The sequence below is a fragment of the Corynebacterium sp. ACRQK genome, from assembly GCF_022345965.1.
In the GTDB taxonomy this organism is placed as follows: domain Bacteria; phylum Actinomycetota; class Actinomycetes; order Mycobacteriales; family Mycobacteriaceae; genus Corynebacterium.
On record NZ_JAKRMU010000002.1, the window covers coordinates 57,334 to 115,004 of the forward strand.

Annotated in this window: 42 protein-coding genes and 1 tRNA gene (2 of these 43 only partly in view); 29 read left to right on the forward strand and 14 right to left on the reverse strand. The window is 61.7% G+C overall.

What is annotated here, in order from left to right:
- Nucleotides 1–87, reverse strand: the 5' portion of a protein-coding gene (locus MHX63_RS03055) for an HAD family phosphatase (RefSeq protein ID WP_239387361.1). Its footprint begins 759 nt before the window's first position; only the first 87 of its 846 coding nucleotides appear in the window; its start codon is at nt 85–87; its stop codon lies beyond the left edge, outside the window.
- A gap of 157 nt (nt 88–244) precedes the next feature.
- On the opposite strand from MHX63_RS03055, the gene MHX63_RS03060 reads away from it, so the two are divergent.
- The 6 genes from MHX63_RS03060 (at nt 245) to MHX63_RS03085 (ending at nt 5,060) form a co-directional block, all read left to right on the forward strand.
- Entirely contained in the window at nt 245–1,450 is a 1,206-nt protein-coding gene (locus MHX63_RS03060) for a hypothetical protein (RefSeq protein WP_239387198.1), read from the forward strand.
- 27 nt (nt 1,451–1,477) lie between these two features.
- Nucleotides 1,478–2,671 carry a TadA family conjugal transfer-associated ATPase gene (locus MHX63_RS03065; RefSeq protein WP_239387199.1) on the forward strand — a complete coding sequence of 398 codons (1,194 nt, stop codon included), beginning with the start codon at nt 1,478–1,480 and terminating at the stop codon, nt 2,669–2,671.
- Nucleotides 2,668–3,792 (forward strand): type II secretion system F family protein, encoded by a 1,125-nt coding sequence (locus MHX63_RS03070; protein ID WP_239387200.1) that lies wholly within the window; start codon nt 2,668–2,670, stop codon nt 3,790–3,792. The genes MHX63_RS03065 and MHX63_RS03070 overlap by 4 nt, the downstream gene beginning before the upstream one ends.
- A 132-nt stretch (nt 3,793–3,924) precedes the next feature.
- Nucleotides 3,925–4,284, forward strand: a complete 360-nt coding sequence (locus MHX63_RS10400; protein WP_255710250.1) for a DUF4244 domain-containing protein — start codon at nt 3,925–3,927, stop codon at nt 4,282–4,284.
- A gap of 124 nt (nt 4,285–4,408) precedes the next feature.
- The gene (locus MHX63_RS03080) at nt 4,409–4,717 is read left to right on the forward strand and encodes a hypothetical protein (RefSeq protein ID WP_239387201.1); all 309 of its coding nucleotides are present in this window, start codon (nt 4,409–4,411) and stop codon (nt 4,715–4,717) included.
- A gap of 19 nt (nt 4,718–4,736) precedes the next feature.
- Entirely contained in the window at nt 4,737–5,060 is a 324-nt protein-coding gene (locus MHX63_RS03085; RefSeq protein WP_239387202.1) for an Rv3654c family TadE-like protein, read from the forward strand.
- A gap of 68 nt (nt 5,061–5,128) precedes the next feature.
- Here MHX63_RS03085 and MHX63_RS03090 read toward each other — a convergent pair whose 3' ends face one another.
- Together MHX63_RS03090 and MHX63_RS03095 are read right to left on the reverse strand one after the other, a co-directional pair.
- Nucleotides 5,129–6,469: a lipase family protein gene (locus MHX63_RS03090; protein WP_239387203.1), complete on the reverse strand. Its 1,341-nt coding sequence runs from the start codon at nt 6,467–6,469 to the stop codon at nt 5,129–5,131.
- A 59-nt stretch (nt 6,470–6,528) separates the two neighbouring features.
- Complete coding sequence (locus tag MHX63_RS03095) at nt 6,529–8,907, reverse strand: DEAD/DEAH box helicase (RefSeq protein WP_239387204.1); 2,379 nt, start codon at nt 8,905–8,907, stop codon at nt 6,529–6,531.
- Between the two features lie 264 nt (nt 8,908–9,171).
- Here MHX63_RS03095 and MHX63_RS03100 point away from each other — a divergent pair, with 264 nt between their 5' ends.
- The 3 genes from MHX63_RS03100 to MHX63_RS03110 all read left to right on the forward strand — a co-directional run bounded on the left by MHX63_RS03100 (nt 9,172) and on the right by MHX63_RS03110 (nt 13,550).
- Complete coding sequence (locus tag MHX63_RS03100; RefSeq protein ID WP_239387205.1) at nt 9,172–9,375, forward strand: cold-shock protein; 204 nt, start codon at nt 9,172–9,174, stop codon at nt 9,373–9,375.
- A gap of 225 nt (nt 9,376–9,600) precedes the next feature.
- Nucleotides 9,601–12,606: a type I DNA topoisomerase gene (gene topA / locus MHX63_RS03105; protein ID WP_239387206.1), complete on the forward strand. Its 3,006-nt coding sequence runs from the start codon at nt 9,601–9,603 to the stop codon at nt 12,604–12,606.
- 41 nt (nt 12,607–12,647) lie between these two features.
- Nucleotides 12,648–13,550 (forward strand): CoA transferase, encoded by a 903-nt coding sequence (locus MHX63_RS03110; RefSeq protein WP_239387207.1) that lies wholly within the window; start codon nt 12,648–12,650, stop codon nt 13,548–13,550.
- On the opposite strand, the gene MHX63_RS03115 is transcribed toward MHX63_RS03110, so the two are convergent.
- Nucleotides 13,547–15,079, reverse strand: a complete 1,533-nt coding sequence (locus MHX63_RS03115) for an adenylate/guanylate cyclase domain-containing protein (RefSeq protein WP_239387208.1) — start codon at nt 15,077–15,079, stop codon at nt 13,547–13,549. The two genes, MHX63_RS03110 and MHX63_RS03115, sit on opposite strands and share 4 nt — an antisense overlap.
- A gap of 76 nt (nt 15,080–15,155) precedes the next feature.
- Between MHX63_RS03115 and MHX63_RS03120 the strand changes: the two genes are divergently transcribed.
- The 3 genes from MHX63_RS03120 (at nt 15,156) to MHX63_RS03130 (ending at nt 17,055) form a co-directional block, all read left to right on the forward strand.
- On the forward strand, nt 15,156–16,406 hold the full coding sequence (locus MHX63_RS03120; RefSeq protein WP_239387209.1) for a DNA polymerase III subunit delta': 1,251 nt from the start codon (nt 15,156–15,158) through the stop codon (nt 16,404–16,406).
- Between the two features lie 83 nt (nt 16,407–16,489).
- A tRNA-Thr gene (locus MHX63_RS03125) sits at nt 16,490–16,565 on the forward strand.
- 208 nt (nt 16,566–16,773) lie between these two features.
- Nucleotides 16,774–17,055 (forward strand): hypothetical protein, encoded by a 282-nt coding sequence (locus MHX63_RS03130; RefSeq protein ID WP_239387210.1) that lies wholly within the window; start codon nt 16,774–16,776, stop codon nt 17,053–17,055.
- Between the two features lie 97 nt (nt 17,056–17,152).
- Here MHX63_RS03130 and MHX63_RS03135 read toward each other — a convergent pair whose 3' ends face one another.
- The 4 genes from MHX63_RS03135 to MHX63_RS10475 form a co-directional block, all read right to left on the reverse strand.
- On the reverse strand, nt 17,153–18,133 hold the full coding sequence (locus tag MHX63_RS03135; RefSeq protein ID WP_239387211.1) for a diaminopimelate dehydrogenase: 981 nt from the start codon (nt 18,131–18,133) through the stop codon (nt 17,153–17,155).
- A 151-nt stretch (nt 18,134–18,284) separates the two neighbouring features.
- Complete coding sequence (locus MHX63_RS03140) at nt 18,285–19,634, reverse strand: amino acid permease (RefSeq protein ID WP_239387362.1); 1,350 nt, start codon at nt 19,632–19,634, stop codon at nt 18,285–18,287.
- 249 nt (nt 19,635–19,883) lie between these two features.
- Entirely contained in the window at nt 19,884–20,594 is a 711-nt protein-coding gene (locus tag MHX63_RS03145) for a response regulator transcription factor (protein ID WP_239387212.1), read from the reverse strand.
- A gap of 347 nt (nt 20,595–20,941) precedes the next feature.
- On the reverse strand, nt 20,942–22,306 hold the full coding sequence (locus tag MHX63_RS10475; RefSeq protein WP_239387213.1) for a histidine kinase: 1,365 nt from the start codon (nt 22,304–22,306) through the stop codon (nt 20,942–20,944).
- A gap of 300 nt (nt 22,307–22,606) precedes the next feature.
- Here MHX63_RS10475 and MHX63_RS03155 point away from each other — a divergent pair, with 300 nt between their 5' ends.
- From MHX63_RS03155 to MHX63_RS03190, 8 genes are all read left to right on the forward strand, one after another.
- Nucleotides 22,607–22,792 carry a lichenicidin alpha family lanthipeptide gene (locus tag MHX63_RS03155; RefSeq protein ID WP_239387214.1) on the forward strand — a complete coding sequence of 62 codons (186 nt, stop codon included), beginning with the start codon at nt 22,607–22,609 and terminating at the stop codon, nt 22,790–22,792.
- Nucleotides 22,793–22,907: 115 nt separating this feature from the next.
- Nucleotides 22,908–23,066 carry a class II lanthipeptide, LchA2/BrtA2 family gene (locus MHX63_RS03160; protein ID WP_192816624.1) on the forward strand — a complete coding sequence of 53 codons (159 nt, stop codon included), beginning with the start codon at nt 22,908–22,910 and terminating at the stop codon, nt 23,064–23,066.
- An 84-nt stretch (nt 23,067–23,150) separates the two neighbouring features.
- Nucleotides 23,151–23,312, forward strand: a complete 162-nt coding sequence (locus tag MHX63_RS03165; protein ID WP_153245959.1) for a hypothetical protein — start codon at nt 23,151–23,153, stop codon at nt 23,310–23,312.
- Between the two features lie 169 nt (nt 23,313–23,481).
- Nucleotides 23,482–26,403 (forward strand): DUF4135 domain-containing protein, encoded by a 2,922-nt coding sequence (locus MHX63_RS03170; RefSeq protein WP_239387215.1) that lies wholly within the window; start codon nt 23,482–23,484, stop codon nt 26,401–26,403.
- On the forward strand, nt 26,400–28,538 hold the full coding sequence (locus tag MHX63_RS03175) for a peptidase domain-containing ABC transporter (RefSeq protein WP_255710262.1): 2,139 nt from the start codon (nt 26,400–26,402) through the stop codon (nt 28,536–28,538). The genes MHX63_RS03170 and MHX63_RS03175 overlap by 4 nt, the downstream gene beginning before the upstream one ends.
- Nucleotides 28,535–29,530, forward strand: a complete 996-nt coding sequence (locus tag MHX63_RS03180; RefSeq protein ID WP_239387216.1) for an ATP-binding cassette domain-containing protein — start codon at nt 28,535–28,537, stop codon at nt 29,528–29,530. The genes MHX63_RS03175 and MHX63_RS03180 overlap by 4 nt, the downstream gene beginning before the upstream one ends.
- Nucleotides 29,527–30,417, forward strand: a complete 891-nt coding sequence (locus MHX63_RS03185) for a hypothetical protein (protein WP_239387217.1) — start codon at nt 29,527–29,529, stop codon at nt 30,415–30,417. The genes MHX63_RS03180 and MHX63_RS03185 overlap by 4 nt, the downstream gene beginning before the upstream one ends.
- Entirely contained in the window at nt 30,414–33,509 is a 3,096-nt protein-coding gene (locus MHX63_RS03190) for a DUF4135 domain-containing protein (protein ID WP_239387218.1), read from the forward strand. The genes MHX63_RS03185 and MHX63_RS03190 overlap by 4 nt, the downstream gene beginning before the upstream one ends.
- A 10-nt stretch (nt 33,510–33,519) precedes the next feature.
- Here the strand turns inward: MHX63_RS03190 and MHX63_RS03195 are convergent, their stop codons facing one another.
- Nucleotides 33,520–35,736: an acyl-CoA dehydrogenase gene (locus MHX63_RS03195; protein WP_239387219.1), complete on the reverse strand. Its 2,217-nt coding sequence runs from the start codon at nt 35,734–35,736 to the stop codon at nt 33,520–33,522.
- Between the two features lie 135 nt (nt 35,737–35,871).
- Between MHX63_RS03195 and MHX63_RS03200 the strand changes: the two genes are divergently transcribed.
- Nucleotides 35,872–37,212: an MFS transporter gene (locus MHX63_RS03200; RefSeq protein ID WP_239387220.1), complete on the forward strand. Its 1,341-nt coding sequence runs from the start codon at nt 35,872–35,874 to the stop codon at nt 37,210–37,212.
- On the opposite strand, the gene MHX63_RS03205 is transcribed toward MHX63_RS03200, so the two are convergent.
- From MHX63_RS03205 to MHX63_RS03215, 3 genes are all read right to left on the reverse strand, one after another.
- Nucleotides 37,209–38,516, reverse strand: a complete 1,308-nt coding sequence (locus tag MHX63_RS03205) for a hypothetical protein (protein ID WP_239387221.1) — start codon at nt 38,514–38,516, stop codon at nt 37,209–37,211. The genes MHX63_RS03200 and MHX63_RS03205 overlap by 4 nt on opposite strands.
- Nucleotides 38,517–38,547: 31 nt before the next feature.
- A complete protein-coding gene (locus MHX63_RS03210) occupies nt 38,548–40,128 on the reverse strand; it encodes a M1 family metallopeptidase (protein ID WP_239387222.1) in 1,581 nt (526 codons plus the stop codon).
- 136 nt (nt 40,129–40,264) lie between these two features.
- The gene (locus tag MHX63_RS03215) at nt 40,265–41,497 is read right to left on the reverse strand and encodes an alpha/beta hydrolase family protein (protein ID WP_239387223.1); all 1,233 of its coding nucleotides are present in this window, start codon (nt 41,495–41,497) and stop codon (nt 40,265–40,267) included.
- A 399-nt stretch (nt 41,498–41,896) separates the two neighbouring features.
- Between MHX63_RS03215 and lpdA the strand changes: the two genes are divergently transcribed.
- Complete coding sequence (lpdA, locus tag MHX63_RS03220) at nt 41,897–43,327, forward strand: dihydrolipoyl dehydrogenase (protein ID WP_239387224.1); 1,431 nt, start codon at nt 41,897–41,899, stop codon at nt 43,325–43,327.
- Between the two features lie 91 nt (nt 43,328–43,418).
- Nucleotides 43,419–44,522 carry a hypothetical protein gene (locus MHX63_RS03225; protein ID WP_239387225.1) on the forward strand — a complete coding sequence of 368 codons (1,104 nt, stop codon included), beginning with the start codon at nt 43,419–43,421 and terminating at the stop codon, nt 44,520–44,522.
- Between the two features lie 17 nt (nt 44,523–44,539).
- On the opposite strand, the gene ramB is transcribed toward MHX63_RS03225, so the two are convergent.
- Nucleotides 44,540–46,057 (reverse strand): acetate metabolism transcriptional regulator RamB, encoded by a 1,518-nt coding sequence (gene ramB, locus MHX63_RS03230; RefSeq protein WP_239387226.1) that lies wholly within the window; start codon nt 46,055–46,057, stop codon nt 44,540–44,542.
- 183 nt (nt 46,058–46,240) lie between these two features.
- Complete coding sequence (gene aceA, locus MHX63_RS03235; protein WP_239199092.1) at nt 46,241–47,536, reverse strand: isocitrate lyase; 1,296 nt, start codon at nt 47,534–47,536, stop codon at nt 46,241–46,243.
- A 513-nt stretch (nt 47,537–48,049) separates the two neighbouring features.
- Here aceA and MHX63_RS03240 point away from each other — a divergent pair.
- The 6 genes from MHX63_RS03240 to MHX63_RS03265 form a co-directional block, all read left to right on the forward strand.
- Entirely contained in the window at nt 48,050–50,245 is a 2,196-nt protein-coding gene (locus MHX63_RS03240; protein ID WP_239387227.1) for a malate synthase G, read from the forward strand.
- A gap of 226 nt (nt 50,246–50,471) precedes the next feature.
- Entirely contained in the window at nt 50,472–51,230 is a 759-nt protein-coding gene (locus tag MHX63_RS03245) for an HAD family phosphatase (protein ID WP_239387228.1), read from the forward strand.
- 164 nt (nt 51,231–51,394) lie between these two features.
- Nucleotides 51,395–54,073, forward strand: a complete 2,679-nt coding sequence (locus MHX63_RS03250; RefSeq protein ID WP_239387229.1) for a glycoside hydrolase family 65 protein — start codon at nt 51,395–51,397, stop codon at nt 54,071–54,073.
- A gap of 334 nt (nt 54,074–54,407) precedes the next feature.
- The gene (locus tag MHX63_RS03255) at nt 54,408–55,193 is read left to right on the forward strand and encodes a succinate dehydrogenase cytochrome b subunit (RefSeq protein WP_239387230.1); all 786 of its coding nucleotides are present in this window, start codon (nt 54,408–54,410) and stop codon (nt 55,191–55,193) included.
- Nucleotides 55,194–55,226: 33 nt separating this feature from the next.
- The gene (locus MHX63_RS03260; RefSeq protein WP_239387231.1) at nt 55,227–57,260 is read left to right on the forward strand and encodes a fumarate reductase/succinate dehydrogenase flavoprotein subunit; all 2,034 of its coding nucleotides are present in this window, start codon (nt 55,227–55,229) and stop codon (nt 57,258–57,260) included.
- Nucleotides 57,260–57,671, forward strand: partial view of a succinate dehydrogenase/fumarate reductase iron-sulfur subunit gene (locus MHX63_RS03265; RefSeq protein ID WP_239387232.1) — the 5' portion only. The gene runs 338 nt beyond the window's last position; the window shows 412 of its 750 coding nt (coding positions 1–412); its start codon is at nt 57,260–57,262; its stop codon lies beyond the right edge, outside the window. Before MHX63_RS03260 ends, MHX63_RS03265 begins: the two co-directional genes overlap by 1 nt.

A 57,671-nucleotide genomic window follows, 5' to 3' on the forward strand; every position in this document is an offset into this window, starting at 1 on the left:
GATGATGGTCTTATCGAGGTCGAAAATGGCCAAAACTCGCTTTGCGACCTTTGCGCGCGGTGGGTCTTGGTGCTGGTTCACATGCATCATTCTAGTGAAATCGCACCACTTATGTCACTCTCACCTTTTTGCGTTTCGGGTTATTCACAGGGTCTAGGCCCTTTTTTATGACGCCAACCCGACTTTTCCACAGCTAAAAAACCAGGGGTACTTTTGCAAGCGCGCAGCTGGGAGCCTGTGGTTCATGGGAGCAGGGAAGTCAGTAAAGCAGAGCAAGGCAGCAGCCAAGAAGGCAAAAACAGCAGCCAAGAACAAGGGGTGGGAGCGGCCGGTAGAGCTCCGGCCGGTGATCGTGGACATCGCGGATCCGCTGTGGAATAACGAGGCACGCATGGTCGTGGCGGTGACCCGCCGGCCGATGATTATCCACGATGGTACGGAGGAATTCGAGACAAACCTGCTCAGCGAGCTAGATCGGAAAGACGGGTTTACCTGCCAAAACTCGGCAATTGTGCTGAGCGATAGGGAAAGCGAGTTGACCCACCACCGACTGGTGCGAGCGATCCGGGTGGATCAGCTGGAGCCCTCCCTGGATGCCGGTGGGGCGATGATCTTGGCGGAGATGATCGGATCCAATGACGCAGTGCGGATCGCAGTGAGCTCCGCCGTCGGTGGGGCCGGGTCCAGTCTGTTCGCGGCGCAGCTGGCTTATTACATGTCCTGCGAAGGAAGGCCCGCGGTATTGCTGGACGCCGACCCGCACTCCTGTGGCTTGGATCTGGTGCTGGGTAAGGAGCGGCGACCGGGGCTGACCCGCAATCAGATTCCCGCCGACTGCGACTTCGACCAACTGCGCAGCCATCTACTGATGCTCGGATTCGACAGCGCGGGCGGAAAGAAGATCAGCGCGGACAGCGGGGCCGTTCCCGTAATCTACGCCGACCGCTACCCGGCTTTCGACGCGCACAGCGGTGGCAGGGGACTGGACGTGGGCCAGCTGGCCGGATTGATGCATGCGGATGACCTGGTGGTGGACTGTGGGCGCAGCCTGCCAGTGGCCGATAGCGCGAGCGCCGGATGGCAGGAGCAATGGGGTGAAGGGGAACCTGACGTGCACATCCTAGTGGCACCTTTAACCATCCAGGGAGTGACCGCCGTAAGCGCGCTGCGGAACCGGATGCTGGAAAACGACCGAACCAAGCCGCTGATTGTGTTGCGGGAAGTCCCCGGTGCTTCCACCTCCGTAGCCGTCGCCGCGATGATGATGGACGAAGTTCCCGTAGCGGTGATTCGCCACGACGACCAGTGCACTCCCGCCCTTGACCGAGGCGAGGCCGAGTACTGGATTGAAAGCTCGCTGAAGCACGACCGCGCCCGCGGGCCGGTGCGCGAGGTGTGGGAGAAGATCCAGCACATTGTCGGCAACTGCGCGTTACCAATCGCGAGCTAGGGGATAACAGGGACGGGGGAGACGCAGGTGGCGTCACTAAGAAGGAAGAACAAGAACAGCCAGCCGGAACCAGAGCGCGGGCTGCTGGCGGTCGTGCGCGACGACCTGGCCGAACAGGGGATTAGCAGGCCGGACGAGCGCGACCTTTCGCGCAGCCTGCACCTGATCGGAAAGGCGAGTGTAGAGAACGTGCGGACTCTGCAGCGAGAGTTCAGTGGGCTGGGGCCGCTGGCGGGGCCGCTGCAGGATACGCAGGTGACGGACGTGGTGCTCAACGGGGATGGCAGTGTGTGGGCGGATCGGGGCGAGGGCATGCAGCCCATAGACGGGATGCAGATCGGCGCGGAGGCGGCGCGCGACCTGGCGGTGCGGATGGCGACGCTGTGCGGGGAGCGGCTGGACGAGGCCCGGCCCTTTGCCGACGGGGTGCTGCGCCAGCTGCCGCCGGACGTACCGGCGCAGGCAATTCGAGTACATACGTTGCTGGCTCCGCCGGCGGCGGGTGGCAGTTGTATTAGCTTGCGCGCGATTAAAGGACAGCAGAACTCTCTGGATGCGCTGGTGCAAGGTGGCCTGGCCAGTCAGGAGATGGCGGGCGTGCTGCGGTGGATCGTTCGCGCGCGACGGAACATCCTCATTAGCGGCGGAACGGGCGCGGGGAAGACCACCCTGCTGGCCGCATTGTTGGCGGAGGTGGCCTACGACCAGCGGCTGCTTGTAGTGGAGGACACCCCGGAGCTGCTGATCGACCATCCTCACGTGGTGGCGCTGGCGACCCGCGAGGGCAATGCGGAAGGGGCAGGCGCGATCTCCATGACTGCACTGGTGAAGCAGAGTCTGCGCATGCGCCCCGACCGCATCGTGGTGGGAGAAATCCGCGGCCCCGAAGTGGCGGACCTGCTGGTCGCCCTGAACACTGGGCATGCGGGCAGTGCGGGCACCATCCACGCGAACGACCCGGCAAGTGTGCCAGGGCGGCTGGAGGCGCTGGGTGCGATGGCCGGGCTGGATCGGATTGCACTGACCCGCCAGGTAATCGACGGAATAGACGTTGTATTGCATGTTTCCCGCACGGAGCAGGGAAGACGGTTGACGCACATCGGGCGGCTAGTCGGCGACGAGCGGGCGCGCATCGAGGTGCTGTGGCACTGGCGCGACGGCGTCCGTGAGGGGTTTGAGGAGTTCAGAGATGAGCTGGGTTGTGGAAGGGGAGCGCTATGATTCCAGCACTTGCGGTGGTGGCGGCCGCATTGATGGTGGCCTTCACCCTCAAGATCGTGGTGGGGCGGATGATGAAGACCCGTCGGCAGATGAAAAACCTAGCCGAGGTGCGGGATGCGGTGGATTCCATCGCCCGCGAAGTAGCTGCAGGCGCCCGCCCCCTGGAAGCCGTCGAGCACGCGGCTGAGGGGTTGAAGTCCGAGGCGCTGCGTCACGAGCTGGACGTCGCCTGCGTGAAGGTGCGTCTGGGCGCAGCGCCGGGCGCAGAGTCTGCTAGTTCCGCGCCGGGCAGCGACACCCCTCGATTCCTGGCCCATCTATTTCACATTTGGGGCATTTCCCACCGCCACGGCGTGGGGTTGTCAGCGCTGGCACGGGCACACGTGACCGACATTGATGCGCAGCTGGCGCACATCTCCAAGTCGACCGCCGCGACGGCGGGCGCGCGGCTAACGGTCACGGTGCTGCTGGCACTTCCGGTTGGCGCGGTGGCGTTGGGACAGAGCAGCGGGCTGGGCACGCTGACTTTCCTGCTGACGAATGTGCTGGGAGTACTGCTTTTCTTGGCCGGGGTGGGGTTGGTGTGCGCCGGCATCCTGTGGACGGAGCATCTGAGCGAATCGCTGACCACATCACCGCTGGGCGGAGTGGGTGTGCGGGCCGGACCTGCCGGCTCCACACCCTTGGGTCCGCTGGACGCGGCCCGCGCCCTCGACGTTTCCGCGGCTGCGCTGCGTGCTGGAAAGGCATTGTTGCCAGCCTGGGACGTGGGGGTGGGGCAGCTAATCCAGGACGGTGAACACGATGGGGAAGGGGAGCTCGGCCGCGCCATGGCGCTGCTGAACCTCGGTGGAGGAAAAGACGCCTGGCTTACGCTGGCCGAGCATTCCCTCTTTGGCCCCATCGCCCGCCAAGCGGCGCAGCAAACCCGCGCCGGAACATCGCTTGCCGATGGGATGCATCAACAGGCCGAACACCTCCGCCGTGTTGCCGCCGACAAGGCAACCGCCGGAGCCGAGAAGGTCTTGATCGCCTTGGCGGCACCACTGACCCTCTGCTTCCTCCCAGCCTTCGTCTTCGTCGGCTTGATACCGCTGGCCATCGGAATGGCCTCGCTCTAGGAGCTATGGGCACCGACGCGAGGTGAGGGCCACTCCCGGAGAAGCAACGCACACCGACATCCGACATCTACCGATCACAACTCACTCAACACGGCGGCGCGCCTTTCGTGCCGCCGGGGAAGGACACTGACCATGACTACTCCAACCATCACCGTGCCAACCACCCTCACTCCAACTACACCCACGTCAACCGCTTTCACGCCGGATGTGGCGCCGGAGCAATTCCAACCTGCGCCGGTCAAGACGGATCCGAGCATTGGAATCTCGGAAGAAACGTATTCAGACCTGCACCCAGTTACCCGTTGGTGGAACCAGATTATTGGTGCTATCTATAGTCGATACGCCGATGAGAGGGGCATGTCCACGGTGGAATACGCATTGGGCTGCGTGGCGGCAGCCGCCCTCGGAGCGCTGCTATACACCGTCGTGACCTCGGACACCGTCGAGCAGGCACTCAGTGGAATCTTCGATAGGGCACTGAACACGAAGTAGCCCGGAAGGCTCCTCGCTAGCCTCCGGGGTTACACAGCGCCCCCGCGTTCCTGAGCTCTTCAAGGCTCGGGCGCGTGGGGGCGTCACTAAAAATATGCACAACAATCTTTAACTAGGAACGAACATGAACACAGTCGAAGGCGCCATCGTCCTGTCCGCCATAACGCTCGTCGCGGGTGGATCCGCCGCGGGATTGGTCACCATGTCGCAGGCCGCCACGGCGCAATCGCTGGCGCGGACCGTAGCCCGAGCCGAAGCGCGCGGCGGCGATGGGGTTGCGCTCGCCAGACAGATTGACGCCACCGCTGACGTCTCCACATCCCGCGAAGGTAGTGCGGAATCGCCGCTTGTGCGGGTGAAAGTCATCAAGGACGGGGCACTGTTCGACGTTCACGGCGAGGCCGTCACGCTGGTGGAGCCCGACGGAGAATAGGGAAGGTGGAGACGAGCTCATGAGCACCGTCTATGGGGCGATGATCACGCTCGGCATCCTGTCGGTGGTTTCTCTGTTGGCGTTCGGCAGCGCCATGCTGGGGCACAAGGAGCAGGCAAGCACGGCCGCGGACCTGGCCGCGCTATCGGCGGCGATGGTGGTGCAGACGGGCGAGGACGAGCCGTGCGAAACGGCGCGAAGCATCGCCGACGCCAACGGAGCCGACGTGGAAAGCTGCGAGGTCAAAGGCGAGTTCGTGACGGTGAACGTCACCACCCGCATGGGCTCGAACTCGCGCATCCTTCCGCAGAAGGCGCAGGCCACTGCCGGGCCGGCGGAGTAGTCAGGCAGCGTACTGCGGGCGTACCGCGATGTGGCGCGGGGCGTGGCACAAAGCCGCGCTTACGCAGGCTAAGCGTTGCGGAACAAGTTCGCCAGGAACGGGGTGGAGTGCACCTGCGAGGCGGGGACGGTCCCGCCGTGGTCGGTGGGATACCAGTGCACCTCCACCCGCTGGTTACGGCTGCGCATATCCCCGACGAACTGGTTGATCCACATGTCCGTATTCAAGATGATGCCGATAGGGGTGGGTACGTCCATATCCTTCAGACCGTGGCCCAGGAAAACCGGCTTATCGTAGCCAGTCGCAGGAGTTTGCATGAATTCACGCAACGCGGGCTCCAGGCCCGGCACCTCGCGAAGCGGCTTCGAAAACGCCCGCGCGACATTGGTGCCTTTCAGCGCCTCAGAAAGCTCTGGATAACAAGAATCCTCAGCGGCCTTTACCATGCGTTTGCCCTCGTCGGTCAGGGCGGAATCGACGTCCACGTTCGGGTTGGCCTCCCGGAACGCCGCGACAATATACATCGCGTAAGTGTTCAACCCTGCCGGCAAGGGAACGGGCGGGAAGGTCGGGCTGCCCGCCAATACGATCTCCTCTACATAAGCCGGAGCGCCCGTGGCTACCGTGCCCAGGAAGTTCAGGTTCGCCTGTTGGCTCCGTTTCGTGGCGCGCAAAGCGACGTGCAGGGCCGCGCCGCCGCCCTGGGACTGGCCAATGACCGCCCAGTTGCGGGAAAGTTTCTGGCCACCCTGCTTCGCCGCAGGCAGATCCTGCGCGGCGATTACGGAATCCACCACGTTAGCGGCAGTGGACTTGCCGTTGAGGTAACTCATCAGTCCCTCAGTTCCCATACCCGCATAGTCACTAGCGACGATCGCATAACCCTGGTTGAGCCAATGATTCAGATAGTCCTGATCCCGCTGGGAACGCGGATTCATCGACGGAGTGCACTGATCCGCCAAGCCCACCGTTCCATGCGCCCAGGCCAACACCGGCCAGCCGCCAGCCGGAGCCTTGCCCTTCGGAAAGAACACCGCGCCGGTGGAAGGCGCCACCGCCCCGTGCTGGTTGGTCGTCGAGTAGCTAAAACGGAACTGCTGACTAGCAGCGGTCAAGCCGACAGCCGGGTCGAGCGGAACCGTGTTCATCAGCGCTCCTGCCTTAGCTGGAACCGCGCCGATCTTCAGCCCACTATCCACCGGATTGCCCGCGAAGGGAGCCGGGGTGCGCATCGGCTCGCCCTTGTTGACCAGCGCGGAAGCGCTCGACTGGAGCCCAGACGGCGCCGCGGACTGCGCGGTGGCCACCCCGCCCATCCCGGACAACGCAAACAACGACATTGTGGCGGCGATGCTCGCCTTGACACCCCGCCGGAACCCATTGTGATTTTTCCCAGGAAAAGACTTCATGCGGAAAAGTATATTCTTAGGCAAGCCGGGATGTGCGCGTCCCAAAGAAAAACAGTGAACTAACCCGCCGCCTCGGCCAGCGTCCGCAACAACAACACCGCGCCCGCCTTGAACAGCGGATCATTGCCGTTGCCGCACTTCGGCGACTGCACACAAGACGGGCAACCGGACTCGCACTCGCAGTTCTCCACGGTCTCGGCGGTGGCGGCCATCCACTCGGCAAAACGTGCAAAGCCCTGTTCGGCGAAGCCCGCGCCACCCGCATAACCGTCGTACACGAACACCGTCGGCAGGCCCGTATCTGAATGCAAAGCGGTAGAAACGCCACCAATATCCCAGCGGTCGCACGTCGCAATCAGCGGCAACAGGCCGATCGCTGCATGCTCCGCAGCATGCAACGTCCCCGGCCACGTCGGCTCCGGCAACCCCAGATCCAGCAGCACGTCCGGGTCCACGGTATAAGCCACCGCGCGGGTGCGCAGCGACTCCGGCGGCACGTCCAGCGGTACGGTCTCCAAAATCTCGCCACCCGGCAGGCGCTTCCGATAACCGCTGACGGTATGCGAAACCTCCACGTCCACATCCGCCAGCCAAACCCCTTCGCAGACCTTGCGCGTCCCCCGGGTGCGCCGTACCGCAATGTCGGTATCACGGATCACCTGGGTGGTGTACTCCGGGAACTCCGGCCGCACCCACGCCACGGATTCCTCCAGATCCAGCAGCTGCACCACGAACGTATCGCCCTGGTGTATGTACACCGCCCCGGTGTGCACGTCCGACGTCGCGCGCGACTGATCCACCGTGCCTAGCAGTCGGCCGGAATCAGCCTCCACGATCGCCACCTGGGCCGCCGCCCCGCCGCGAATCGATACCTGCGAATGCACCTGTTCCGCCACCTTCAGATCCGCGAAAATACCCCGTGGCCTGCGCTTCAGTGCGCCCTGGCGCAGCAGGTGCTCCACCACTCGCTCCGCACCCCAGTGCGTAATCTCCGCCTCGGACAGTGGCTTTTCCGCCGCCGCGCACACCACGTGGTCTGCCAGCACGTAGGGGTTCGTCGGGTCGAACACTGTGTTCTCCACCGGCCGGTCGAGCAAAGCCTCCGGGTGGTGCAGAAGGTACGTATCCATCGGATCGTCCGCGCCGACCAACACCACTAGCGCACCCTGCCCGCGCCTGCCCGCGCGGCCCGCCTGCTGGCGGAAGCTCGCGATCGTGCCGGGGAAGCCGCTGGTCACCACCACATCCAGTCCGCCGACGTCGATGCCCAGCTCCAGTGCATTCGTCGAGGCGATGCCCAGTAGCTCGCCGTTGTCGAAGCGACGCTCCAGCTCGCGGCGATCCTCCGGGGTGTAACCCGCGCGATAGGCCGCCACCCGCACCGCATCCGCGCTGCGCCCCAGCGCCGACAGTTTCTCTGCGGCGGCGACGGAAACCACTTCCGCCCCGCGCCGGGAGCGCACGAATGTCAGCGTACGCGCGCCTTGGGCGATCGCCAGCGCCATCACGTCCGCGGCTTCGGAGTTCGCTGCCCGCCGCACCGGCGCGCCGTTTTCTCCCTCCACGTCCGGCAGGAACCCCGGCTCCCACAGCGCGACGGTTCGCTCGCCCGCGGGCGCCCCGTCACGGGTCACTGCCACCACCTCTGGCCGCCCCGTCAGCCGGCGCGCATGTGCCGCCGGATCCACACTGGTTGCAGATGCCAAAACGATGGTCGGCGCCGTTCCACACAGCCGCAGCAGCCGTCGCAGCACCATCGCCACGTGCGCGCCGAACACCCCGCGGTACACGTGGCACTCATCGATCACCACATAGCGCAGCGTGCGCAGCAGTCGGCTCCACGACTGTGGGTTCCCCAGGATCGAGGCGTGCAGCATGTCCGGGTTCGTCACGATCACCCGCGCCTGGTCGCGGATCACCCGCCGCGTCTCGGGCGGGGTGTCGCCGTCGTAGGTGGCCACCATGATGTCGTTCAGGTTCGCCGCGCCCGCGCACATCCGTGCCAACGCCGCCCGCTGGTCCTGCGCCAATGCCTTCGTCGGCGCAATATAGAGGGCCGTCGCGGTACTCGCCGTAGCGAGGTCGCTCAGGGCTGCTAGTTGGTAGCCGAGGCTCTTTCCGGACGCCGTGCCGGTGGCAACCACCACATCCCGCCCCGCATGTGCGTAGTTCGCGGTCTCCACCTGGTGCGACCAGGGGTTAGAAATGCCCTGTTCATGTAGATATTCCACTAAAGTCTCGTCGACCCAGTCCGGCCACTGCGTCGTTTGCGACGGGCGGGCGGGGATGGTGCGCGTATGGGTGACGGTGGAGCGCGGAAACTCGGGCGTCAGATCGGCCAACAGTTCCTCGCCGAACGACGGGGCCGTGCCGCTCGCTGCGCTGTTTGCCGTGCCGCCGGGCGCGGAGTCTGGGGTAGGGGGCGTGGGGTCGGACATTAAAGTCAGTTCTAGACCCATTAGGGGGTGGATACAAGTCATTGTCCTGCGGAATCCACACTCGTTCGAATGTTTAACCCGCAACGTGGCAGACTATAGTGTGGTTATTAAAATCCTCGGAACTTTTCCGCTCGCCTCGGCGTGAGGTGGGGTCTCGTTGGGTTTTGGGCCGAATGGGTTGGAAACGAAGTATCTTCCGACCTCGGCGTTTGGTGGTCGCAGAAGACTTGCGCCGGACAGATTCAACAAGATAGGTAGAAATTCATGGCACAGGGAACCGTCAAGTGGTTCAACGCAGAGAAGGGCTTCGGCTTCATCGCCCCGGACGACGGATCTTCCGACGTCTTCGTCCACTATTCTGAGGTCCAGGGCAGCGGCTTCCGCACCCTTGAGGAGAACCAGAAGGTCGAGTTCGAGATCGGCGAGGGCGCCAAGGGCCCGCAGGCTCAAAACGTCACGGCTCTTTAAAACCCGCAGGGTTTCAGCAAGCCCCCGCCCACGGTGCATCTCGCGCCCTGGCGGGGGCTTCGCCGATTAAGGCTGGGCCTACCCCGGTTGCAAATAAATTGCGTAAACCGCGTAGTGTCGCTTAGAAATGCGTAAGTGGCCCCCGGAAAGAACCATTGCGATAAACCTGTATAAACAATGGCACCCGGCAAACTTAAAATTTTGAAGGATGTGTGAGATCAACCGATGGCAAACGATGACGTCAAGCGTCTAGTGATCGTTGAGTCGGCGACGAAGGCCAAGAAGATCGCCCCGATCCTGGGGTCGAACTACATCGTCGAGGCTTCCGTCGGGCACATCCGTGACCTCCCCCGGGGCGCGGCAGACGTACCGGCGAAGTATAAGAAGGAGCCATGGGCGCGTCTGGGCGTCAACGTCGATAAAGATTTCGAGGCGCTCTACGTCGTCAGCCCGGACAAGAAAAAGAAGGTCTCCGACCTGAAGGCCAAACTCAAGCAGGTCGATGAGCTGTACCTGGCGACAGACCCCGACCGTGAGGGTGAGGCTATCGCGTGGCACCTGCTCGAGGTGCTGAAGCCGAAGGTGCCGGTGCGCCGCATGGTTTTCCACGAGATTACGAAGAACGCCATCCTCAAGGCCGCACAGAACACCCGCGAGCTCGATTACGACCTGGTCGATGCGCAGGAATCCCGCCGCGTACTGGATCGCCTGTACGGCTACGAGGTCTCCCCGGTGCTGTGGAAGAAGGTCATGCCGCGACTATCCGCCGGTCGCGTGCAGTCCGTCGCCACCCGCGTGATCGTGGAGCGCGAGCGCGAGCGCATGAAGTTTATCGCCGCCGAGTACTGGGACTTGAGCGCCACGTTCGGCGTGGTAGATGCTGTTTCTTCTTCTCTTGATGACGCCGCCCCGGACTCCTTTGAAGCACGGTTGGCAACGGTCGCCGGCAAGCGCGTGGCTCAGGGCCGTGACTTTGGCGACGACGGCAAGCTGAAGGCCAGCGCAAAGGAAACATTTGTCCTGGATAGGGCGAAGGCGAAGTCCCTGGCCGACGGACTGCAGGGCCAGGAGTTCGCCGTGACGGCGGTGGAGGAAAAGCCCTACACTCGCCGCCCGTACCCGCCGTTTATGACCTCCACCCTGCAGCAGGAGGCCGGCCGCAAGCTCCGCTTTACCTCAGAGCGCACGATGCGCATTGCTCAGCGCCTGTACGAAAACGGCCACATTACTTATATGCGTACCGACTCGACCACCCTGTCGACCGCCGGTATCGAGGCCGCCCGCAGGCAGGCCAAGGAGCTCTACGGAGCGAAGTTCGTGGCCGACGGCCCGCGCCAGTACTCCCGCAAAGTGAAGAACTCGCAGGAGGCCCACGAGGCAATCCGCCCGGCGGGCGAGACCTTCCAGACTCCCGGCCAGCTAAGCAACCAGCTGGATGCCGAGGAGTTCAAACTCTACGAGCTGATTTGGCAGCGCACCGTGGCCTCCCAGATGGCCGACGCGAAGGGCCAGTCCATGAAGCTCACCGTCGCCGGCGACGCAAAGTCGGGCGAGACCTGTGAATTTACCGCAACCGGGCGCACCCTGACCTTTCCAGGATTCCTGAAGGCCTACGTGGAGGTCAGCCGCACCGCCGATGGCCGCGACGTCGCCGATAACGCGGAAAAGCGACTGCCGCAGCTGACCAAGGGCGACGAGCTGAACGCGCGGGACGTGGCCGCCGACGGCCACTCGACGAACCCGCCTGCCCGCTATACCGAGGCCTCGCTGGTGAAGAAGATGGAGGAGATGGGCATTGGCCGCCCGTCGACCTATGCATCCATCATTCGCACCATCCAGGACCGCGGCTACGTGCTGCCGCGCGGCAACGCACTGGTGCCATCGTGGGTGGCCTTCGCCGTCGTCGGCCTGCTGGAGCAGAACTTCGGTGCCCTGGTGGACTACGACTTCACCTCCGCGATGGAAGACGAGCTGGATGCCATCGCCGCCGGAGATCAGGACCGCGTGAACTGGCTGAAGGGCTTCTACTTCGGCGATAGCTCCCGCCCGGAGGCTCCGGGCGCGGTGGTGCCCCGCCTGGGTGGCTTGAAGCACATCGTGGGCGACAACCTGGAGCAGATCGATGCCCGCCGGGTGAACTCCCTGCACATCTTCGACGATGAAAACGGCGTGCCGATCGTCGTCCGCGTGGGCCGCTACGGCCCCTACCTGGAGCGCATCAAGCCGGTACCGGCAGGGGCGCCGGAGGGTACCGAGCCGGAGGTGCAGCGCGCCAACCTGCCGGAATCCATGACCCCGGACGGGCTGACCCTGGAGGTGGCCGAGAAGCTCTTCGCCACCCCGCAGGGTGGCCGAGAGCTGGGCACCAACCCGGCCAACGGGCGCACTATCGTTGCCCGCGAGGGACGCTACGGCCCTTACGTCACCGAGGTGCTCGGCGAAGACGAGGAATCCCGAGTGGCCGAGGAGGCCGTGAAGGTCTGGGAGGCCGAGCGCGACGAGCAGGATCGCGAGCGTGAGGCTGAGGGCAAGAAGCCGCTGAGCCGCGAGACCAAGACAGCGCAGGCGCAGAAGGAAAAACGCGTCAAGCAGATCGTCGAGGAGACACTGAAGCCCAAGACCGCCAGCTTGTTCAGCGGCATGGAGCCAGCCAGCGTGACGCTGGAGGAGGCTTTGAAGCTCATGAGCCTGCCGCGCGAGGTGGGCGTCGACCCGAGCGACAACGAGGTGATCACCGCCCAGAACGGTCGCTACGGCCCCTACCTCAAGAAGGGCAAGGATTCCCGCTCGCTGGCCAACGAGGAGCAGATCTTTACGATCACCCTCGACGAAGCTCGTCGCATTTACGCCGAGCCGAAGCGCCGCGGCCGAGCGGCCGCGCAGCCGCCGCTGAAGCAGCTGGGTGATAACGACGTGTCCGGCAAGCCGATGACCGTCAAGGACGGTCGCTTCGGCGCTTATGTCACGGATGGCACCACCAATGCCTCCCTGCGCAAGGGCGATACTCCGGAGACGATGACTGACGCCCGCGCGAACGAGCTGCTGTCGGAGCGGCGCGCCAAGCAGGCAGCCGAGGGTTCGGCACCTGCGAAGTCGAGCCGCAAGGCCGCAAAGAAGTCGGCCAAGAAAACGACGAAGAAGACGACCAAGAAGGCCGCAAAGAAGACGACGAAAAAGACGGCGAAGAAGCCACCGACGCTCACCAAGCGCACGGTGAAGAAGTCTCGCTAAATCGCCCTTACTTTTGGTTGGGAACTGATACGTTCATCAGCATGCACCAGCTCCCGAACTTCACCGTCGTCACCCTGGCCCCGAACCTGCCAGGCCCCGTTGCCGCCAAGCGCCTGCATGAGCTCGGCGGCACCGTCATCAAGGTCGAAGGCCCCGGCAAGGCTGCCGACCCCATGCGCCTGTACTGCGAGCCCTACTACCAGCACTTGGTGGAGGGGCAGGAGGTGCGCAGCATCGACCTGAAGAAGGAATCCGGCCTGCAGGAACTACACGAACTGCTGGCAGAGGCGGACCTGCTGCTCACCAGCTCCCGCCCTGCCTCGCTGCAGCGCCTGGGGCTCGGCTGGGAAGACCTCCGCGCGCGCTACCCGTCCCTGGCGCAGGTGGCGATCGTTGGCCACTCCGGAGAGCACGTCGACGTCGCCGGCCACGACCTGACCTATGAAGCACACGCAGGCACCCTTTCCTTTAATGGCGATGAGCCCGTCATGCCCGTGGTGCCTATCGCCGACCTGGCAGGCGCGGAACGCGCCGTCTCGCAGGCGCTGACAGCCCTGTGGCAGGCTAGCGCTACCGGTCAGGGCACTTACCACGAGGTCGCCCTGGCCGACATGGCCACGGAGTTTGCCACGCCCGCCCGCTTCCGCCTGACCGGACCGGACACTCTGCTTGGTGGCCTTCTGCCAGGTTATGGCCTCTACCAGGCCGAGTGCGGGGGCTGGGTGGCTATCGCTGCGCTGGAGCCGCATTTCTTCGTCGGCCTCATCGAGGCGCTGCACGAGGAAGGCCTGCTGCCGGAGGGCACCACGGCCGAAAAGCTGCAATCCAAGGGGATCACCGCCGAGCAGCTGGCCGCGGCAGTGGGGCAGAAGACGGCGGCGTGGTGGGACGAGGTGGCGTCGAAAAGAAACCTCCCCATCGCCGCAGTACGGCGCGGGGCCTAAGCCTCCGAACGGTCGGCCAAGGTCGCGCGGATGGGGCGGGCGATCTGCGTCATCTCGCGGCGGCCGCGCAGCTCCACGGACTTCATCATGGTCCAGCGGGCCTGCTCGGCCTCGTTGGCCGCGCGCAGAGTTACGGCACTTGTCAGCACCTGTCCGGGGGTGTTCTTCGCCAGATCCGTCAGGCGGGCGGCCTGGTTCACAGCGTCGCCGATGACGGTGTACTCGAAGCGATCCTTCGCGCCGATGTGCCCTGCGACGACGGACCCGGCGGCCACGCCGACTCCCGCGGCGAATTCCAAGCCCTGCAGCTTCGCCTTTAGCTCGCGGGCGGCGGCCAGGGCGTGGCCGGCCACATCGTCCAGCGGCAGAGGTGCACCGAATACGGCTAGCGCGGCATCACCCTCGAACTTGTTGATGATGCCCTTGTTGGCGTGCACGACCTCCACCACGCGGTCGAAGAACTCGTTGAGGGCCTTCACCACGTGCTGCGGTTCCTTCTCCGTGGCAAACCCGGTGGAGCCGATCACGTCCACGAAGAGCACGGCCACGTGCCGAGTTTCGCCGCCTAGCTCCGGCTTTTCCTCCAGCGCGCGGCGGGCGACCTCGGTGCCGACATAGCGGCCGAAGAGGTCCGAGACCCGCTGGCGCTCCTGCAGACCGCGCATCATCTCGTTGAAGCCGGCCTGCAGCACGCCGATCTCCGAGGAGTCGTAGATTCGCACGTCCGTGTTCACCTTGCCCCGGCGCACGCGGTTGATGGCGTATTGCAGTTCGCGGATCGGGTCGGCCACAGCCATTGAGAACAACATGGTTCCCATGAAGCCGGTCAGTAGAGTGGTCAGCGCCAGTGCCAGCATCGCCGGGATGATGCCGCGCGAGCTTTCGGGGTAGAAGTCGGTGGCCGCGGCGAAGAGCAGCAGCACCATGCCCAGCACGGGCACGGCGGAGGTCAGTGCCCACGTCGTCATCAGGCGGTGCGACAGCGGGGAGAGCCGCGAGTGGTCCGGTGCGCCCTTTGCCAGCGCCTTCGCGGCGACCGGGCGCACCAGGCGCTCGGCCTCCATGTACGTCATCAGGCTCACCATCATGCCGCCGAGCGTGGCCGTCACGCCGACGGTTATGCCCCATTCGGTGCTATGCCTCCAGGCCACGACGGTGAACAGCACCACCCCGATGCCCCACAGCACAATGCCCGTGATTGTCTGCAGCAACGGAATGCGTAGCACCAGGTCGCGCACCATGTTCGGGTCGTAGGCCTGCGGCGTGCGCTGCCAGCGCAGCACGGGGGCGAAGAAGTACAACGTCATCGCGATGCCGGCGACCACGGCCACCCCGAAGTAGATCAGGTACAGCGAGGCGATGGTGGTGTCCGGGCTCGTCAGCTCGCGCGCGGCGGGCAGGGGGATGAAGAAACGCAGGAACGTCGCCACGGCGGTCGCGCCGATGACGTTCGTGGCCAGAACGGTTGCTGCGTACAGGGGCCAGGAGGTGCCCCAGGCCCACGAGAGGTAGCGCAGCAGTTGTTTCATGCCCTTCAGATTAACTCACGCCGCCCCGCGTCGGGTGCGTCTGCCCTGTCCTCGTCGATAGCTACACTGAGTAACCATGACGGAAACCACGCCGGCCACTACCGTGGCCACTACCCGGGCCACCGCCGCCGAAGACGCGCCAGGGGTTTTCGGGCGCATCACGGCGGAATCTGTCCGCAGCCCGCTGCAGAGGGCTGTGGAGGATCCGCAGGCGATGACCCATTCGTGGCTGTTTACCGGCCCACCCGGTTCGGGGCGGTCCATCGCGGCGAAGGTCTTCGCCACCGCTTTGGTGTGCCCGCACGGCGGCTGTGGCGAGTGCGACCAGTGCCGTAGTGTCGCCGCGGGCACGCACCCGGACATCCTGTGGGTCTCCACCACGGGCGTGGTGCTGACGGTCGACGAGATCCGCGGCGCCATCCACGAGGCCGCAAACATGCCCACCGTCGCCCGCTGGCGCGTGGTGGTTGTGGAAGATGCCGACCGCCTGAACGATGCCGCCGCCAACGCTTTGTTGAAGTCCGTCGAGGAACCACCCGCCCGCACCGTCTTCCTGCTCTGCGCGCCTTCGACCGACCCTTCGGACATTGCGATCACCCTGCGGTCGCGCTGCCGCCACGTTTATGTGCCCACTCCCTCGCCGGCGGCGGTCAAGGGTGTTTTGCTTAGTGACGCCACTTTAGGGCTCAATGAAACTCAAGCCCAATGGGCCGCCGACGTGTCGGCCGGACACATTGGAAGGGCCCGCCACCTGGCCAGCGACGAGGCCGCCCGCACCAAACGCGCCACCGCGCTGAAGCTGCCGCAGCTGGTGTACGAGCCTAACGCACTGTATCGCTTCACCTCCGAGCTGGTGAAGAAGGCCGAGGAGGAGGCCGCCAGCGAGCTGGAGAAGCTGGATCAGCGGGAGCGTGAGGAGCTGGAGAGCAGCCTTGGCGTGGGTGCGAAAGGCAAGGGTGCTGCAAAGGCCCAGCGGGGGGCGTCCGGAAGAATGAAAGAGCTAGAAAAAGAGCAGAAGAACCGGCGCACCAGAAGAACCCGCGACTCGCTTGACCTGGCGCTGATCGACATTGCCGGGCTGTACCGCGACGCGATGCTGCAGGCCGCGGGCGCGGTGGATGGCGATGGCGTGCTGGTGGGCGGCCACCAGCACCCGGACATGGCGGCAACGTCGAAGGAACTGGCGCGCCGCAACAGTGCATCGGCGATGATGAGCTGCATCGATGCGGTGATGGAATGCCGCGAGGTGCTGGGGTACAACGTGCGGCCTGAGGTGGCACTGGATGCGATGGCGGGGCGCCTACAGCAGTGCTGTGGGGTGGCCTAGCGGGTATCCGGGCTAACCCCAGATGGCGTTTTGGTGCTCAGGGTTTGCGTCGGCTAGGATTACGCTTCGTACTTAATGTACGCGCCGCTTTAGCTCAGTCGGCAGAGCGTTTCACTCGTAATGAAAAGGTCGCGAGTTCGATTCTCGCAAGCGGCTCCATGTGATGTCCCACAGCATTCTTGACAGTTTGCTGTGGGACATTTTGATTGCTAGCGACTGCTAACGTTTCGCCACTTATAAGCGTTTGGCTAAACAAAGCACTTCCAAGCTCACGAGTCTACGTCCAATCAGCCATGGAACCGCACCCGGGGGCAAAGAAGGTTTTTGCACATCCCTACCCGAACTCCTTCAGAAAGGATTCCTCCCAATGAAGATTCGCAAGTCGCTCATCGCTGGTGTTACCGCCGCAACCGTCACCGCGTGTCTCGCCACACCTGCCCAGGCCGAAACCCACACCCCCACCACTCAAGTACAGGCTGCAGAAACTCCGAACACCAAGTCCCCGCTCGGCTCAGTGAACACCATCTGGGAAAACACCCCGGCTTGGCTGCGCTTCCCCCTCTTTGCACCGCTGGGAATCATCTGGGCCGTTATTTACAACCTAGTTGGCCTTCAGAACTCCAAAGGGCCATCCGGCAGTCTTTCTTAACCCGGTGTCGGAAGTTCGATTCTCGTAAGCCGCTCCACTAAAAACCGTCCAACCTGCGGGAATACCAGCAGGCGGAGGTCGGGTTTTGTGTTGGATGCTACAGCTTCTTGGTTACAAGGTCGTCCAGAGGCTCCGCAGACAGCAGATAGGGTGCTACCTCGAAGACCGTGCGGGCGCCCGTCTCGCCAGCCTGACGCATACGCCATGCTGCGCGGCCGTAGGCCACCTGCACCGCAGCGGTGAAGTCGGGGTTGCGCTCCAGCTCTAGGCCGAACTCAATCACGTGACCGGAAGTGCCCGCCTGGCCGCGGGTAATCACCTGCCCGCCGTGTGGCATGCCCTGGTGGTCGCGCTCGAACTCAGCTTCGGAGACGAACTCCACGATCGTCTCGTAGGGCGCGAAGTAGTCCGGCATCGTCACGATTGCCTCGCGGATCTGCTCCTTCAACTTCTTATCCGCCGCCGCATCGCCGGTTTCCTCAGCCACCACGAAGCAGTGGCGCAGGTGGCACTCGTTGGCCTTCAGATCCGCGCCCTCGCCTCGCTTCACGGCCTCGATAGCCTCCGGATTTGGCTTGGTGTACTGCACACCCTTGGCCACGCCGGGCACGCGACGCACTGCATCGGAGTGACCCTGCGAGAGTCCAGGCCCCCAGAACGTCATCTGGTCGGCTCCCGGCAGCACCGCTCCGCCGAGCACACGGTTCAAGGAGAAGATGCCCGGATCCCAACCGGTGGAAATCATCGCAATGTTCTCGCCCTCTTGCGCGGACTTGTCCATGACCGCTCGGTAGTTCGGGATCTCGCCGTGGTTGTCGTAAGTATCGACTGTGGTGAAGTGCTTGGCCAGTTCAGGGGCCTGCGCTGGGACGTCGGTGGCACTGCCCAGGCAGACGAAGAGCACGTCTACTTCATCCTTGTGCTTTTCCACGTCCGCAGCTGGCAGAACACGGGCCTGCGTATCGAGGGAATCGCGGCGGGAGAACACACCGACGAGTTCCATGTCGGGCTGGTCGGCGATAACCTTCTCAACGCTGCGACCCAGGTTTCCATAGCCAATGATGGCGGTGCGAATCATGCGGGGGAGTCCTTTCTAGATGTCCTCGTGCGGGCGCGATATTCGCCCGACAGGAAGGCGGGGAACCGTATTTAGATCCAGCCTATCCTCCTTTCGCTACCTGTCACTACCTGCCCCTTTAGCCGTGCTGTTGGTGCATCCGCGGTGAGCTCTATTGGAGGGAGGAGGGCAGGGGCAGCTTCTCGAAGGGGCTCAACCCACGGATGGCGGAGTTGGCGAAGCTGGCTACGACCAAGATCGCAAACATCGTCGCTGCAGAGAAAAGCTGCACCCGGGAACCCGGATCCGTCAGCATCAGCAACGCCAGCCCTGCCAGTACAACCAGCGTGGCGATGGTCATCCAGGGGTAGCCCCACATGCGGATCGGCAACGCTCCGCTCGCCTGCTGCTCCAGGCGGGGGCGCAGGCGTAGCTGTGAGACGACGATGAACGTCCAAACGATCAGCAGCGATGCACCCGCGGAGTTCAGCATGAATGTCAGTAGCCAGCCGGTATCCAGGTAGTTCAGCACCACCATCACCACCGCTAGCGCGACCGACAACAGGATTGCCGCCACCGGCACGCCCCGACTGTCGACGCGGGCGAAAATCTTCGGCGCCTCGTGGCGCTTGGCCAGGGAAAACACCATGCGGCTGGAGGCGTAGATCTGCGCGTTGAAAGCGGAAAGCAGTGCCAGCACAATGATGGCCTCCATAAAACCGACCACGCCCGGGATGCCCGCCAGGTTCAGCACCTGGGTGAAGGGACTATCGGCCGCGTTCTCTGCCTGCCCCAGCGAAGAATGCGGCAGCAGGAAGGTAATCACCAGCACGGATCCTAGGTAGAAAAGGGAAATGCGGGTGATGGTGGTGCGCACCGCGTTGACCAGGGAGCGCTCCGGGTTTTCGGATTCCGCTGCTGCGATGGCCACGATCTCGATGCCGCCGAAGGCGAAGGCCACGGCCAGAATCGCTGTGGCCACGCCGCCCACGCCGTTGGGCATGAAGCCATCGGCCGTGAACACCTCCGTGCCGATGAAAGTGTGCCCCGGTAGCAGGCCGAAGATCAGCAGGAAACCGATGACCAGGAAGGCCACCAGCACGGCTACCTTGATGAAGGCGAACCAGAACTCGAACTCGCCGAAAGCGCTGATCTGCAGCAGGTTCACCACTCCGAAGAAGATCACGCAGACGGCGGCGGGGATCCAGGCGTCAATACCGAACCAAGCCCCCATAAAGCTCGCCGCACCAGTAATTTCGGCGCCGAGCACCGCGACGGTGGCGAGCCAGTACATCCAACCCTGCGTGAAGCCGGCCCAGCGCCCGATGCCGTGCTCGGCGTATTCGGAGAAAGAGCCGGAAGCGGGGATGACGGTGCCCATCTCTCCCAGCATTTCCATCACCAGGATGGCGATGAGGCCCGCCACGATATAGGCCAGCAGAACGGCCGGGCCGGTGGCCTCGATGCCCACGCCGGTGCCCAGGAATAGGCCGGCGCCGATGGTGGAGCCCAGGCCCATCATCGTAAGGTGGCGGACCTTCAGCCCGTTGCTTAGCTTGTCACTGCCTAACTTGTCATCGCCGGTACGCGAGTTCGCGTGTGAACTGGCGCGATCTGGGGAGGTGGAGGGGGTAGAGCTCATTCCTTAAGAATACGACTTGGCCAAATGCGGCTCTGCCTTGGACTAGCCTTGGACCGGCCTTGAACCAGACTCGGATCAGACTCGGCGCCACAGAACGCAGTTATTTGTACCCCGCGTAAGAGTTTTCGGCTAGTACCCCGCGCGGATTGCACTGATCGCGAGCCGCAGGCGCGAGTCCACCCCGAAGCGCTTCATCAGCGAAGACACGTGCTTCTTTACGGTCGATTCCGCGTAGAGCGCCTTCTTCGCGATCTCCGCGTTGGAGTGCCCCTGGACTAGAAGGTGGAGGGTGGTGCGCTCGCCTTCCGGGATGCTTTCCGGGTCTGGCGCCACGCCGGGTTGCTCTTGTTTATTTGGTGACGCCGACTTCCCCGCCTGCATAGCTGCCCCACCAACAGAGCGTTCGGGGATGAAGTCCACGAGGCGTGAAAGGCACTCGGGAGAGACGGCGGTGCCGCCGTTCATCGCGTCCCGGACGGCTTGGATGAATTGCACGGGGCGGGCGCTTTTGATGATGTATCCCGCGCCGCCGCTGGTGAGGATCTCCAGCATCGTTTCGTCGGTGTCCATGGAAGTCATGGCGACGAACACAGGGGGATTGTCCTGAGATTGCAGGGTGCGGAGTAGCTCGATTCCGCCGACTTCTGGCATGTGGATGTCCGCCAACACGAGGTCGAGGTCTCCCTCTAGTCGCTCGATCTGTTCGAGGGCGACGGCGCCGTTCTCGGCTTCGGCTACGATCTCGATGTCTTTGGCGACAGAGAAGTAGTGCTTTAATGCCGTGAGTACGCATGCGTCGTCATCGACTACGAGGATTCGTGTGGGGGAGCTACTTTCCATGATGGGTTATTTGCACCAAACCATTTCTGGGTTCTTGTCGCAGTTAAAGATGTCATACAGCGCGTAGGGGGTAGTCACAGGAGCTTCAATCCTCGGCGCTGGGATGCTCGCAGTGGCATTTGCAGAGGGGGCAAAGGCTGCGACACTTCCACTTACGGCAGTGATGAGAGCGAGTTTAAGGGCCTTGTTCTTACGCATATCTCTTCCAGTGGTGTTTCGTGGTTGGTTGTGGTGATCAGCGTGTCGCGAGTGTGGCGCGACTGTTTCCGACTTTAGGGAAAAAACTCACTGGGTGCGTTGAGAACGGCTGGGTGGCCAGAGAAAGTAGACTTTCGTACCTCCTTTGCTTAGCGAAAGCTAGCGCTTAGGCACCACACGCTATGGGAACCACATTTCTTCTGCCCTGTTTCGATTGTTCCTCGCGCTTTAGACGCCCAACGGCGAAGACTGACAAGGCCGAGCTTTGAGGACATTAGGGATGATTGACCTTCGGATTCTCCGGTGCCTTCCTTGGCCAGGTTCCAAATTCCAACAGTGTGAGGCTTCGTTTCCTTACCGATGGAGACAATGATGGGGGAGCCTGGCTCAGCGTATTTGATGATGTTGGTTGCCCCCTCCAAGAACAGCCGGTGGATGAGCATGCTCTGGCGCGTTCCCTGGGGAAGGTTTTCTGCGCATTCTTTCTGAGCGATTCCATTGGGAATGCCGTCAGTGTCTGCTGGTGAAAGTGCCAGTAAGGGTGAAGTAGAGGGGGCATGTAGGTGGTGCAGTAATGCATCCGAAGGGGCGCCCAGAGTAAAGAACACCCGAAAGCCGTGCTGAACGACTCTTTCGCGGAACTCTTCCAAGGAATCGGCAACAGCGGGTGCTTCACCGCTGGAGAGCGCCCAGTCTGTCGATCGGAGCAGATCGAGTAGCTTTCGGCTCTGCACCATGGCTTCTCGGCTGCTGTCCGCAATCGTTTCGAGGTTATTGCGGAGTGATTCTTTGTCCAGAAGTTCGTTGTTCGTGTCTTCGTCTGCCTCCGCGTCGAGTTGGAGACGCATGGTTTCGGAGCGCAATACAACGGAAGTTAGGGGGCCAGTCACAGAATCATGGAGAGTGGTAGCGAGCTCCTGGCGGCGTTGCGTTAGTTCTCTCTGCCAGTCCGCGGCCAATTGGTGCCGCCTGCGTTCCTGGAATCCGAAAGCCCAACCAGAAAAGGAGCCAATGAGAAGGAGGATAGACCACATCAGAAGCGCAGAGGGGTCGATGTTGGTAATCAATTCTTCCGATGATTCGACGTCTGTATCAAGTAGCCCCAGAGCCAATGTTCCAAGAGTCACTGCAATGGTGAGTAAGAGTTCACCCGCAAAGGCGATGACACCACAGAATACGGGTGCCAAGAAGATAAAGGCGGGGAATTCATCCACTCCAGAGAGGATCGCCAGAGTAAAGGTAACCAGGAAGAGCAGAGTCGCTAGACGTGGAAAACGCAGGCCGAGGGCAACGAACACGCAGAGGCTAAGCGAGATCAGAATTAGCTCGGTGGAGTAGGCATCAGGGGCGAGAGCAAGGTTCAGCCCGATAGCTACTGCGCATAAGAGAAACACCAGCATGGGAGCTCTGACGTCGCGGTTGCGGGGCCCTTGTCGAGCAGAAGAAGCCGCAGGGCCATTGGCCGTGCGGCTAGAAAAAGGGGATTTTCCAGGTGTTTTTCCGTTTTTAAGCACAGGTACCTTCGGGTGCCAAGAACTGAACTTCGCAATCTACTTTGGGCTACATCAAGTCTACTTTCGTACCGGAACCCCTGTTTGGCCTTTTCTGGAATTGCCTGCGATGCAACTATGGGAATCGAGGAACAACGGCATGAGAAACATGACGTTAGTGAGAATTCGAAGCTTGTTAAGTACGTCGAAAACCGCGGATACTTCGGCTTTCTTGAGGAGACAGAAAAACTCGCATCCTCAGCACCACCGATGCGTGGCCAACCGGTTACGCAAGAACACAACACTCTCGGAGGAGAAACACCAATGGCTCTTGGAACGCATGAGCGCACCACTGCAATTGTCGAGGACCGAGCCCTGCTGGAGCTGGACCTGGAGCTCGATGCTCAGATCCTGACTGACCGCTCCCTGCAGATGGGCATCAGCGACGCTCTGGGTAATGATGGCAAGTACTGCACCCTGTCCGTCGAGTGCATGCCTTCCTGCAACTAGGTCTTCCTTCCTAACCTCACCCAAATTCCACTGTTCAGCGCTACAGCGTCAACACAACCATTGAGAGAACACCACCTAGCTGTAGCTACACCAATCTCAGTAAAGGAGAAACACCATGTCCAACTTCGTCAACCACTACAACAACGACGAGATCCGCAACATGATCAACGATGACCAGGACGTTGACGGCGGTATCGCACCGGCGATCATCGCAGCAACGATCGGCGCTTCTGTTGCACTGTGCCCCACCACTAAGTGCTCCAGCGCTTGCTAAAGCTCACTAAAACCGACGAGAAAAGCTAGCTGGCCTTGGATCGGATAAGCACCCTTCTTGAGGCTAGTGGAAAGGATTCGAAGAATGTCTAAATACACTACTGAAGAATGGGCTTACCCGTTTGTCGGGATGGTGTTCGGTATCGCTGCCGGAGTCACTATGGACAACATGCTCGTTGGAGCCGCGCTTGCCATAATCTTCTCCTTCGTTGGTTATGCGATCGCCCACCGGTCTAAGGACGATTAGTAAAAACTCTCTGGGCATCGTGGTTGTTAGCGAACTATAGCTTCAACCATGATGTCTTTTTTAATACTCATTAGTTTTATTTATTCGCCTTCTGCTGACGCCATAATTCACCACTTTTACTGAGCTTTCATATTCACCACATTTACTGCACTGCAAAGGTAGGGGACTAATGTCTGAATCTCCCTGTTCGCAATCTGACTTTTCTACTTATCTGACCCCCTTTATAAAAAACTTCCGTGCCCAGCTCTTAGAAGACACTGTCGGAGGTGATTCGCCCCTTTTTAAGAGTTATGCGAACGCAGCCCCGGTTGTTGATTCCGCCTGCGAGTGGTTGGACAAACGAGTGCGCTGGGCCAGCCAGCGCTGCCTTATCGCGGCGTTTCATATGTGGCGCGAGGGCACTGATTATGTTGCGGCCCCAGACTCTTCCGAAGCGCTGGAGAAGTTCTGCAGCCTTCTGCGCGCCCCCCAACAACGTAAGGCACTTGTGGATGCTCAGTTTCCACTGCTCGCAGAGCGTCTGGAGCATATTGTCCGTTCTGCTCTGCGCTCGATCCTAGAATGCCTGCACCGCTTTGAACAGGATCGTAACCGCATCCCAGAGTATTTGAATCTGGAAGTGGATTCGTCGGTAGTGGGCATAGAACTGCACGATGAAGAGACTCATAACGAAGGGCGCTCGGTCACGTTCCTCACGCTGGTGGGAAGGAACTCGTCTGAATTCGCAGACACCAGAAAGCTTGTATACAAGCCCCGCAGCGGGCAGGGGGAATTAGCCATCGACCGTGTGTGCCAGATGCTTGGCGCAGGCCGGTTCGAACATGTCCCACCCACCTGGGATCGCGGTGATTACTGCTGGCAGGAGTTTGTAGATGAGTGCGATGCCGATCAGTTCGACCCGCAGCACTTCTTTAAGAGTGCGGGGAGGCTGGTAGCTGCCACTCACATCCTGGGAACGACGGATCTACATAATGACAACGTGCGATGCAGCGCCGCCAGCACGCCAATGATCATCGACGGGGAAACCGCAGTGCAGTTGCGTGCCCCGGAGGGCGTGGAGGTTGATGCAACCGACATCCTTTCTTCCGGACTAATCCCAAGCGCACAGCAAGGACTAACGGGGTGGAGGAACTTCGCCGGGCTGGGTTTGGCCACAGATGAGAAGCCAACCCACATCGTTTTCGAGACTGTCAATGCTGGAACGGATGCAATTGCCTTTGAACGCAGTGAAGAGCTCTTGCCGGAGTCGACGGTTCTGCCACGCAAGATCGTGACCGCTGAAGAGAAGGCGCAGGCATTCGAGCTCCTTATCGCTGAAGTGGAAAGCATACGAGACTGGTTGCTGCACACAGAGGGGCGCGAAGCTGTGGAGCTGCACCAGGTACTAGAGGAGATTCAGACAACTCTGAGGTGGCGTCAGGTCATCCGTGCGACCAGTGGGTATCAGGCGATCTTAGATGCCACGCTGATGCCCGAGGCGACCACCGGGAAGGACGATCCGGCGGAGATGCTCAGGTCGGGGCCCAGTCGATTTAACAGCCCGCGCTTGATTGGGGGAGTAGAGGTTCAGCAGATTGCTGATCTAGACATTCCATATTTCCAAGCGGACATCGAAGGGCGGCTGTGGGCGCGCAAATCCAGTGCCAACTTCGCTGACAATGCCGACGGCACGGTGACTCCCGACGATCCATGGGTGCACATTGCCGACCAAAGTTTTTCGAAAAGGCTTTCCCGCCCGACCGAGAGGCTCGCCGACTTCCTGTCGGCGGACGGAGAAAGACAGATCGACGTGCTACGGACCAATGCAGAGATGATCGTTGGGCAGGCGTGGAGCGATCATCAAACTCTCGCCAGCAGTCGGTTTACTTCTTCCCCATTTTCTACGACAAACGCCTGGGGAGAACTGGAAGAAAGGGCATGCCGACCCGAGCAAAAGCTCTTCGCGTACCTGCAGAGTCAGGAAACCGGGATGCTGGAAACACGGCGCTGGCTATGCCACACCATCGGCGATAACGGTGTGCGGTACACGCTGGAAAGCCCATCCATGTTTTACTCTGACGGAACCGCATGGGCGCTGGGCCTTGAACGACGCTGCGGACAGCCTTTAGAACACACCCTGCTGGAGATGCTTTCGAAGCATCAGGCTAACCCCCACGTGTGGGCCGCCTTCGGGCAAGGAACCACCCTCTTGGCTACTGGGCTCATCGAAAAGCTGAACCACGATGAGACACGCCAGGTTTTTGACTCCCTAGGGGCGTCACTAGAAAAGGCGCTGGAGGATAGCAACGAAGACCAACTGGGGGACTTCTTCGGCGGCTGGCTCGCTCCATTGGTGTTCCTCTCGAAGCAGTCCTCGAGCACCCGAAATATCGCGTTGCGCGACCTTCGGCTCGTACGCACTCTGGACGAGGCAGAGTCGCGCTTGCTGCATCGAATGGAGGCGGAAAGCGATTCGGCGGAACTTGGACTCGCTCACGGCTTGGCCGGCACGCTCCTCGCAGTTAGTAGCATGCGACGCCTCACGGGATCCGCAGCGGACAGTGCCGCAACTGTGCGCGTGCAAACGGAACACAAGCTCGCCCGGCGTATCGCTTCCCAAGCTGCTTTGATTTTGGGCGATGGTGGCGTCGATAAGCCCTTGGCGTTGTGCAATGGGGCCAGCGGAATGATGCTGAGCCTCCTGCACAGCGGATTCGGAGACATTGGGGAAGAGCTCTGGCCCGAATACCAGAAAAGTATGGAGCAGCGCATCGCTCAGCTCGGTACCAGCGAAACCAACGCACACGATATCTCCCTGTGCCACGGACTTTCTGGCGAGCTATTCACCCTGCGCCATGCTGAGCGCTACTTGGGTGATGCGGGGAACAGGGGTGCCGCGCGCGAATTGCTCGAAGAGCTGTCACGCCTAACTGAAAACGTTGTTTTCACAGGTCGAGGATATTGCGGTTACCCCAATAACAGGCGGGACATGGGATTTCTCAACGGTTACGGTGGCCTATTCCATGCCCTGTACCCCGGGTACACGCCAGAACGTTTACACCACACAGAAACACCACCGGTTCCGGCATTCGTCGGGGGGAGGACCTCATGAGATACAGGATCTATCAGCAATCTCGAAGCGCAGAATGCGGGTTGGCTTGCTGTGCCATGCTGCTTCGCCGCTGTGGGGTTGACACGACACTCAATGAGTTGCGCGAAAAGTATGTTGTTTCCCGCGATGGCCTTAGCAGCAAGGAAGTCCGCCTTATCCTGATGGATTTCGAGGTGCCCAGCATCCAGTGCACCGGCGGCATCGAGGAGATGCGGGAGAACCTAAACTCCGGAGCGCAAATACTAACCCACCTCGACGGGGATCATTTTTGCCTCGTAGAGAAGATCACCCAGGGCACAGTTCGGTTGGCCGACCCGGGCGCAGGGCGCCATGACATTCCGCTTAGCGAGTTCTTGGAAAGGCAGGGTGCGTTCTACTGGACCATCCCAGATGCGACTGGGGTCAAGGCCTCACTGACACGTGCTCGCCTTGGTGTCAGCGAATTGCGGCGTTCCCCCTCGCTCGGCGTGATCGGGAAGGCCGTGAGTGCCAACAAAGCACTCCTCGGTGCAGCTCTGCTGCTCAGTGCTGTCCTCATGGGGATGGCTTCGAGCGCACCTATGCTCACCAGCAAGATCATCGATTCGTTGAGTGGTAACGATGGTGGGATCTCTCCGGGAACAGAGGCCTTTCTGCTCGTCGGCGTAGTAGCTACTGCCTACCTCGCAGTGTCCATTGCTCGCACCTGGATGGAATCCCGCCTGGTCAAGGCAATCGATTCCAGGTTGTCAGCCGAGTCGTATCAGAAGCTTCTTACGGCTCGGCTTGAGTACCTCAGTTCGCACTCACCCGGAGAAATGCTCTATAGCCTGAACTCGGCGCCGATCATCACCATGACTCTGGCCTCGCATGGCACCACGGTGATCTTTAATGGCCTGCTCGTCGTGACGATGCTGGTGATCGTGACCTACATGTGGACGATCATTGGCTTGATGTTCATGGCGGTTGCAGCTGTCTTGCTGGCCATCTTCGCAGTGACATTCTCGCGAACTTCGCAGTACAGCCGGGACGCTGTGCTGACGGGAGCGAAGGGTTCGGCCAAGCAATTGGAATCTATCGTTTCTATGACGCCCATCCGTATCAGCGCCGCTGAGGGGCACTTCTATGACGAGTGGAGCACAACCAACGGGCAGCGCCTTGAAGCGAGCTATCGCCGCAGCCTTTGGTCGGGATATACCACAGCGCTCACTGGCGCTTTGACCGTGTTTGGACCGCTGCTGCCGATTGTTATCGCGCTATCGGTGGGATCGGAGGCGACGACCATCGGTACCGTAGTTGCCTCCAGCGGACTGTTCTCCATTCTCATCAGTAACCTCACGCAGGCATTCACTGCGCTATCCGGGCTATCGGAACTGCGGGCGTCTATCACTCGAGTCGATGATGTGCTTTCCGCACCTCAGGAGACCTTTGGCGATCAAGAGGCGACGGACGGGAACACGATCGCCGCACGCGATTTGAGCTACCGCTACCCCGGTGCTCGGGAAGATGTATTCACCGGCCTCAACTTTGAGATTCGCTCCGGCGCAAACACTGCCTTGGTCGGCCCTTCCGGTTGCGGCAAGTCCACCCTGGCCAGGATGCTGTGTGGCTTGACCTCACCGTCGACGGGATCACTCACGATCGGCGGAGTGCCGGCGAACGAGATGGAGCCGAAGCAACGCGCCCGCATCATCGGCTTCGTACCGCAAGAGACGCATATGGTCTCCGGGTCGATTAGGGAAAACGTGGCCTTTGGCCGGGACATTGCTGATGACACTATCGTTGAAGCACTCCGCGATACGGAGATGCTGGAGACCGTCCGCGCCCTACCCCTGGGGCTGAGCACCCCGGTAGGAGAGATGGGCTCCGCCTTTTCGGGCGGCCAGCGCCAGCGGTTGGCCCTCGCCCGCGCACTCGCTGCAGCACCGCGAATTCTCATTCTTGACGAAGCGACGAGCGCCATCGACGTGCAAACCGAAAAGAAAGTCATGGGCGCCATCCGTCGCAGAGGCATCACCGTCATCAGTATCGCGCACCGGCCGACTGCCATGGAGGAATCCGATCAGGTCTTCAGGCTTCATCCGGACCGGTTAGAGGTCGAAGAGATCACCCCTCAAAGCACACTCCACACAACGAGGAGCTTGGTTAATTCATGACCACCAACGCAGTAATCCAGAATCCCTCCACCACCAACCACAACGAAGACTCAGCTCGTCCAGCAGATACGGCTATCGAGGTATCAAACCTCAGCCTCAAATTGGGTTCCAAGCGGGTGCTGAATAACCTCACCTTCCACGTGCCGCGGGGCAGAGTTACCCTCCTTGCCGGCCCCAACGGCGCCGGCAAATCCAGCGCTCTGCAGACCATCTGCGGCTTGAACCAACCCACCAGCGGCAAGGCTCTAATTAACGACCGTGTTTACGCAGAATTACCGGAACCCTCTCAAACGGTAGGGGCGTTGTTGGGCGCAGAGTGGCTAGACCCGGCCTTGAGTGCCCGGGCGAACCTCCGCATTCTCAGCCAGCTTGCGGGGTTGCCGGACTCGAGGGTCGACGAAAGCCTTAGTAAGTGCGGAATCTTCAGTGTCGCTGACCAAAAGGTCGGGGAGTTCTCCCTCGGCATGCGTCAACGTTGCGGCATCGCCGCAGCAATGCTTCACGATCCTGAGGTGTTGATTCTCGACGAGCCGGTAAACGGCCTGGATCCGAACGGAATGACATGGTTGCGCGGATTTATCCGCGAGCACACCGAAAACGGTGGCACCACCCTGCTGTCCAGCCACTTCCTTTCTGATTCTGAGCGACTCGCAGAGCACCTCGTCATCATGGGTAAAGGGGAAACCCTCTGGGAGGGGGAGCTCGATGAACTAACGCATCGGGGTACAGCGTGCACGCTGTTTCGCTCCACCGATGATGAGGCGGTTGTCGCTGAGCTGTGGCGTCACCACCAAGAACAACAAAACAAACAATCGCAGCAGTGGCGAGACCCCGTCACCGTCAACCGCGCCATTCGTGTGGCGGCGACACCGCTGGAGGTATCGGCCGCAGCCCGCTCGGTAGGAGTCGACCTGCTGCATCTCGAGGAACACAGTGGTTCTCTCGAAGAAGAGTTCCACCGCATCACAGAAGGAGCTGTGGAATTCAAGTGAGCACCCCAACGATTGATCGCACAAAACAGCAAACCAGTGGAACAAAAGCGGGAGCACCGCGCCAAACCCAACAACCAAGCGTCGCTACACGCTTTAAGCGGGCACTGCGCGCCGAACTTACCCAACTCAAGGAAGGGCGAACTGGCCATACGATCATGGCGCTCGTGGCCGTTGCTTCCGTAGCCTGGTCGTGTTTCTTTACTTTCCTGATTCTGAAGTACGGCGATGGCGGGCAAACGGTGCCTTCCGCTCGGATGCCCGTAGCAGGAATTTTCCAAGTGGGTGTCTACGGACTCCTGGTGTGGATCTGCTGGCAGTTTCTGCGGGAGGAATCCACTCGACAGTCCAAACTCAAGGCTCTGATGATGCCCACTAGGGTCTTTACCTGGGGTGCGAAGCTGTGTTGGACGATGCTCACAGCCGTGGTTGCTTTCCTAGTTACCGGAGTTCTATCGACTGTCGTCACCCTGGCCGTAACAAAGCTGATGGGGCTTGAGATTTCCGAAGTCATCGGTGCGCCCGTCGAATATGTAGCGTTGGCCGCTCAGACTGTTTTGCTGGCTGCAGGGACAGTCTTCTTCGCCGCAGCGCTGTCCATTGCGATCCGCGCCATGGGCTACGCCATTGCCGTCACCCTGGGCTGGCTCATGCTTTTCGAGGGAATGATTGATGGCTCTGATCCGGCCCAGCGCGTGATGCATTCACTGCTTCCCTTCGCCAATGGCACCCGTTCCTACGAACAGGTCGACCCCAGCCAGTTCTTATGGAGCCCTGCGTTTAGCGTGGTGTACTTCCTCGGGGTAACAGCAGGGTTGTTTATCCTGACGCTCGCTTATGCCACCCGGAGGCCGCGTGCAGGTGCGCATTCTAAGGAGGCGACACCATGAGTATCGCCTTAACCAAGTCCGCAGCTATTCGGGACAAGCTCCGCAAACGCATTGTCGAGCACAGTTGGATTAGCGAAGGCGAAGTGAACGCGGCTGTGCAGGCGGCGCACCGCTCGCTTCTTAATCGCTACCCGCGGGAGCTGGTGCTGGAGCTCTCGCAGAATATCTGTGATGCTGTTGCTGACCTGCAGGATCTTCGATCTTCCGGGGAGGCCGTAGACGTCACTCAATTCTCGCAGTACATTTTCCCGGCGTTTCGCCGACTGGTTGGGCCGTCCTCCGAGAACAGCTGGCCGCGGGTAGAACCTTTCCAAGATGCGGTAGTCGAACAGTGGACCCTGGAGGCTGCACGGATCGCTGGCCGCTGGTTGCAGGAACAGCTCATCAGCGGTGAACGGTTGAAAGCCAACCCTGAATCCGCCGTGGCGATTCGCCTAGCCTGGGCGCTTGAGCGCTCCGCGATTGCGTTCGCTGAGGCGGAGCAACACCTGCTTGAAGACGAACTTAAGCTTCTGGATGCTGGAGTTGTGCGTGCAAGTCACGCCGTAAAACCAAGCACCGAGCGGTTGTCGGAAGCAGTGACACAGGTGATAGGTGGCCTTGGCGATCCCCACTGCGGGCACCACACGGTGTTGCGCATCGACTTCACAGAAGGCCGCAGTGTAATCTACCGACCTCGCGCCATGGATAGCGATGCTGCGATGATGCAGATCACTGACCGGCTGGGGTTCCCGCGTGCGCCACGGTGCATAACCTCTGCAGATCACGGCTGGTCGGAGTACATCACGGACGTGGAAGAAAGCGAACGTCCGGCAGTAGCGTACTGGCACGCGGCTGGCCAGTGGTTAGCCCTTGGGCATGTCCTGGCCGGTACGGACTTCCATTTCGGCAACTTCCTGGCTGCTGAAGGGCTGCCCACTCTGATCGATATGGAAACGCTGTTTCAGCCTGAATTGGGTCTGTGGGAAACGGAGAACGAACAGCGCTTCAACCAGACAGTCCTGCGCGTCGGACTCCTGCCGCACCGCATCGGAAAGGGGGCGGACTCGGTTGAGACCGGGTTGATCCGCCAACGCACGGCTGAAGGAGCGAAGTTCCCCTTCCCGGTTCCCCGCGTAACCGTGGGAGAGGATGGCGAGCGACGCTTTGAAATGATCTCCACGATGCCTGAAGAGGATCCGGCGGGGGTGTACATGGATCGCGATGATGCCACGGTCGACGAGGTGAGGTTGGCTGTTCGCCAGGGCTTTGAGGCCGGCATTCGAGCCCTCGCAGACTCCAGCGACACTGTGGAGAGGATTGTGGCCGAGCACTCCCAAATCCGGAGCCGTGTGATTCTCACTCCGACTTACCGTTACGCACACGTGCGTAACGTGGCAGCGAACCCGCACATTGTTGATGATCCGGAACTGGTTGCGTGGGCGAATGCCCAAATCCTTCTATGGGGAGATAAGCAGCTGTGGGAAGCAGAGATGAGCGCATTGGCGGAAGATGATTACCCAGCCTTTAGCGTTGCCCGCGATTCCAGGGAGATCAGGAGCCTGGATGGCAGAGCCCTGGAGAGTGGCCCCCTGGGCGTCGGGGACAAGGCGGAAACCGATTCGGCGCATGCCAAAATCGTGCGCAGTCCTGCTGCGGTGGTCCATTGCAACCTGCGAGCTTTGCGAGCCAAGAGCGAAGGAGAACTAGAGCAGGCCGTGGCCGACCAGCTGAAGTGGATCGATGCTAGCTTTATCGGCCGTTACCAGCAGAATCGTTTCAACGCGCCGGAGGAATACGCAAGCACAATCGGAACTCCACTCGAGTTACTCGGGCAGATCGCCGACTTCCTTGTGCAGCGGGCAGGCTACAACCCGGAGTCGATTTTCGGCACCGACTTCCTCGCTTCGACGGTGGGGGAGGACTTCGACCGCAATTGGCAGCCAGGTGCCAGTTCTGACCAGTTTTATGGCGGGGCAGCGGGCAGCCTTTACTTCCTTGCTTGCCTGGTCAGCGCTGCAGATCAGGGAAGAATTCCTGCCGAGACGTGCGACGTTACAGCGGTCCGAGAACTTCTGGAGCGCGCTGTGTCCAGCCTTGGTGAACAACTTGGTGGAACCGGAGGCATGCCTTTGGTCGCACCCTGGGAGCACACGCCTTCCGGATGGAGCTCGGGGACTATGGGGCAGTTGCTGGCTCTGGCGCAGTGCCGTGCCAGTGCCACGCCGCCAAGCGACGAAGCTTTTCCCAATCTCATCTCCCAAGCAGCAAGAGACCTGCGAGACTACTGGGCGGGGTTGAGCGAAGAGGAGATCGCCGGGCTTGCGGTGAGCGACCTGGAAGTTATCAACGGGCTGGCAGGCAACATTCGCGTCCTCAGTTGTCTTGGTGAGGTGGAAGGTAAAGAGGCCTACCTCAACATTAGTTCGGCAGTAGCCGCTGGCGCGCAAGTGCTGGAAACGTGGTTGAGCCTCCAACCTTGGAATGACGAGGACTTCTGTGGCTATGCTCACGGGCTCGCAGGGATCGTGGATACTTACCTGGGAATCGGCGGTAACCCCCATACCGCCCGCCTCGCTGTACAGCACATCGTGGATTTCTTGCAGCGGAGCGAACCCGATAGCATCGCCGCCGGTTGGTGCCATGGAGCGGCGGGTTATGGGCTGCTCGCCGTAACTCTCATGCGCTCCGTGGATGCTGACTTGCGCGACCGCGCCCAACAGGTGTTGCAGCTTATTGCCCCGCAGTTGTTGAAGGAGCGCGACCACGTGGGGCTATCCGCATGCCACGGCAGCATCGGTGTGCTCGAAGTAGTTGCAGTGCTGGAGGAAGCCTCAGCAGACGCCGGAGTGGAATTGCCCTGGGAGCCCGGTTGGCTAACGGCTGCGCAGCGGGACCTGGTGGAGAGAACTATGCCTGCAGACATGGCAGGCGCCAACACCAAGGAGACGTTCTCCGGCTCTTTGATGTGCGGAATGGCCGGGATCGGCCAATACCTCTTGGGGCTGAGCACGGACGGCTTTGCCGAGGCGCACGGCGAAGAGGCAACTAGTGGCGTCACAAATGTTCTGGGGAGGGCACCGCGCCTCGTCGCCGCACCGTGGCACGGGTAGCCGACCCTAGCTAACCCGCCTGCCCCGCGGCCGGATCCGACTCGTACTTGGGAACCATCGCCTCGTAGCCTTCCATCAGCTTCAGATCCGTGATGTGATCCGGAATGCCGAAGGCATCCACCAGCGTCTGCGACCAGGGTCCCAGAGAATCCACCAGGTCGTTCAGCGCTGCGCGGGCGGCCTTAGTGCGAGTACCCGTCAGCAGGTTCTGCTCCAGGTACCAGCTGGCGTTGTCCACGATGCAGCTGAGGAAGTACACCAGGCGCACCTGCTCCAGCACGCGCTGCGCGTCTTCTGAATCCAGCTTGGACTCGGCTTCCACGAAGGCCTCGAAGATGATGCGATCCACGTGTGCCCAGCCGACGGCCAGCAGGTGATCCTGCGCGCGATCGACCACCTTCGCCGCCTCGTCCACATCCATCTTGCGGGCGGGGCGCAGGCGGCGGGCGAGGGAGCGCATCAGGCGATCCTCCCGCTCGCTCAGCAGGTTGATCTGGTAGGCCAGATCGAACAGCGAGGTCTCTTCGGAGTCGCTGAACGTATCCACCAGGTTCTGGATCAGCGCGTCCGCGGCGGTGCGGCGGCGCAGCAGGTTGCCGAAGCTATCCAGGCCGAAGCGGACCATCTCCATCGGGTTCAGGCCGCCGAGCTCCTTGGCGAAGCCTGTCATCAGTTCCTTCCCTGCCAGCTGCATCATCACTACGTTGTCGCCCTCGAAGGTGGTGAACACATCCGAGTCGGCCTTCAGCGTGGTCAGCAGGTTCTCGGCCATGTAGCCCGCGCCGCCGCAGGCCTCGCGGGTCTCCTGGATCGTATCGGTGGCGTGGGCGGTGTTGGCAGCCTTCAATGCTGCGGCGTGCGCCTCAACTTCTCGCTGGTCGGCCTGCTGTTCCTTGGTGTATTCGGTCGGTTCCACGCCCCGCTGGTCCAGCTCGTGCACGCGCGCGATCAGCTTGTTCGTGGCGAACTGCAGGCCGTAGGCGCGGGCTACGCGCGGGATGAGGCGCAGGCGGTGCCAGCGGTGCTCGATCAGGCGGTTTTCGGGTAGCGAATCGTCGGGAGCGAATTGACGCCGCAGGTTCGCGTACGTCACAGCAATGTCTAGCGCGGTGCGGGCGGCCGCGCCTGCGGCAGCTCCCACGGTCACGCGCCCGCGCACCAGGGCTCCGAGCATCGTGAAGAAGCGGCGGTTCGGGTTTTCAATGGGGGAGGTGTAGTTGCCAGCCTCGTCCACGTCGGCGAAGCGGTTCAGCAGTGCCTCGCGGGGCACGCGGTGGTTATCGAAGCTGATGGTGCCGTTGTCCACACCCTTCAGTCCGCCCTTGTGGCCGTGGTCGCCGATGCGTACGCCGTCGATGGGGGAGCCGTCGTCCTCGCGGATGCGCACCAACAGGCAGTGCACACCCTGCGATTCAGCCTGTGCGCCGCTGCTAGATTCGGTCGCGCCGGACTCGGCCGCCGGGCCGTCGCCTGCCTCGGTCGCGTTCTTAGCGCCGGGAACAATGAGCTGCGCAAACACTGCCGCCCAGCGGCCATCGCGTGCGGCATTGCCGATGAACCACTTCTCGGCAGAGGCGGTAGGGGAGTTGATGATGAACTCCTGCGTCTCCGCGTCGTAGGTCGCCGTGGTCTCCAACTGCTGGACGTCGGAGCCGTGGCCGCGCTCGGTCATGGCAAAGCAGCCGAGAGCCTCGAGGTTCATCAGCTTCCCCACCATCTCCTGGTGGCGTTCGGTTCCCAGGTTGCCGACGGCGCCGCCGAACAGCCCCCACTGCACTCCGGACTTCACCATGAGCGACAGGTCGGCATGCCCCAGCATCTCGATGGAGGTCAGGCAACGGCCGGTTTCTCCCGTACCGCCCTGGTCGGCGCGGAAGGCGTGTTTCGGCATGCCGGATTCGAGCACACGCTGCAGGTGCTCGGTGGTGCGGGCACGGGACTGCTCGAGATCCAGGTCGGTGCGCGGCAGGATGTCTGGGTCTGCCAGTAGGCTGCGGGTTTCCTCGCGTGCTTCCGGGAAGTCGCCGTCGAGGACGGTTTGCAGAGCCTTTGCTATTGACTCCTGAGTCTCGGCAGTTGGAGCCGTGGACAAGGTCTTGGGCGCCGAGGTGGAGCGGCGGAGTTGGTTTCCAGACTTGTCAGCAATTCCATCGGCTGAGCTGGATGTGACCGAGCTATCAGTCGTTGCGGTGTTTTCGGTCGTGTTTTCGGAATTGTTTGGTGACATGAAATTAAGGATACGCAAGAGTGTGATCCATAACTCGAAAATTTACTAATAAATCCATGACTAAATCGTTGGGTGGAACGTAGTAGCTGCAGCTTTGCGTTGGTGGTCTCCTAACGGGTGACTAGGCTTGCCCCTATGGCCGAGGACACATTTGACGAGACTTACCGGGAAGTGGATACACCCGAACAGGACGAGCAGAGCAAGCAGAGTAATGCCGTGCGCAGCCACAAGGTCTCCCCTTCGACGCGCGGAGCGAAGACCCGTGCGGAGAAGAAGTACTGGTTGCTGGTTGCTTTCGCCGTACTGGCGGTTGCCTACGCGGGCAACGAGTTCACCCCGATGATGGTCTTCTACCGAGGTGAAAACGTCTTTGGGTCTGTCTTCGTCGATGCTCTCCTGGCCTGCTACGCCGCCGGCATCGCAGCGGGCCTGCTGCTGTGCGGGCCGCTTTCGGATCGCTACGGCCGCCGCGTCGTCATGCTTCCCGCCCCGATCATCAGCCTTGTCGGCAGTGTCCTCATCGCCGCCGGTGAAATGAATGAGCCACTGATCTTCACCGGTCGTCTGCTCAGCGGCTTTGCCGTCGGCATTGTGATGACCGCAGGCGGTGCGTGGATCAAGGAGCTTTCCACCCCGACGTTCGACCCCAGCGCGCAGGAGGGTTCCGGCGCCCGTCGCGCAACTATGTCTCTGACCTTGGGATTCGCCGTCGGTGCCGCGCTGGCGGGCGTGCTGGCGGAATGGGGTCCCGCTCCGGGGCAGACTCCCTACATCCTCAGCATCTTGCTCTGTGCTGTCTCCATGATCGGAATCCTCGGTGTGCCGGAGACTCGCCAGAACGCGCACCTTAAGATGGAGGGCTCCTTCTGGTCGGATCTCAAGGTGCCCTCCCTGCGTCACCCGCGTTTCCTCACCGCCGTGATTCCGATCGCGCCGTGGGTCTTCGGTTGCGCGGGCGTGGCCTATGCGATCATGCCGGGCCTGGCGCAGGATCAGGTTCCTTACCCCATCGCCTTCTCGGCTGGTATCACCGCCACCGCGCTGGCCTGTGGCTTTGGCATCCAGCAGGTTTCCACCAAGTACATCAACCCGAATAACTCGCAGGCTCAGCAGATCGGGCTGGTGCTGGTGATTATCGGCATGGTCGTTGCCGCCTGGACCGCTCACGTAGGCTCGCTAGCCGGGACGGTCGCCGTCGGCCTCATCCTGGGCACGGGCTATGGCGTGTGCCTGATCACCGGCCTGACGGAGGTGCAGCGCATCGCCAGCGCCGACGACCTCGGCGGGCTCACCGCCTTCTTCTACACGATCACCTACATCGGATTCTTCTTCCCGATGATCCTGTCGCGTCTGAAGGATTGGTTTACCTACACTGAGATGTTGGGCTTCGGTGCGGTCGTTGCCTTTATTGGTCTCATCGTGGTGACGCTGACTTCCAAGAAGTTCATTCCCACCCCGGAACAGCGGCGGAACTAGGCTTCGGTTTTTCTGGTTTGGGCGGGGGCTTGGGCGGTGCTTTGGACGGCAAGCGCAAGCACGCCCAGCTGCACTGCCGCGCCCACACTCGGGCCGACTGCCAGCGCCCAGATGGCGCGTGTATCGGGGGAATAGTCAAGCATGAGCACCGCCGTAGACAGGATGATCGCAATCAGCCACCCGGCCGTGTAGAGATTGTGGCGATCCGCCGCGAGCGCTGCTGAGCCGCTAATCATCAGGACGGCCGTCGCCCCGGAGACGAGCGTGAGCCAACCGAGGGTGGCGGGGGAAGAGATCACGGCGGCGTCAAAAAATAGCCCCATCAGTGGCGCGGCGAGGAAGTAGGCGGCAATACCGCCGATGGCCGCGACGGCTCCCACCGCGGCGATGGGCAGCGCTGCGGCGCGCAGGACGCGCTCGCGGTGTTTCGTGAAGTGCACGATAAGCGCAGGCTGGAAGCGCTGGAGGGGCACCAGGATCGGCGCGCGCGTGAGCGTGATCGCGGTGATGGTGGCGGCGAGCGCACCGGGGCCGACGTCTGCACCCGAGGTGTAGCGCAGCAGCACGCTGAAGCCGGTGATCATCACGGCGTTCGCACCCGAGGCGACCATCGCCTTGACCGTGCGCGAGAGGAATGGGCGGGTGGGCACGTCCGCCCGGTCGCGCAGGGTGGCTCTTGCGGCGGACGAGCAGGTGAGGATCAGCAGCCAGGTAGCCGCGCCGATCACTGTGACGAAAAGGTAGGCCAGTAGCTGCCAACCGAAGGCCCACGCGACGACGGCCAGCGCCAGCCGTACTCCGGAATCGATGGCCATCAGCCAGGCGAAGCTCGGCCACGAATGGTTGGCGGAAAGCAGCCCGCAGACTGTCGCTTGGAACGCATAACAGGCCAGGCCGACGGCTATGAGAACCAGCCCCCACCCGGTCAGTCCGGGCACGAGTTGGCCGATCCACAGCGGTCCGGTGACGAACGCGATCAGACCGATAGCCAGGGCGATGTAGCTCGTCAACGCGAACGGGCGTGGGGTGCCTGCCCGCGCAGTGTTCGCCAGCGCAGTGCCAGTCCGCAACGTGCCAGTCTGCGCAGCGCCAGTCTGTGGGTCGTCCATCACTGCGCGCCGGGTGGAGACGGCGCGGGCGGTCTCCTGCATCAGCCCGTCCAGCACGCCCGTCATCGCGAAGAATAGCGACCAGTAGACCATGAAGTCTTCGTACCCGGCGGTGGTCAGCCCCTTGTTGGCAACCCAAATCACCAGGTAACCGGCGATGGCCACGAAGACCGTGGCGAGCGATATGGCGCGCATCAGTTAATCCGTCCGACAGCTCCAGAGAGGGCTAGTCCTGCAGCCTCTCTCCGAGCTCGCCGAGCCGCTGTCCAACGCGCTTCAGCGCATCCATGGCACGCGCCGGCCCGGAGGCATCGACCATTTCCGCAGAAGGTCCCGCGGGCAGGTCGCGCAGCTGCTCCTCGCTGAGCTCGATGTCCTCGCCGCCGGGGAAGTCGGGCAGTTCTTGGTGACGCAACCAGCGGTCGAACAGCCCCTGCACCTCACTTCGGGCTACACCGTTTTCCTCGGCGACGGTGTTTGCCAGGTTCTCCAGGTCGCGAGTTTCCACCAGCCCCATGCGGTGCTGCGTGGTCCAGCGCTTGACCATGTCGAAGAACGCCTCGTCACCCAGCAGCACGCGCAGGGCGTGGACGGTGACGGCTCCGCGCTTGTACAGCCGGTCGTCGAACATGTCGTCCGCACCGGGGTCGATCAGCAGGATGTCCTGCGGCTTCTCCGCGAGCGCCTGGTGGTGCGCCCACGCATGGTGGGCGGCGGGGATGCCTTGAGACTTTTCGAACCACAGCCACTCGGAATAGCAGGCAAAGCCCTCGTTGAGCCAAATATCCCGCCACTCAACTAGGCCGACGGAGTTACCGAACCACTGGTGGGATAGCTCATGGGCGATCAGGCGCTCCCAGGTGTGCTTGCCGTCGGCATGATTGCAGCCAAACATGCTCATGCCCTGGGCTTCCAAGGGAATCTCCATCTCCTCGTCCGTGACCACCACGGAGTATTCCGGGAAGGGGTAAGCTCCGAAGAGCTCCGAGTAGACCTCGACCATCTCCGTCTGCTGGCCGAAATCCTCGTTGACCAGCTCGCGGACCTGCTTGGCGTGCTCCGTGCCTTCGGGGAGCCAGCCGAACACCGGGACGGTCTTGCGGCCGAGTTCCGCGCTGCGGAAGTCGACCCGCCTGAAGGGACCGACGTACACCGCGGCCAAGTAGGTGGCCATGGGGTAGTTGGTTTCGAATACGCGAGTTGTGTTGTTGCCCTTGTTGAACTGCTCCACCAGGGTGCCGTGGGCGATGGCGGTAACGTCCCGGTGGGCGGTGATGGCCACGCGGAACATCGCCTTTTCATCCGGCGTATCGTCGCAAGGGAACCAGCTGGGGGCGCCATTGGGCTGGCCGGCCACCAGGGCTCCGTCGTCGGTTTCCTCCCAGCCGACCTCGCCCCATTTGGAGCGCAGCGGGTGCGGGTAGCCACTGTATTTGATGGTCAGGTCAAAGGACTGATCCTCGGCGATCTCTTCTGCGAAAGTGATCGTCAGCTTGTTGCCGTTGTGCCGGAAGCGGCGGATCTTCATCGTCCCGTTGTTGGCAGCCGCCCCGTGGCCGGCGACCTCCACGCGGTTGACGGCCAAGTTGTTGGCCAGGTCCAACGTCATGGTTTTCAGCGGACGGTAGTTCTCGACCGCCAGGCGGGCCACGCCACTCAGATGGTTGGGTTCAACGTCGTAATTCAGCTGCAGGTCGTAGCGCAGCACGTGGAACCCGAGGTTGAAGTCCACGCCCGTGTAGGCATCCCGAGCTCCGGCGATGGGGGAGCTGCGGAAAGGACGAGGCTGCTGTTGGGATTGCTTCATGTAAGGCACACTACTATCTGCATAGGACAACCCCCGCCACGGAGGTGGTCTGTGGCGGGGGAAGTGGTGTTTTATCTGGTTATGCTGCTTCCTTGGCGCTGTGTGAGAGCGCCAAGGCCGGAACGGCAATCCAGAACTAGCGGGAGCCCGAGGTGGAGCCTGCCCAGTAGTCTTCCGGAGAGATCGGCTTGGCCGGCTCCAGCGGCGGGCGCTTGGCGCCCGTGCCCAGGCCGTTGACCAAGTCGGTCCAGTAGTCGCGCAGGTCATCCTGCCAGTAGCCCCACTGGTGGGTGCCGGCCGGGCGGAAGTTGTAGTTCACCGGAATGCCCAGCTTATTGGTCCGGCGGGCCAGGTCGCGGGTGCAGGCATTGGTAGCACCCTCGATGACGGCGCCTTCGAAGATCACCGGAGCTGCGGAGGAAGGCTGGCCGTTCACGCGCTCGGACCACGGCATGTCGTGCTGGCCGGGGAAGCCGGAGCTGGTGGAGACGTAGATGTTCTTCTGGCCGCGCAGCTTGTCGGCGTTAATCAGGGCATCGTTGTCGCGAGCAACCTTACCGTTGACCGGACCCCACATCTTGGTGAAGTCCGTGCCGCCACGGTTCAGAACCAGGTTGATGAACTGCGGGGTCAGACCCGTGGTGGTTGCAGCGCAGCCAGAGAAGGAACCGACAGAGTCGTAGAAGCCTGGATGGTGCTGTGCGTACAGCAGGGAGGTGGTGCCGGTCATGGACATGCCGGCGATGGCGCGCTTGTCGTTAGCCTTCAGCGCGGGCTCGATGGCCTGCGGCAGCTCGCGAGTCAGGAAGGTCTCCCACTTCTGCGGCCCCTTGATGTACGGGGTGTTCGGCTCGGTGACCCAGTCGGTGTAGTAGGAGTATGCGCCGCTCATGGGAATCACGATGTTGGCGCCGATGCCCGGGCTGACGGCGCCCTTGTTAGCGTCATCGTTGCCACCGTAGTAGGGCACGATATCTGTCTGACGGATCCAGTTGGCGATGCCCTCGCCGCCGTCCGCGCCGTTCAGCATGTACAGGGTCGGAGCGTTGTCGCGCTTTGCCTTGTCCTTCGGCTGGATGACGACCAGTGGGATGTGGCGCTTCATCGACGGGGAGTATGCGGAGACTTCCTGCACGTTGTCGAAGCCCTGGTTGTTCCAGTACTTGAGGTTTTTACGCCACGTGGTGGAATCTGCCGGCTGGTTCGGGGTCTCGGAGTTCAGCTTCAGCGTGGCCGGCGCGATGCCGTCTGCCTTCTGGGTGGCGGAGACGCTAGCGGCCTGGGTGGCCGGCGCGGTGACCGCAACGGTTGCGAACGGGGCGATCGCAGCCGTGGCAGCGGCGAGAGTGCGGACGATGCTTCGCTTCATAGAATTGATCCTTCTGTGGGCACGCTGGGGAAACGTCAGTAACTCTTGCCCGGGGCGTGAGGTACTCAGTCGAATGTGTGAAAAAGACCTGCAGGGTGTTTTCGGTGGATATTCGGGGAATATCCAAGAAATCCACAGCAAATCTCTAAGGACACAGGAGACTTTACCTAATCTGCGGGAATTTTGGGAACCCAAAGGAGGAAAAACTTTCTCTATTGAACCCGAAAGCGGGGGTGTTTCCTATGGGGCTGGTGGTGCGGAAGTTAATTGGAGGGCTGGGGTGGGCTCTTTGGGAGACGGATGGCGTCAATAAGAAAAGAGAAAGGAGAAAATCAAGAGACCAAGAGCCAGACGAGCCTACTAAACACGAGCGACAAACATTAAGTACCCTTGGGGCTTGTGGCTAAAGAACATTTTGACGTAGTAGTACTCGGAGCAGGCCCTGGCGGATACGTGGCGGCGATTCGTGCCGCTCAGTTGGGTCTGAAGACCGCCGTTATCGAAAAGCAGTACTGGGGCGGCGTATGCCTCAACGTGGGCTGCATCCCCTCGAAGGCGCTGATCCGCAACGCCGAACTTGCGCACACCATCACCAAGGAAGCCAAGACCTACGGCATCACCGGCGACAACATCTCGATGGACTTTAAGGTTGCGCACCAGCGCTCCCGCAAGGTCTCGGGCAACATCGTCAAGGGCGTGCACTACCTGATGAAGAAGAACAAGATTCAGGAAATCCACGGCCGTGGCAACTTTGTTGACGACAAGACCATCGAGGTCTCCGACGGTGACGACGCAGGCAAGACCATTACCTTCGACAACTGCATCATCGCCACCGGTTCCGTTGTCAAGTCCCTGCCGGGCGTAGAGCTGGGCGGCAACATCGTCTCCTACGAAGAGCAGATCCTGAACGAGAACAAGCCGGACTCCATGGTCATCATCGGCGCTGGCGCCATCGGCATGGAATTCGCCTACGTGCTGTCCAACTTCGGTGTGGACATCACCGTCGTAGAGTTCATGGATCGCGTCCTGCCGAACGAGGATAAGGACGTTTCCAAGGAAATCGCTCGCGCGTACAAGAAGCTGGGCGTGACCCTGAAGACCGGTCACAAGACCACCGCCGTCCGCGACCTGGGCGAAGGCAAGGGCGTGGAGGTGGACATCGAGTCCGCTGACGGCTCCAAGACCGAGACCCTGAAGGCAGACCGCGTGATGGTCTCCATCGGCTTCGCTCCCCGCGTGGAGGGCTTCGGCCTGGAGAACACCGGCGTGAAGCTGACCGAGCGCGGTGCGATCGACATCGATGACGAGATGCGCACCAGCGTTTCGCACATCTACGCCATCGGTGATGTCACCGCCAAGCTGCAGCTGGCACACGTTGCCGAAGCTCAGGGTGTGGTTGCCGCCGAGATCATCGCGGGCGAGGAGACCGAGCTGCTCGGCGACTACCAGATGATGCCGCGCGCCACCTTCTGCTTCCCGCAGGTGGCATCCTTCGGCTACACCGAGGAAGCCGCCAAGAAGCAGGCAGAGGAGGAAGGCCGCGAGGTGAAGGTCGCAACTTTCCCCTACACCGCCAACGGCAAGGCACAGGGCCTGGGCCACGCGGTGGGCTTTGTGAAGCTGGTGGCAGACGCTGAATACGGCGAGCTGCTGGGCGCCCACATGGTCGGCCCGGACGTCTCCGAACTGCTGCCGGAGCTGACCCTGGCACAGCGCTTCGACCTGACGGCCGAGGAGATCTCCCGCAACGTTCACACGCACCCGACCCTGTCGGAGGCTATGAAGGAGGCTGCCCACGGCATCGCCGGCGGCCACATGATCAACCTCTAAGAAGGTTCGATCGGCCAGTATTTCCCTGGTTAGGTGCAGGTGGAGTAGGATTTCGGACAAATCCTACCCCTGCCACGATTGGTGCCCAGACTTGCCAGAGAAGATTGGCTTGCTGGCAGACCGAGGACTGCCAGCGGTGCGCGTGCGTGCCATGCTCCAACAGCTCGCTAAGGCCTCGGAGAGTCACGTCTCCGGGATCAAACCCATCCTCGAATTCCGCACCGGAACGCTGCCGATGGACGAGTTCGGCAACGTCCGCCTCGCCGACACTGCCCCCGGAATCCTGCGCGACTACGGCTGGGATCGGCTGGTGTACGTCACCGACCTGCCGCTGACCACCCGCAGGCCGGTAATCAGCCAGACCGTCGAGCAGGGCAAGGCCACCATGTTGTGCCTGCCCGCCTTTGGCCTGCTGCGAGCCAAAGAAGGACTGTGGCAGGAGCTGTCGCGCCTGGTCTGCGGCAAGCACGCCGGAGCTGGCCAGCGCGAAAAGGGCGTAGACGAGATCGAGGGCGGCGACGTAGAGGCCGATACCACCCGCGTGCTCGAAGGCCGTGGGCGCACCCTGCGCCTGCTGTTGGGAATGATCCGCGGCAACCGTCCCGGCCAGTTGCTCAAGGTGCTCTCCAGCTGCCTGGCCACGGGCGTGGCCACAGGCGGCTTCGGCATCTTCTACGGTTCTGTGTGGGAGATGTCCTACCTGATCAGCCCGTGGCGGCAGATCATGATCACCATCCTTTCCATTACACTCCTGACCTTCTGGTTGATCTACAAAAACGGCCTGTGGAATGGGGGATATAGCCGTAAGGCGGAACCATCCGTGTTGAGCGTCGGCGCCGATGCAACCTCCACACAGCCTTCCTCCGACAGTGTCGAGTGGTGGCGCGCCCGGATGGATAACCTGGCCACCATCGGCACGGTACTGATCTCCGCTACCGGCGTCTATGCCCTGATCTACCTGACGATGCTGCTGGTCAGCGCCGCGGTTGTGCCGGTGCCCTTCTTTGAAAACAAGGTGAACTCCACTATCACGCCGCTGGATTATTTGACACTGGCATGGTTTGCGGCGTCACTAGGTACCCTCGGCGGAGCACTCGGCTCGAGCTTCGATACCGACGAATCGGTGCGCGAAGCCACATACAACCGCCGAGAGCTGCAGCGCAGGCAGATCGTCGGGCTTTTCGACGGCGACTAGCGCTGTTGGGGCACGAGTTAGTAGGGCGACACGCTCGAACGGTGCGGGTCGATCTCCAACGAGCGGTGGATCGGCGGGAATGCGCGCTGTGGGCAGTTATCGCGCGGGCACAGTCGGCAACCGGAGCCGATCGGCACCGCCGCGGAAGTGTCCTTCAGATCCAACCCGTCCGAGTAGACCGTCCGGTCGGCGTGCCGCAGCTCGCAGCCCAAACCGATGGCGAACATCTTTCCCGGCTGGCCCCAGGCCGCGCGGTGGTGGTTCACGGTGCGCGCGATCCACAGGTAGGTTCTCCCGTCTGGCATCTGCGCGATCTGCCGCATGATCTTGCCCGGGTAGCTAAACGTCTCGTACACATTCCATAGCGGGCACGTGCCGCCGGAGTTGGAAAGGTGCAGACCCGTCGCCGACTGGCGCTTGGACATGTTGCCCGCACGGTCCACGCGCACGAATGTCCAGGGCACACCGCGCAGGCTGGGGCGCTGCAGGCTGGAAAGTCGGTGGCAGACCGTCTCGTAGCCCACGCCATATTCGCGCATGAGGAACTCCAGGTCGTAACGCGATTCCTCCGCGGAACTATGGAACTGCCGGTAGGGCAGTAGTAGCGCTGCGGCATAGTAGCTGGCCAGGCCGCGCCGGGCGAGCGCGCGGGATTCCTCGGACTGGAAGTGCCCCAGCTCCACCAGCGAGCTGATGGTCGTTCCGGCCTCGAGGAACGCCAGCTCGGTGGCCAGCCGGAACGCGATCTGCCCGGGGCGCATCTTTGCCGACACGTGGAGTGTCTTTTGCTTCGGGTCGAACTTGTGCTGGGTATCGCCCAGGTCGCGCGAGTAGATCACCTGCACGTGGTGCACCTGTTGTAGCCGTTCGGCGATGATCTGTTCTGTGTGGTGTATTTGGTTCGCCCCGATGTTTATTTTGGACGCCAACTTCTCCGCCGCTACATCCAGAACATCGATGTAGTTCTGCCGGGCGTAGAAGAAGTCGCGGACTTCCTCGTGCGGCATGGAGAACGCCTCTGGCCCGGAGGCCCGGCCGAAGAGCTCACCTTTGGGCGTGATGGAGAGGATAGCGGAGCCCTGCACGCGCTCCTCGGTGAGCAGCGAGAGGGTATCCGAGACGTTGCGATAGCGGGAGTGGAGGTCCACGAAGGCGCGAGCCAGGTCCGGGTGGTTCTTCACCAGTGCTGCGAGTTCGGTGACGTCCGCCGGGGTGGGGCTGATCTCCGGGTCTAGGGTGACGTCCTGGACTTCCGCCAGCAGGCGAGTGGAGTCTTGGTCGGCGAAGAAGGTCGGGTCGATGCCGAAGGCGGCGGTGATGCGCTCCAACACGGCGGCGGTCAGCGGGCGCCCGTCGTGCTCGATCTGGTTCACGTAGCTGGCAGAGAGGTCCAGGATCTCGGCGAGGCGGGCCTGGGAGATTCCGCGTTCCTTGCGTAGTTGGCGAAGGCGGGAGCCGACGAAGGGGCGCTCGGTATCGCGCTCTGAGTTGCGTGCAGGGGTGCGTGCAGATCTGCGTTCAGTCGGTTTTCCCATGGTGCTCACCAGTATATTCGGAGGCTTTGGGGCATGGGTGAAGTTGCCATTGGCTTCATCCGTAGTAGCCGTTTGTCAGAAAAGAGAAAGAGCCCGGCCAGCACTCTCGTGCTGACCGAGCCCTAGCAGTGTGCGGGTTTTTCAGCCCGCGCAGCTAGTTCCTAGCGCTTGGAAACAAGCGGCTTAGTGGAACTGGCCCTCCTCGGTGGAGCCCTTCAGGGCGGTGGTGGAGGAGTTCGGGTCAACGGTGGTGGCGATCTGGTCGAAGTAGCCAGCACCGACCTCACGCTGGTGCTTCACAGCGGTGAAGCCGCGCTCCTTGGCAGCGTCGAACTCGCGGTTCTGCAGGTCGACGAATGCGGACATCTGGTTGCGGGCGTAGCCGTAAGCCAGGTCGAACATGGAGTAGTTCAGAGCGTGGAAGCCAGCCAGGGTGATGAACTGGAACTTGAAGCCCATTGCGCCCAGCTCGTTCTGGAACTTGGCGATGGTGTCGTCGTCCAGGTGTGCAGACCAGTTGAAGGACGGGGAGCAGTTGTAAGCCAGCAGCTGGTCCGGGTGCTCTTCGCGGACTGCCTCAGCGAACTTCTTAGCCAGCTCCAGGTCCGGGGTACCGGTCTCCATCCAGATCAGGTCAGCGTACGGAGCGTATGCCTTCGCACGGGCGATGCAGGGCTCGATGCCGTTCTGCACGTTGTAGAAGCCCTCAGCGGTACGGCCGCCGGTCAGGAACGGCTTGTCGCGGTCGTCAACGTCGGAGGTCAGCAGGGTAGCGGCCTCAGCGTCGGTACGAGCAACAACCAGGGTCGGGGTGTTGGCAACGTCAGCTGCCAGACGTGCGGAGTTCAGGGTACGGATGTGCTGCTGGGTCGGGATCAGGACCTTGCCGCCCAGGTGGCCACACTTCTTCTCGGAGGCCAGCTGGTCCTCCCAGTGGGTACCTGCAGCGCCGGCCTTGATCATGGCCTTCTGCAGCTCGTAAACGTTCAGTGCGCCACCGAAGCCAGCCTCGCCGTCGGCAACGATCGGAACCAGCCAGTTGTCAACGGAGGTGTCGCCCTCAACGCGAGCGATCTCGTCTGCACGGGACAGTGCGTTGTTGATACGCTGAACAACGGACGGAACGGAGTTCGCCGGGTACAGGGACTGGTCGGGGTAGGTGTGGCCGGACAGGTTAGCGTCACCTGCAACCTGCCAACCGGACAGGTAAACAGCCTTCAGGCCTGCGCGGACCTGCTGAACGGCCTGGTTACCGGTCAGGGCGCCCAGGGCGTTGATGTAGGAGTCGTCACCCTTGTTAACTGCTTCCCACAGGATCTCAGCGCCGCGGCGTGCCAGGGTGTGCTCTTCAACAACGGTGCCCTGCAGCTCAGCGACCTGCTCTGCGGTGTAATCGCGCTCGACGTTAGCCCAGCGGGGGTTCTCGTCCCAGTCCTTCTGGATTTCTTCAGCGGTACGTGCCTTGCCGACGTTCGACATGTAGGGGGTCACTTCCTTACTAATTAAGGGGAGAGTTATGTCTTGGTCCCTGCCCGGGGGTTCCTGGCGGGGGGACACTGAGTCGCATATTCGAATCCCTGACAGTGCTTTCCAGCGCAGCCAGGTGAAGTCTGCGTTCTGTGTCTCTACCTATGAGAGTACCAACCGAAATAACCACGTCAATGCCGGTCAGGGGGATATTTCTGTGTGGGGGTGGCTCCTCTTTTTGTGAATCTTGTAAAGATTTTCTCCACACTATTTCTAAGTGAGGCCTTAACGTGTAAACGTGATGTGGCTCTCTTGCTGCGCTTATAGGTGTGGTGCGCCACGGGTTGAATCGTGGTGTCACAAAGAAAAAGAGGAACAACCTTGCCCGATATTCCCCGTCGGTGGGGGTGGGAAAAATGCAATCTATGACCAACTTCATACCGATCGTGAGGGAACTCACCTAGTCTTTGAGGATAAAGACCTTTAAATAGGTAAATCGATTGATATGTGAGGAGCCACGTCACTATGACCCAGACCGAGCGCGTAACAGCCGGCGGCCTTCAGGTTGCCAAGACTCTCTACGACTTCGTTAACACCGAGGTACTTCCCGTTATCGGCAAGGATTCTGCCGAGGAGCAGGAGAAGTTCTGGGATGGCTTCGGCAAGATCGTCGAGGAGTACACCCCGCGTAACCGCGAGCTGCTAAACACTCGCGACGAGCTGCAGAAGAAGATGGACGCCTGGTACGAAGACCACAAGGGTGCCCAGGACCCGGAGGAGTACAAGGCCTTCCTGAAGGAGATCGGCTACCTGGTCGACGAACCGGGCGACTTCGAGATTACGACCCAGAACATAGATAGCGAGATCGCAGAGACTCCCGGCCCACAGCTGGTTATTTCGGCGTTGAACGCCCGCTTCGCGCTGAACGCGGCGAATGCTCGCTGGGGTTCCCTGTACGACGCGCTGTACGGCACCGATGCCATCTCCGAGGAGAACGGCCAGGAGAAGGGCACCGGCTATAACAAGGTTCGCGGTGACAAGGTCATCGAGTGGGGTCGCGAGTTCCTGGATCGCGTTGTACCGCTGGAGTCCGGCTCTCACAAGGACGTCACCAAGTACGCCGTCGAGTCCGGCCAGCTGACCGCCACCATCGACGGTAATGATGTGCACCTGCGTAACCCGGAGGTCTACGCAGGCTTCGGCGGCGACAAGGCCAACCCGAGTGACATCCTGCTGTACAACAATGGCCTGTACATCGACATCCAGATTGACCCGGAGTCCCCGATCGGCAAGACCGACAAGGCCGGTGTGAAGGACCTGAACCTCGAATCCGCAGTGACGACAATTATCGATTTTGAAGACTCAGTGGCAGCTGTGGATGCAGAGGATAAAACTCTGGGTTATCGCAACTGGCTTGGGCTAAATGTTGGTAATCTGACAAAAACTATTACCAAGTCGGGGCGAACTTTCACTCGTAAGCTCAACGAGGATCGTGTGTTTACCTCTCGTGATGGTGAGGAGCTGCGTTTGCACGGTCGTTCCCTGCTGTTCGTGCGTAACGTTGGCCACCTGATGCAGAATCCGGCGATCCTGGATCAGAACGGTGAGGAGATCTTCGAGGGCATTATGGATGCCGTCATTACTTCGGCTGCTGCGATCCCGGGTCTGGATGAGAACAACCCGCTACGTAACTCCCGTAACGGTTCGATCTACATTGTGAAGCCGAAGCAGCACGGCCCGGACGAGGTTGCGTTCACTAACGATCTGTTCGGTGCGGTGGAGGATCTGCTGGGTCTGGAGCGGTTCACTCTGAAGGTTGGTGTGATGGACGAGGAGCGTCGCACCACCGCCAACCTGGATGCTTGCATCGCGCAGGTTAAGGAGCGCCTGGCGTTTATTAACACCGGTTTCCTGGACCGTACTGGTGATGAGATCCACACCTCTATGCTGGCTGGTCCGATGGTGCGTAAGGCGGAGCTGCAGACCGCGCCGTGGAAGCTGGCTTACGAGGACAACAACGTGGATGCTGGCCTGGCGCACGGCCTGCCGGGCAAGTCGCAGATCGGTAAGGGCATGTGGGCCAAGACCGAGCTGATGGCTGACATGCTGGCGCAGAAGATCGGCCAGCCGAAGGAGGGCGCTTCCACTGCGTGGGTTCCGTCCCCGACGGGTGCGACGCTGCACGCAACCCACTACCACGAGGTGGATGTCTTCGAGGTGCAGGACAAGCTGCGTACGGAGGGTCGTCGTGAGACTCTGGGTGACATTCTGACCATTCCGGTGGCGGAGTCTGCTGATTGGTCTGCTGAGGAGATCGCCGAGGAGATCGACAATAACTCCCAGTCCATCCTGGGTTATGTGGTTCGCTGGGTGGAGCAGGGTGTGGGTTGCTCCAAGATCCCGGATATCCACGACATTGACCTGATGGAGGACCGCGCGACGTGCCGTATTAACTCCCAGCACTTGGCTAACTGGTTGAAGCACGGTGTGGTGACCGAGGAGCAGGTTCTGGAGTCTTTGCAGCGTATGGCTGCGAAGGTGGATGAGCAGAACGCTGGTGATGCGAACTACCGCAACATGGCGCCGAACTTTGATGAGTCTGTGGCTTTCCAGGCTGCGAAGGATTTGGTGTTTAAGGGTCTGGAGCAGCCGGCTGGTTATACTGAGCCGATTCTGCATGCCCGTCGTTTGGAGTTCAAGGCTAAAAACGGCATCGCCTAAGGCCTTGCGTACAGCTAGCGCTGCTTAGCGCGATACGGATCTAACCGCCGGTGTGAGCCCGCCTCACCCGGCGGTTTTCCTATGCCCACTTCCGCGCAGCTTTCTTGCAACTTCCTTGCAACCTCCTTGCACGGACAGTTGTCCGACCCCCTGGTTAGACTGGTGGGCACACGAACACGCACGCATGACCGCACATTCACCAAGGCGCCCCGGAAGGAGCCCGACTTTGTCCGTCACCACCTTTGGCACCCCGCCCGCCCGATCTCTCTTTGATTTTGACGCCGTACTTTTCGACCTCGACGGTGTGATCACCCCGACCGCAGAGCTCCATCGTCAGGCGTGGGCACGGATGTTCAGTGCGTTCCTGGAGGCCAAGGGAGCCAAGCCCTACACCGAGCAGGATTACTTTGACTACCTGGATGGCCGCCGCCGCGACGAGGGCGTGGCTGCCCTGCTGGCCAGCCGTGACATTGAGGCTCCAGAGGGCAACGCGGACGATGACGCGGATCAGGACACGATCCACGGCCTGGGAGCCCGCAAGAACGCGGACTTCCTGAATCTGGTGGAAGAAGGTGTGCAGGCCTACGAGGGCTCCGTGCGGCTGCTGGATGCCATCCAGGATCGCGTCGCAGCGGGGGAGAAGGCTCCGCAAATCGCGATCGTCTCCTCCTCGAAGAACGCCCGCCCGGTGCTCAAGGCGGCGGGGCTGCTCGATCGGTTTGAGGTTGTTGTGGATGGGAAGGTGGCGTCCGAAAAGAACCTGCCGGGTAAGCCCGCACCAGATACGTACCTGTATGGCGCACAGCAGCTCGGCGCCAGTGCAGAGAACTCGGTGGTGGTGGAGGATGCCACCAGTGGTGTGGCCAGTGGAAAGGCCGGCAAGTTCGGGCTGGTGATCGGCGTGGATCGCGGGGCAGGCGCGGAGGCACTGCGGGAGTACGGCGCGGACATCGTGGTCGACGATCTGGCGGACTTGCTGGGCTAGAGTACGTGGCCGGGGGCTAACACGCAGAACCTTTACACGCTGAGCCTTTAGACGAACAACCGGCACAGAACTGCAAAGACTTACGCAGGTTTACATAGGCTTACGCAGGCTTATAAAGAAGTAGACGGAACTAGACAGAACTAGACGGAGAAACCGGAAACACTATGGGAATCAACGCGCAACGACAGACCAAGCGCAGCCCGGAAGACCAGCGGCTGAAAGACTTCCTAGCAACCCGCCGAGAGGGAGCGGAGCCGGGTTATAAGCGACCGGTCGACGGAGGTGACCTGCGTGCCGAAGGGTTCCGTGCGGACAGCAAGCACGGTGCCGTGAATCCGCTGGAGTCTGTGGATCGTGACAACAACCCGGTTGACGAATGGGCGCTGGTCGAGACCCGACCGAACTCCATGGATCTGGGCGTTTCTGAAACTCTTTTTGCGCTGTCCAATGGCTACCTGGGGCTGCGTGGCAACCCGGAGGAGGGCCGCGATTCCCATACTCACGGCACATTCATCAACGGTGTGCACGAAACCTGGGACATCGAGCACGCAGAGGACGCCTACGGCCTGGCGCGCACGGGGCAGAGTATCGTCTCGGTGCCGGACGCCAAGGCCATGCGACTGTACATCGACGACGAGCCGCTACGCCTGGGCAATGCAGAGGTCATGGAATACAACCGCAGCCTGGACTTCCGCGAAGGTGTGCTGCGCCGCAGCCTGGTCTGGCGTACTCCGGGCGGCAAGCACGTGCGCGTGACCTCCGAGCGCATGGTGAGCTTCCTGGAACGTCACCTGGCGTTGCAGTCCCTGGAGGTCGAGCTGCTGGACGCGCCGGCCGCCGTTGTGGTCTCCTCCCAGCTGCTAAACCGCGAGGATGGCCAGGGCGAGTTCCCGGATAACAACGCCCGCGTGGCCGGCGAGGAGGGCTTCGACCCGCGCAAGGGCGAGCAGTTCCAGGATCGTGTGTTTATTCCGAAGTATCAGTCCAGCACGGAGCCGGAGCGCGCCACGCTGGGCTACCAGATCAACCACTCGGGCATGACCGTGACGGTCTCCATGGACCACATCCTGGACATCGACAATCCCTCGGATGAGACGGACACGGGCGTGGACACCGGTGTGGAGGTCTCCACGGAGGTGGAGGAGGACGTCGCGCGCGTGACATACCACCTGAACGGCAAGAAGGGGATGAAGATGCGCCTGGAGAAGTTCACGGCGTATCACTCCTCCCGCCACGTGGCTCCGCAGGAGCTCGCATTCCGCTGCGCCCGCACCATCAACCGTGCAAAGTCGGTGGGCTTTAGCAACCTGATGGACAACCAGGCCGAGTGGCTGGCTCGCTTCTGGGAGCGCTCCGACGTGCGCATCGCCGGCCAGCCCGCGCTGCAGCAGGCAGTGCGCTGGAACATCTTCCAGCTGATCCAAGCCTCCGCCCGCGCGGAGACCAACGGTGTGCCAGCCAAGGGCATGACCGGCTCCGGCTACGGCGGCCACTATTTCTGGGACACGGAAATCTACGTGATGCCGTTCCTCTGCTACACCAACCCCAATCTGGCGCGCAACGCCTTACGCTTCCGCTACGACATGCTGCCCGCGGCCAAGCAGCGTGCGCTGGAGCTGTCGCACGACGGCGCCCTGTTCCCGTGGCGCACCATCAACGGCCAGGAATCCTCGGCCTACTACGCGGCGGGTACCGCGCAGTACCACATCGATGCCGACATCGCGTTTTCACTGATGAAGTACGTTTATGCCACCAGTGACACGGAGTTTTTGCTGCAGCAAGGCATTAGCCTGCTGGTGGAAACCGCCCGGTTCTGGATGTCCATCGGCTTCTTCAACAGCAAGCAGGACAAGTTCGAGATCCACTCTGTGACCGGCCCGGACGAGTACACAACCGTGGTGAACAACAACCTGTACACAAACGTGATGGCCCAGTACAACCTGGAGGTCGCGGCGGCGGTGGTAAGCCAGATGGAAAAGGAGCGCCCGGAGGAATACCGCAACCTGCAGGATCTCAAGCACATCACGCAGGCCGAGGTTGAACTCTGGCGCAAGGCTGCCGAGTGCATGTACATCCCGTACAACGAGGAGCTGAAGGTTAATCCCCAGGACGACCAGTTCCTGCACCGCCGCATTTGGGACCTGGACGATCCGGAAGTCGGCCCGAAGCGCCCGCTGCTGCTGCACTACCACCCGCTGACGATCTACCGCTACCAGATCTTGAAGCAGGCCGACGTGGTGCTGGCCCTGTTTCTACAGGGACAGCGTTTTTCCACCGAGGTCAAGCGCGCGGACTACGACTATTACGACATTCTGACCACGGGAGACTCCACCCTGTCGGCCGTCGTGCAGTCCATCATCGCCGCGGAGCTGGGCTACAAGGACAAGGCCGAGGAGTTCTTCTACCGCGGTCTGTTCGTGGACATGGGCGACCTGCACCACAACGCCTCAGACGGCGTGCACATCGCCTCGTGCGGTGGCGCGTGGACGGCGCTGACCAACGGCTTCGGCGGTTTCCGCGATTTCTATGGACAATTCACCATCGACCCGCGTCTGCCGGACGAGTGGGAGTCCCTGACCTACCACATCACCCTGCACGGCGAGCGCCTGCGTGTGGAGGTTCGCCCCGGTGAGGTAGAGCTGGTGCTGGAGGAGGGCGACCGCAAGGTCGGTCCGATCTGGGTCATGGGCGAGGAGGTCGTCGTCGGCCACGAGCCCATCGTTGTGAAAGGACCGACGCTGCTCAGTGAACACCGCGCCGACGGGGCCGATGGGGTCGAAGCTGCCCGGGATGCAGATGGCGGTTCTAAGCATGGTTCCCCGGATCACTGGGTAAAGCTATAAAAATATATCTTTTCTGACGCCCACCGCCAGCGCGCGCCACCACCCCCGCATTCTCTGTGAGGTGGGTAGTGGGCGTGAAGGGGTTGGGGCGTGGCGTCAATAAGAAAGGAACAGGGTAACCCCCGAAAGCCGTGTGACCAGTGTGACGCCGCGCGGCGACGGCCTCTTAGGGGGGAATCTAACAGTACGGTCGTACCGTTATGGGTATTTTTGCAAGGTTTGTATTGCGGAAATGCTATACCCCATAACGGGGTGTAAGGCCGGGAATATGCAGGTACACAAGTAGTCCGACGGGGGCTTAAGCACATACAGTGTCTATGACACTGGAGGTGCCATGACTGTTAAATATGACGACCGTGAGGCAATCGCTCACGGAAAACTGAGAACTTCGAGCCTGCGCGAGAAGCCAGGCTTCCCTTCGTGGGCGATGAAGCTGACGATGGCCATCACGGGTATCATCTTCGGGCTGTTCGTCCTGGTTCACATGGTTGGAAACCTGAAGGTTTACATGGGGGCCGAATCCTTCAACACCTACGCCGACTTCCTGCGTGAGTTCGGCTACCCGCTGCTGCCGCACGAGTCCTTCCTGTGGGTTGCTCGTATCGTGCTGCTGGTGTGCCTGATCCTGCACGTATGGTGCGCATTCGCACTGACCGGCCGTGCCCACCAGTCCCGCGGCCGTTACCGCCGCAAGGGCATGGTTAGCAGCTGGAACACCTTTACCGCCCGCAGCATGATCGTCACCGGCATCGTGCTGCTGCTGTTCATCATCTTCCACATCCTGGACCTGACGATGGGCGTAAAGCCGGTCGCCTCCGAGGACTTCCAGGGCCCGACTGATGGCGCACACGCTGCCTACCAGAACCTGATTGCATCCTTCGACCGCCCGGCTGTAGCCATCTTCTACATCCTGGCGATGGTGATCCTGTTCATGCACCTGTCCCACGGCATCTGGACTGCCACCTCGGACCTGGGCATTACCGGCCACCGCACCCGCAAGGTCATGCTGTGGATCGCTTACCTGCTGCCCGCGATCGTGATGATCGGCAACATCTCCATCCCGCTGGCTGTGATGTTTGGGTTGGTTGATCAGGTCCCGTTCGTCCCGGCTGGGCAATAACGGCGAGTCTGGTTACAAGGAGAAGAGAGTTAAATGAGCGAAGTAACTAACCACCCGCACAATCAGACCGCGGACTTCGACTACGACAAGGCCGTCGCTGCTTTCACTGCGCCGGAATCCGTCGTTGAGGGCGTGACCCTCGGCAAGGTCCTGAAGGACAACGCACCCCACGTAGTCGGCCAGGATAAGCAGTGGCAGTACGCCAAGGAGCACTTCGGAATGGTGTCTCCGCTGAACCGCAACAAATTCCGCATCCTCATCGTCGGCACCGGCCTGGCCGGTGGCGCCGCAGCTGCCGCACTCGGCGAGCTGGGCTATGACGTCAAGGTGTTCACGTACCACGACTCCCCGCGTCGCGCGCACTCCATCGCTGCGCAGGGTGGTGTGAACTCCTCCCGCGGTAAGAAGCTGGATAACGACTCCACCTACCTGCACGCCAAGGACACGGTCAAGGGCGGCGACTACCGCTGTCGCGAGAATGACTGCTGGCGCCTGGCTATGGAGTCCCCGAAGGTTATCGACCACATGAACGCTGTCGGCGCGCCGTTCTCCCGCGAGTACGGCGGCACCCTGGCAACCCGTTCCTTCGGTGGCGTTCAGGTCTCCCGCACCTACTACACCCGTGGCCAAACGGGTCAGCAGCTGCAGCTGGCCACCACCTCTGCGCTGTACCGCCAGATCGGTGCCGGCCACGTGGAGATCTTCACTCACAACGACCTGGTTGACCTGATCGTCAACGACGGGCGCTGTGAGGGCGTGATCATGCGCAACCTGCTGACCGGCGAGCTGAAGGCTCACACCGGCCACGCAACCGTGCTGGCCACCGGCGGTTACGGCAACGTGTACCACATGTCCACGCTGGCCAAGAACTCCAACGCCTCGGCCATCATGCGCGCCTACGAGCTGGGTGCCTACATGGCGTCCCCATCCTTCGTGCAGTTCCACCCGACGGGCCTGCCGGTGAACTCCACCTGGCAGTCCAAGACGATCTTGATGTCCGAGTCGCTGCGTAACGACGGCCGCATCTGGACTCCGAAGAAGAAGGGCGACGACCGCAAGCCGAACGACATCCCGGAGGACGAGCGCGACTACTTCCTGGAGCGCCGCTACCCGGCCTTCGGCAACCTGGTTCCGCGTGACATCGCTTCCCGCGCCAACGCCCAGCAGATCAACGCTGGCTACGGTGTGGGCCCGATGAAGAACTCCGTGTACCTGGATCTGGGTGACGCTATCCAGCGTCTGGGCAAGGACACGATCCGCGAGCGCTACTCCAACCTGATCCAGATGTACGAAGAGGCCATCGGTGAGTCCGCTTACGAGACCCCGATGCGCATCGCCCCGACCTGCCACTACACCATGGGTGGCCTGTGGACCGACTTCAATGAGATGACGTCCATCGACGGTCTGTTCTGCTCCGGTGAGTCCTCCTGGATGTACCACGGCGCGAACCGTCTGGGTGCTAACTCCCTGCTGTCCTCCTCCGTGGAGGGCTGGTTCACCCTGCCGTTCACCATCCCGAACTACCTGGCGCCGCACCTGGGCGAGGAGATTCCGGCCGCCGATTCCCCGGCAGCTCAGGAGGCCCTGCAGCGTGCCAAGGACCGCATCGAACGTCTGACCACCATCAAGGGCGACGACCCGCACGGCCCGGAGTACTACCACCGCCAGCTGGGCGAGATCCTGTACTTCTCCTGTGGCGTGTCCCGCAACGTGAAGGACATGAAGGACGGCATCGAGAAGATCCGCGCACTGCGCAAGGACTTCTGGGCCAACGTCCACATCCCGGGCGGTACCGAGGAAATGAACCAGACCCTGGAGTACGCAACCCGCGTTGCCGACTACCTGGATCTGGGCGAGCTGATGTGCGTGGACGCACTGGACCGAGACGAGTCCTGTGGTGCCCACTACCGCGATGACCACCTGTCCGAAGACGGCGAGGCAGAGCGTGACGATGACAACTGGTGCTTCGTCTCCGCCTGGGAGCCGAATGGCGAGAACAAGTTCATCCGCCACTCCGAGCCCCTATACTTCGACCGTATCCCGCTGATGACAAGGAATTACAAGTAATGAAACTGCATCTTGAAATCTGGCGTCAGGCGGGCCCGAATGCCGAAGGCCACTTCGAGTCTGTTGACGTTGACGACGCCGCAGAGCAGATGTCCATCCTGGAGCTGCTCGACCACGTAAACAACAAGTACGTTGAGGACGGCAAGGAGCCCTTTGCCTTCGCCTCGGACTGCCGCGAGGGTATCTGTGGTACCTGTGGCCTGATGGTCAACGACCGTCCCCACGGTCCGGATCAGAACAAGCCCGCTTGCCAGCAGCGCCTGGTCTCTTTCAACGATGGCGACACCATCAAGCTGGAGCCGCTGCGTTCCGCTGCGTACCCGGTTATCAAGGACATGGTCGTCGACCGTTCCGCACTGGATCGCGTGATGGAAAAGGGCGGCTTCGTGTCCGTCATGGCCGGCACCGCTC

Bases quoted from the DNA above. Each gene is read 5' to 3' on its own strand.
- MHX63_RS03060 (WP_239387198.1), top strand. From the start codon at position 245: ATGGGAGCAGGGAAGTCAGTAAAGCAGAGCAAGGCAGCAGCCAAGAAG.
- MHX63_RS03070 (WP_239387200.1), top strand. From the start codon at position 2,668: ATGATTCCAGCACTTGCGGTGGTGGCGGCCGCATTGATGGTGGCCTTC.
- MHX63_RS10400 (WP_255710250.1), top strand. From the start codon at position 3,925: ATGACTACTCCAACCATCACCGTGCCAACCACCCTCACTCCAACTACA.
- MHX63_RS03080 (WP_239387201.1), top strand. From the start codon at position 4,409: ATGAACACAGTCGAAGGCGCCATCGTCCTGTCCGCCATAACGCTCGTC.
- MHX63_RS03085 (WP_239387202.1), top strand. From the start codon at position 4,737: ATGAGCACCGTCTATGGGGCGATGATCACGCTCGGCATCCTGTCGGTG.
- MHX63_RS03090 (WP_239387203.1), bottom strand. From the start codon at position 6,469: ATGAAGTCTTTTCCTGGGAAAAATCACAATGGGTTCCGGCGGGGTGTC.
- MHX63_RS03095 (WP_239387204.1), bottom strand. From the start codon at position 8,907: ATGTCCGACCCCACGCCCCCTACCCCAGACTCCGCGCCCGGCGGCACG.
- MHX63_RS03100 (WP_239387205.1), top strand. From the start codon at position 9,172: ATGGCACAGGGAACCGTCAAGTGGTTCAACGCAGAGAAGGGCTTCGGC.
- topA (WP_239387206.1), top strand. From the start codon at position 9,601: ATGGCAAACGATGACGTCAAGCGTCTAGTGATCGTTGAGTCGGCGACG.
- MHX63_RS03110 (WP_239387207.1), top strand. From the start codon at position 12,648: ATGCACCAGCTCCCGAACTTCACCGTCGTCACCCTGGCCCCGAACCTG.
- MHX63_RS03115 (WP_239387208.1), bottom strand. From the start codon at position 15,079: ATGAAACAACTGCTGCGCTACCTCTCGTGGGCCTGGGGCACCTCCTGG.
- MHX63_RS03120 (WP_239387209.1), top strand. From the start codon at position 15,156: ATGACGGAAACCACGCCGGCCACTACCGTGGCCACTACCCGGGCCACC.
- MHX63_RS03130 (WP_239387210.1), top strand. From the start codon at position 16,774: ATGAAGATTCGCAAGTCGCTCATCGCTGGTGTTACCGCCGCAACCGTC.
- MHX63_RS03135 (WP_239387211.1), bottom strand. From the start codon at position 18,133: ATGATTCGCACCGCCATCATTGGCTATGGAAACCTGGGTCGCAGCGTT.
- MHX63_RS03140 (WP_239387362.1), bottom strand. From the start codon at position 19,634: ATGATGGGCCTGGGCTCCACCATCGGCGCCGGCCTATTCCTGGGCACC.
- MHX63_RS03145 (WP_239387212.1), bottom strand. From the start codon at position 20,594: ATGGAAAGTAGCTCCCCCACACGAATCCTCGTAGTCGATGACGACGCA.
- MHX63_RS03155 (WP_239387214.1), top strand. From the start codon at position 22,607: ATGGCTCTTGGAACGCATGAGCGCACCACTGCAATTGTCGAGGACCGA.
- MHX63_RS03160 (WP_192816624.1), top strand. From the start codon at position 22,908: ATGTCCAACTTCGTCAACCACTACAACAACGACGAGATCCGCAACATG.
- MHX63_RS03165 (WP_153245959.1), top strand. From the start codon at position 23,151: ATGTCTAAATACACTACTGAAGAATGGGCTTACCCGTTTGTCGGGATG.
- MHX63_RS03170 (WP_239387215.1), top strand. From the start codon at position 23,482: ATGTCTGAATCTCCCTGTTCGCAATCTGACTTTTCTACTTATCTGACC.
- MHX63_RS03175 (WP_255710262.1), top strand. From the start codon at position 26,400: ATGAGATACAGGATCTATCAGCAATCTCGAAGCGCAGAATGCGGGTTG.
- MHX63_RS03180 (WP_239387216.1), top strand. From the start codon at position 28,535: ATGACCACCAACGCAGTAATCCAGAATCCCTCCACCACCAACCACAAC.
- MHX63_RS03190 (WP_239387218.1), top strand. From the start codon at position 30,414: ATGAGTATCGCCTTAACCAAGTCCGCAGCTATTCGGGACAAGCTCCGC.
- MHX63_RS03195 (WP_239387219.1), bottom strand. From the start codon at position 35,736: ATGTCACCAAACAATTCCGAAAACACGACCGAAAACACCGCAACGACT.
- MHX63_RS03200 (WP_239387220.1), top strand. From the start codon at position 35,872: ATGGCCGAGGACACATTTGACGAGACTTACCGGGAAGTGGATACACCC.
- MHX63_RS03205 (WP_239387221.1), bottom strand. From the start codon at position 38,516: ATGCGCGCCATATCGCTCGCCACGGTCTTCGTGGCCATCGCCGGTTAC.
- MHX63_RS03210 (WP_239387222.1), bottom strand. From the start codon at position 40,128: ATGAAGCAATCCCAACAGCAGCCTCGTCCTTTCCGCAGCTCCCCCATC.
- MHX63_RS03215 (WP_239387223.1), bottom strand. From the start codon at position 41,497: ATGAAGCGAAGCATCGTCCGCACTCTCGCCGCTGCCACGGCTGCGATC.
- ramB (WP_239387226.1), bottom strand. From the start codon at position 46,057: ATGGGAAAACCGACTGAACGCAGATCTGCACGCACCCCTGCACGCAAC.
- aceA (WP_239199092.1), bottom strand. From the start codon at position 47,536: ATGTCGAACGTCGGCAAGGCACGTACCGCTGAAGAAATCCAGAAGGAC.
- MHX63_RS03240 (WP_239387227.1), top strand. From the start codon at position 48,050: ATGACCCAGACCGAGCGCGTAACAGCCGGCGGCCTTCAGGTTGCCAAG.
- MHX63_RS03250 (WP_239387229.1), top strand. From the start codon at position 51,395: ATGGGAATCAACGCGCAACGACAGACCAAGCGCAGCCCGGAAGACCAG.
- MHX63_RS03255 (WP_239387230.1), top strand. From the start codon at position 54,408: ATGACTGTTAAATATGACGACCGTGAGGCAATCGCTCACGGAAAACTG.
- MHX63_RS03260 (WP_239387231.1), top strand. From the start codon at position 55,227: ATGAGCGAAGTAACTAACCACCCGCACAATCAGACCGCGGACTTCGAC.